Genomic DNA, 55813 nt, shown 5'->3' with positions numbered 1-55813 from the left:
CGTTGAAGAGCGAGTCGCCGGTGATCTCCTTGAGCGGCCGGATGTCGATGCCGGGGGTGTTCTTCATGTCGACGAGGAAGTACGTGAGTCCCCGGTGCTTGGGCGCGTCCGGGTCGGTGCGGGCGAGCAGGATGCCGTGGTCGGCCCACTGGGCCGCGCTCGTCCACACCTTCTGTCCGTTGATCCGCCAGCGGCCGTCCTCGGTGCGTTCCGCCCTGGTGCGAAGGGAGGCGAGGTCGGATCCGGCGCCGGGCTCGGAGAAGAGCTGGCACCAGAGCAGGTCACCGCGGAGGGTGGCGGCGAGGTGGGTCTCCTGCTGCTCGGACGTTCCGTACGCGAGGAGGGAGGGCACGACCCAGGTGGCGATCCCGAGGCCGCCGACCACGATGCCGGCCGCGTCCAGCTCCCTCTGGACGGCGATCTGCTGGAGGGGTCCGGCGCCGAGGCCGTAGGGCGGGGGCAGGTGCGGGGCCGCGTAGCCGGTGGCGGCGAGGGCGCGGCGGGCGTCCTGGGGGCCGAGCCCGGCGGCGGGTGCGATCGCCTCGCGGGCCGCGGCGCGGAACGCGTCGGCCTCGGGCGGCAGTTCGAGCCGCAGCTGGCGCCGCGTGCCTTCCGCGGCGAGCCGGACGGCCTGTGCCCGGTGCGTGTCGCCCGGGCCGAGGAGCTGGCGGGCGACGAGGGCCCGGCGGAGGGTGAGGTGGGCGTCGTGTTCCCAGGTGAAGCCGATGCCGCCGAGGATCTGGACGCAGTCCTTGGCGCAGCTGTAGGCGGCGTCGAGGGCGGTGGAGGCGGCGAGGGCGGCGGTCAGGGGGCGCGCGTCGTCCTCGGTGGACCGGGCCGCGTCCCAGGTGAGGGCGCGGGCCTGTTCGAGTCGTACGAGCATGTCGGCGCAGAGGTGCTTGACCCCCTGGAACTGGCCGATGGGCCGCCCGAACTGCTCGCGCGTCCTGGCGTACGCGGCGGCCGTCTCCAGCGCCCGGGCGGCGTTTCCGCAGGCGTCGGCGGCGAACAGCACGGCGGCGAGCTCCGGTACGAGGGCGGGGTCGATGTCCAGGACCCGGTGGGCGGGGACGTGCACCCCGTCAGCGGTGACCTGGGCGGTCGGCCGGGTGGGGTCGGCGCTCTCGTGCGGGCGGACGGCGAGGGTCTCGGCGTCGACGGCGGTCCAGACGACGCCCCGCGCGGTGGTGGCGGCCAGGATCAGCAGATCGGCCTGGGCGCCGCCGAGGACGGGCGGGGCGCTCCCGTCGAGCCGCAGCCCGCCCTCGGTCTCGACGGCGGTCAGCCCGCCGGCCCCGAGGGCGACGGCCCCGGTCCGGGCCCCGCTCGCGAGCTCCGTGACGAGGCCGGCGGCGCCGGCGCGGCGCAGGATCTCACCGGCGAGCACGGAGGGAAGGTACGGCCCCGGGAGCAGCGCCCGCGCGGCCTCCTCCAGCACGACGGCCAGGTCGACGAGCTCACCGCCCCCGCCCCCGTACTCCTCGCCCAGATGGATCCCGAGGAGCCCCTGGCCGGCGAGCGCGTCCCAGTGGGCGGGCCGTCCGACGGCGCTCTCGGCGGGCGCGTCGAGCAGCTTCCGCACGTCCTCGGACGGCACGGCCCGGGCGAACCATCCGCGCACGGACCGGGCCAACTCCCGCTGTTCCTGCGTGATTCCGATGCCCATGGGGCGCAGACTAGAACACGTTCCAATCTGACGGAAGGTCAGATACAGGGGGACTTCGCTCAGGTCCGCGGAGGCGCGCCCGCTCTGCGCGCCGGGGAGCCGAACGCCGGTCCGGGGAGCCGGCCCCCGGTCCGGGGAGCCGAACCCCCGACTGGCGCGACCACGGCTCGGTGCTGCGCCGCATCCTGCCTCAGTTCGCCAGAGCGCTGGTCAACGGCCTCGTGGAGCCCTTCCGCATAGGCGAGGTGGGACGCTCGTTCGCTCGTGGTGACTGGCGGCAGTGGCCCGCGCACCGGGCCGCGGCGGTGTGGGAGTTCCTGGAGGCCTGGTGGGCTCACGGCCTCGCCGATCCGGCTCCCCCGTCCCTGTCCATGAGCTCCTGGCCCTGTGCACCGAAGCCTCCGGCGCGCTGAGCCCGTGGCTCACGGTCTGGGAGGGGCGCGACGGCAGCGTCGCCGACCGGCACCTGGCCGAGGCCGCCGCCCACTGGGAGTACGACCTGCTGGGTGACGAACTCCCCTGGGACGCGTGGGAGGACGGGGAAGCCCTGCGCACCGAACTCGCCGCCTGGCTGGTCCGGTGCGTCCCTGCACGACTTCAGGCCCAGCACGTCCACGAGGAACTGGTGCACCGGATACGGCTCGTCGGACTGACCGGCCCCGCTCGCTGGGAAGACCCGCACTGGCCCGGTCACCGCTACTGACCCGGCTGTACCGCGCGCCTCCCCCGAGCCGGTTCGGCCGGGGGCGGCGCGGCCCTCAGGCGAACATCTCGGCCAGCAGCTCCGGGCCGACGGTGATGGGGGCCGGGCGGTACGCGGGGGGCCGGGCGCCCATCAGTTCGCGGACCATGAAGTCCCAGCAGCGCGTGCGGACGTAGGCCAGGCAGTCGATGAACGTGTGCTCGGCCCCGGGCACGATCAGCAGCTCGAAGTCCTTGCCCGCGGCGACGAGCCGGTCGGCCAGTCTCAGCGTGTGGTGCGGGTGGACCTGGTCGTCCATCTCGCCGTGGACGAGCAGCAGCCTGCCCGCCAGCCGGTCCGCGAGGTCCACGTTGGAGGCGCGGGCCCAGGCCTCGGGGTTGTCCGCACCGTCGTAGGTCTCCACGAAACCCGGGTTGAAGCAGCGGGCCTCGTGCGAGCCGGAGAGGGCGACCCCGGCCCTGTACACCTCGGGGAAGTCCAGCATCGCCCGCGCCGCGGCGAACCCGCCTCCCGAGTGGCCGAACACGCCCACCCGGTCCAGGTCCATCCACGGCCGGGTGACGGCCAGCTGACGGAGCGCCGCGACATGGTCGGCCAGACAGCCCGCGTCGGCCAGGCGGCCGTACGAGGCGTCGTGGAAGGACTTGCTGCGCCCGGGGGTGCCCCGCCCGTCCAGCGCCACCACCACGAAGCCCAGCGCCGCGAGGGGTTCCGCGTCGAGGCCCATCCCGCCGGGGTCGAAGCACGGGGCGACCCGTTCGACCTGCGGGCCGGGGTAGACGTTGTCCACCACCGGATAGCGCCGGGCGGGGTCGAAGCCCCGCGGCCGGTACAGCACCCCGTAGAGGTCCGTCACCCCGTCGGCCGCCTTGACGCGGAACCGTTCCGGCGGCGTCCAGCCGGTGGCGGTGAGCCCGCCGATGTCGGCGCGCTCCAGCTCGACCAGCACCCGCCCGGCCCAGTCGCGCACCGTCGTCACCGGCGCGGTGTCGACGGTGGACGCGGAGTCGACGAAGTACTCCTGGCCGTCCCCCAGGGAGACGACGTGGTCCAGCTCGTCGTCCGTGACCTCGGCGAAGCCGGAGCCGTCCAGCCCGACCCGGCACACCGTGCGCCGGTACGGGTCCTCGTCGACCAGCCCCGAGGCGGTGAAGTACACCACCCGCTCGGCCTCGTCGACGCGCAGGATCTGCCGTACCCCCCACGGCCCGGACGTGACCTGCCCGAGCAGGGCTCCCGTGCGCAGGTCGTACCGGTACAGGTGGCCCCGGCCGTCCCGCTGCGAGTACCAGAGCACCTCGTCGGCGAGGACCCGCACAAGCGGCGGTTCGAGCATCCACTGGTTGGGCTCCACCCGGGTCTCCCCGGTCTCGCCGAGCACTGCGGCGACCTCGCCGGTGGCCGGGTCGAGGCGGTACAGGGTGAGCGTACGCAGGTCACGCGGCCGGCCGAGGTAGTAGACCGCCGAGCTGTCCGGGGCCCACCACGCCCACTTGGCCGTGATCGGCGACATCACCGGCATGAGCAGCGGCTCGGCCTGCGCGCGGACCACCGCGCCCGTGGCGACGTCCAGCACGACCAGCTCGGCCTGCGGCATGTTCTCGTCCCCGGCGTAGGCGTACCGCTGGGTGTGCAGGCGGGGCTCCGCGCCGTCGGCGGGCCGCGCCTCCACCAGGTGGGTCTGCCGGACGCCGCGCTCGTCGGTCCGGTGGGCGAGGACCTTCGTCGAGTCGGGCGACCAGGCCACCGCGGGCGGCAGGTACGGCAGGCCGATCTTGCGCAGCAGGGTCCCGTTCCCCGTGGATTCGGGGCCGGTGCCGTACTGGTGGGCGGGCTCGCCGTCGGTGGTCAGTGCCCACTCACGGCCGTCGGACAGCGAGCGGGCCCACAGGTCGTGCCCCCGCCGGGACACCGCGAGCTTCTTGTCGGGGGACGGTACGTCGAGGGGGTTGCCCGGCGGCGTGAACTCGGCGCGCTCGCAGGCGTAGTCGTTCAGGTGGCAGCGCCAGTACGCGCCGAACGCGGCGAACTCCACGGCGCTCCCGGCCAGTTCGATCGCCGTGAACGGCAGGGCCTCGGGGTCGACCCGCTGCCCGGAGGCGGCGGCCAGCGCGGTCGCGAGCAGGGCGTGGTCGAAGGCCGGCTCGCGGGTACCCGCCGCCGGGTCCACCAGGACGAACCGCCTGCCGGCGCCCGTGCTCACCTCGTACCAGAAGCGGGCTCCCCCGTCGATCCACTGCGGCCTGACCTTGTCGCCGACGACGAGCTCGCCGGGGCGGGCGGGACGGCGGAGGAGGCGCTCCGCGGCCTGGTAGTCCTCAGTGGTGCTCATTGTTCTTCGTCCTTCCTCGTCGTGCGGTGCGGTGCGGTGCGGTACCGGGTGAGGTCAGGTCGGGCGGCGGACGGTGGGGCACCGTCCGCCGTGGGTGGGCTCCTTGACCATGCGTTCGGGTGTCGCCTCAGAGGCTGCGGGCGGTGATGTCGCCGTACGCGGTGGTCGCCTGGATCTTCAGGGCGGCGGCCGCCCCGTCGGCGTTCTGGAGCGCGTTGCGGATCCGGCCGTAGGAGGTGCCGGCGTCCAGGGAGGCGGAGACCCCGCGGGCGGCGTCGACCGAGATCTCACCGGCGTCGGTGCGCAGGACGACCTCGCCGCTCACGGCCTCGGCGATCCGGATGTCGCCCTTCTTGGTGCTGATCTCGGCGGGGCCGCCCAGGCGGCCGACGGAGACGTCACCGGCGAGGAGGGAGAGGCGGACGCCCGCGGCCTCGTCGAGCTTGACCGGGCCCTGCGCGACCTCGACGGTGACGTCGCCGAGCCGTCCGACGCCCCGGACGTCGCCGGCGGCAGCCTTGGCCTCGACGCGGGAGCCGGCGGGCAGCTGGACGGTCACCTCGACGGAACCGGAGCCGCCGAGGATCTGGTTCGTCGCCGGCGCGCCCTCGATCCGCAGGACACCGTCGCCGTACGCCACACGGGTCTGCTCCGCGGCCTTCACGTCGCGGCTGTTCGAGGCGTCCGCGGGCAGGACCTCGACGGTGGTGTCGGCACGGTCGGCGGCGATGAAGCGGATGCGCCCGGCGGGGATGTCCAGGACGGCGGCGATCGGGGCGAGGGTGTCGAACTTCTGCATGGTGACTCTCCTTCATCTGGAGCGGGCGCTCTGTGCGCTCGCTGTTTCCGATGAAGGAAAAGCTACGTTGCATTCATGACTTGGGCAACATTGTCATTGCGTCTGAATCGCATTAACGCAGGTAGCAGCCGATAAATCGTTGCAACGGTTTCGCAGCTAACGCAACACCCAGCGAGGGAGTGTTGCAATGGAGTGGACGTGAATGTCATGTCGCGCAACGGCGGCGCCGCCCTGGGATCCCGGCCGCCGCCCGTACCCTGGATCCCACCCCCGACGGAGAGGAGGCCGAGTGACCGGGACGACGGTGACGGAGGTCATGGCCGATCTGGCCGTGCTCGAAGACCCCAAGATGCGCAAGGTGAACGAGAGGCACGGTGACGATCACGGTGTGAACCTCGGCAAGCTGCGCGCGCTCGCGAAGCAGCTCAAGACGCAGCAGGACCTCTCGCGCGAGCTCTGGGCGACGGGTGACACCGCCGCGAGGCTCCTTGCGCTCCTGATCTGCCGCCCCAAGGCCTTCGAGCGCGACGAGCTGGACACCATGCTCCGCGAGGCGCGCGCTCCCAAAGTGCACGACTGGCTCGTGAACTACGTGGTGAAGAAGAGCCCGTACGCCGAGGAGCTGCGCCTCGCCTGGTTCGAGGACCCGGATCCCGTGGTCGCGAGCGCCGGTTGGGCTCTCACCACCGAGCGCGTGGCGAAGAAACCCGAGGGCCTCGATCTCCCCGGCCTTCTCGACGTCGTCGAGGCGGAGATGAAGGACGCCCCCGACCGTCTGCAGTGGGCGATGAACCACTGCCTGGCGCAGATCGGGATCCAGCACGCCGAGTACCGCGCCCGCGCGGTCGCCATCGGCGAGCGCCTGGAGGTGCTCAAGGACTACCCGACTCCCCCGAACTGCACGTCGCCGTTCGCACCCGCCTGGATCGCCGAGATGGTGCGGCGCCAGGAGGCGGGCTGACAGCGCTTGCCCGGCGGCTGTCACAGGCGGGGAGGGTGTGGTCCGTGTGCGGCGCGTAGGGCACGATGGGCGCTCGCACCTGCGTACCCGCCAGTAGGAGGACCCATGCCCGCGCCCGAGATCCTCGCCGCCTTCGAGGCAGCCAAGGGCTTCATGCCCCTCGACGAGGGGCTCGCGCTGCATGCCGCCGCCACGGAGGCCGCCAAGCTCGGGCTGCCGCTGCTCGAGGTCGGCACGTACTGCGGGCGCTCCACGATCCTCCTCGCCGACGTGGCCCGGGAGGCCGGGACCGTCGCGGTGACCGTCGACCACCACCGGGGCAGCGAGGAGCAGCAGCCCGGGTGGGAGTACCACGACCCGACGGTCGTGGACCCCGAACTCGGCCTGATGGACACCCTGCCCACCTTCCGCCGGACGCTGCGCAAGGCGGGCCTGGAGGAGCACGTGATCGCGGTCGTCGGCCGCTCGCCGCAGATCGCGAAGGTCTGGGCGGGCGAACTCGCCCTCGTCTTCGTCGACGGCGGGCACACCGACGAGCACGCCACGAACGACTACGAGGGCTGGGCGCCCAAGGTCGCCGTCGGCGGCCTCCTCGTCATCCACGACGTCTTCCCGGACCCGGCGGACGGCGGCCAGGCTCCGTACCGCATCTACCTCCGGGCCCTGGAGTCCGGCGACTTCGAGGAGGTCTCCGTGACGGACTCCCTCCGCGTCCTGCGCCGCCGCTAGAAGCCGAAGCCCGACGTCACGTAGAGACAGTTCGTGTACGAGTAGCCCGGCTCGATCTTCGCCGTGCTCGACTTGTCCGCCGCCGACAGGGAACCCGCCGAGCCCGACCGCTTCTGCAGGAAGTGGTAGTCGCCCGCGGGAAGCGTCAGCGTCGCCTTCGGGTACTTCGAGGACGGTCCGGTGCACACCTTGGGCTTCGCCGCGCCGAGCCGCAGGCTGCCCGCGTACGCCGTGCAGCTCCCGCACGCCTTCAGCGTGACCCGGCCGGTCACCGGCCCGGTGTAGAGCAGCTCGACCTCACCCGGGCCGTCGTTCGACACGACCATCACCATCCGGGAGCCGCCGGGCGCCGTGGCGGAGGGCAGCCGCTTGCCCGCGGCCGGCGTCTCGTCGGCTATCTCGGCGGCGATCGCGATGGACTTGGCGTGGGCGGTCTGCGGGCTGTCCGGATACTGCTCGGCGTACTCCGTCATCGTCTGGACGGCCTCGGTGTACTCCTTGTCCTCGAACTGCTCGACCCCGCAGGAAAAGTCGCCCTTCTGTATCTCCTTGTCCGTGTCGCGCGCGACGGAGGCGAAGGTGGCCTTCGGTTGCAGAAGGTCGACGCTGGTGTCGAAGCGCCGCAGCGCGACGACGCCGGCGCAGGCGTCACCGGCGGATATCGCGGTGGCCCGGGTCGTGAGGGCCTCGCGGACCGCGGGCTCGACCTTCCCCGCGTACGGCGACTGGGGGAACGTCGACTGGAGCGCGTTCAGGTGCTCCCCGGCCGTCGCCTCGGTACCCGCGCCGCCCAGTCCGGCGACTCCGCACTCGTACCAGGAGTGGGCCAGCGGGTCGTCGGCCTTCCCCGTCAGCCCGTCGAGCAGCGAGCGGTCCACCCTCTCCGGCAGGGCGCGCAGATGCTGGAGCCCGGGGACGGCCTCGCAGTACTTCTTCTGCCCGTACGGGGCGGAGACGGACGCGTAGTACTCCGTGAGCCGGTCGGGGACGAGCCGGCCCGCCCGCGAACCGGCGTGCTTCGTGCCGAGCTCCTGGTAGACGGCGAGCGCCTTGCGGTACGTGTGCTCGGCCCCGCCGAAGCTCTGCCCCTCCACCGACTTCACCTGCTTGTCCGCCTCTGCCAGGCGGGCCAGGAGGGACTGCTCGACGGCCTCGTCCCGCGCCGCACCGTAGGCGACCGAGCCGCCGACCGGCACCGCGAGGAGGACGAGCCCGAGGGCCAGCGGGAGCGCGAGGCGCCGGTACGCGGCACCCGCCCTCGAACCCGGCCCCGATGCCCCGGCGCCGGAGGTGCCACCGAGCGCGAGCGGGGCGCGCAGCCCGCGCCGGGCCCCGTCGGCGGCCGCGGCCAGCAGGAAGACGCCGTAGCCGACGAGGACCCCGGTGGGGATCCCGTCCACGTCGGCGGGGAGCGCGACGAGCAGCAGGACCACTGTCGCCACCCAGCAGACGGCCGCCGGGATCCACTGCTTGAGCAGGGCGTAGCCGAGCCCTAAGCAGGAGAGGTTCAGCAACCCGACGAGGACGGCTTGCGCGGGGTTCGATTCCAGCGGCGCGGGCGGCGGCGGAATCGGCATCCCGGGCGGCCCTGCGGGCGGCGGCGGGATCCCCGGCCCAAAAGCCCCTCCGGGCGCCCCGGACAGTCCCGGCACCCCAGGCCCGCCCGGTGTCCCGGACCCACCCTGCGCCCCGTAGGCCCAGGGCGTCTCGGAGACTCTCGGATCCCCCGGCTCACCCGTCGGACGTGCGTCGTTCGGCTCTTCCCCCGCCACAGTTCCCCCCATGGTCCGTGCGTGCTCTCTCCCTACCCATCACAGCCCCTTCACAGTCCCCCCGCGGCGACGGACCACCCGCCGAAACCTCCGACTAGAGTCGCAAGGTGCCGTACGACCACCGGAACGACCACCGGACGCCCCCCGCCCGCGAAGACCGCGAAGCCCGCGGAGCCCGCCGAGCCCTCGGATCCAGCGGAACCCAGCGAGCCCGCGGAACCCGCACCGGAGCCCTCGCCCGCGCCGGTGCGGTCGCCGGAGCCCTCGCCGCCTGCACCGCCCTCGCCGGCTGCGGCGGCGGTTCCCCGGCCGCCGCCCCGAAGAGCCCCGACACCAAGAGCCCCGACGCGAAGGCGACCCACTCGCCCACGGCCACTCCGACCTCCGCCGGGACCCTCCCGCTCACCGGGCGCACCGTCGTCGTCGACCCCGGCCACAATCCCGGCAATTTCCAGCATTCCCGGGAAATCAATCAAAAGGTCGATATCGGCACAACGAGGAAGGAATGCGACGCCACGGGCACCTCCACGAACACCGGCTACACCGAAGCCGCATTCACCCTCGATGTTTCACACCGCCTGCGAGATCTCCTCACGTCCCTGGGAGCGAAGGTCGTCCTCACCCACGACGCCGACCGCCCCTTCGGCCCCTGCATCGACGAGCGCGCCCGGACGGGCAACACCGCGCGCGCCGACGCCGTCGTCTCCGTCCACGCCGACGGATCCGCCACCGGCAACCGCGGGTTCCATGTGATCGTGCCCGCCCGGGTCAGCTCCGGCGCCGCCGACACCACGAGGATCGTCGGCCCCTCCCGTGACCTGGGCGAGGCCGTCGTCCGGCACTTCGCCCGCGCGACCGGCACCGCGCCGTCCAACTACATCGGCTCCGGGACGGGGTTGGACGTCCGCGACGATCTCGGCGGACTCAATCTCTCGACCGTGCCCAAGGTCTTCGTCGAATGCGGCAATATGCGTGATCCGAAGGATGCCGCACTCCTCGCGAACGCGGCATGGCGTCAGAAAGCGGCGCAGGGAATCGCGGACGGCATCGGGACCTACCTCAAGGGGTAGTGCCGACGGGCGATAGATTCCCTCCGTACGATGGGGCCGCCCCCGTGCTTTCGCGCCACCCCGACGAGACGACCCGACGAAGGACTCTTACGTGAATATCCGCTCCCTCACTCGAGGCGATGGCGTTCTGATCGGTGCAGCGGTGGTGCTGTTCATCGCCTCATTCCTCGGCATCAGCAGCTGCGAGGCCAGCGCAGCCATCTGCGACTCGATCGAAACGCCGAACTCCTGGGAGATCTCGCCCCTCGGCTGGGGAGCGTTCCTCCTCGGCATCGCGGGTGCCGCCCTGGTCGTCCTCAACCGCGCGCTGCCCCAGCCCCGCAAGGTCGCGGGCCTGGACCTGGGTCAGATCGGTGTCGCGTTCACCGTGGCCGCGGCCTGGAACGTGCTGATGTGGATGTTCGAGTCGGACAACGCCGGCGCCGGCCTCATCCTCGGCCTGATCGCCTCCCTGATCCTGGCCGCGGCCGCCGTCGCCGCCCCGCTGGTCCCCGCCCTCAAGGGCCCCCTGCTGAGCGCGCCGAAGCCGCAGGCCCCGCAGCCGTACGGCATGCAGCCGGGCCAGCCCGGCCAGCCGGGCGTTCCCGGTGGCTACGGCTACCCGGGCGCCCAGCAGTCGCCCTACGGCGCCCAGCCGCAGCCGTACCCGGGCCAGCCGCAGCCCGACCAGCAGGCCCAGGCCGCCGCTCCGTCCCCGGCCCAGCCGGCCCCCGCGCAGGGTCAGGGCCAGCCGGCCTCCGACTTCGCGCCGTTCTGGTTCGCGGTCCCGGTCGCGCGCCCGCTGTACGGCGAGGACGGCTCGCCGACCCCGATCGCCGAACTGGCCCCCGGTACCTGGTACCTGGCGGTCGAGCAGCGCGGCCAGGGCCTGATCGCCCAGACCCAGGACGGCCGCCGCGGTGTCCTCCAGGACACCACCGGCATCCAGCGCGGCTGAGTCTTCGACGCCCGGCGCCTGCTTCGCCCACGGCCCCTCGCCCGGAATCCCTTCCGGGCGGGGGGCCGTTGTCGTACAGTCCGGACGACAACTGACGGTTCGTCAGAAAGGCTCGGTGTCATGCGCCTTGGACTCGCCCTCGGCTACTGGGGGCGCGGCCCGTCCCCCGCCCACCTGGAACTCGCCCGGGAGGCGGAGCGGCTCGGCTACGACTCCGTGTGGACCGCCGAGGCCTGGGGGTCCGACGCGTTCACCACGCTGACCTGGATCGCGGCGCACACCTCCCGTATCGGACTCGGGACGGCCGTCGCGCAGATGGCCGCGCGGACGCCCACCGCCACCGCCATGCACGCGCTGACGCTCGACCACCTCTCCGGCGGGCGGATGATGCTCGGGCTCGGCCTGTCGGGGCCGCAGGTCGTCGAGGGCTGGTACGGCCGGCCCTTCCCCCGCTCCCCGCTGACGGCGACCCGGGAGTACGTGGACGTGATCCGCCAGGTCCTGCGGCGCGAGGGGCCCGTGGCGCTCGACGGACGGTTCCACTCCCACCCGTACACCGGAGACGACGGCACCGGGCTCGGCAAGCCGCTCAAGCCGATCACCCACCCCCTGCGGGCCGATCTCCCTGTGCTGCTGGGGGCGGAGGGCCCCAAGAACATCGCGCAGACCCTGCGGATCGCCGACGGCTGGCTGCCGCTCTACTGGTCCCCCTCGCGGTACGCCGAGGTCTACGCCCTCCCGGACCGGCTGCCCGACGGCTTCCGTGTCGCTCCCATGGTCCGCGCGCAGCTGTGCGACGACCCCGCCGAGGGGCTGCTGCCCGTCAAGGCGATGCTCGGCTTCTACATCGGCGGCATGGGGCACGCCGCCCGGAACTTCCACGCCGACCTGATGGCGCGCATGGGGTACGAGTCCGAGGCCCGGCACATCCAGGAGCTGTTCGCCGCCGACCGCCGCGAGGAGGCCGTGCTCGCCGTGCCCGACGCCTTCGCGGACGAGATCTCGCTCGTCGGACCGAGGGAGCGGATCGCCGAACGGCTCGACCGGTGGCGCAAGGGGCCGGTCACCGACCTGCTGGTCACGGCGCCGGACCCGGCCACGCTGCGGCTCCTCGCGGAGCTCAACTCCTGAAGCGGAGCTCAACTCCTGAGAAGGCGACGCCCGGTCTCTAGCCGCCCAGTTGCGAGGTGCTGGGCACCTTGTCGGTCACCACCGCGCCCGCGCTCTGGCCCGCTTCCTTCACATGGTTGATGACGTCCTCGAACGCCCCGACGTCCGCCTCGCTCGCCTCGCCCTTGCGGAGCTTGGTCCCGAGGTCCTTGAGCTTGTCGATGCCCGCCGTGAGCGGCGCGACCGCCTTCGACAGCAGCTCGTCGCCCTTGGCGTTGTTCACGGCGGCCTTGAGGCGGTTGTAAGCGAAGGCCCCGGCCAGACCCGCCTTGACCAGCGCGAACTTCTGGCCGTCGGCGCCCTTCTTGAACCTGCCCTCGCGGTACGGCTTGACGATCCACTGGTACGTCGCGCCGGCCGCCAGCCCCGCGTTGGCCACGAACCTGGTCTTGGCGAGCCTCTGCTGCTCGACCGTGCCGGTCGGCGACGCGCTGCCGCTCGCGCTCGGGTCGTCGTCACCACCGCAGGCGGCGGTCGTCAGCACCAGGGCGCAGGACAGGAGGAGCGCCACGACGCCGCGGCGTATCGGACCTGAGGGGACGGAGCTGAGCACGGCGGAACCTCCCTGAGGGCTGTGGCCACAGGCTCGCCCGGCCCCCGGTGCTCCGCCACCCGGGGGACTCCGAACGGGTTTCGGCCACCGGATCGCGGCAAACCGAACGTCATGACTTCACGCAGCGGCACAACGCAGACGGCGAGAGTCATCGCCGTGGTCGCCGACATCATGGCCGGCCTGATCATCCTGTGGATCCTCATGTACCTGCTGGAGGCCAACCGGGCCAACGCCCTGGTGAGCTTCGTGCAGGACGCCGCCCACTGGCTGGCGGCCTGGTCCTACGACCTGTTCACCTTCGACGAGGCGTGGGCGCGGGTCGTGACGGGCTACGGTCTCGCGGCCGTCGTCTACCTCGCCGTCGGCCACGCGGTGGCGGGCGGACTGCGCCGCCGCTGACCACCGCCGGGGCCACCCCCCTGTGAGGGGTGGCCCCGGCGTGATCGGTCAGGAGCCGCAGCAGTCCGGTTCCAGGCCCGTCGGAAGCCGCTCGCCGCCGAAGACCGCCACCGTCGCCTCGTCACCTCCGAGCGCCGCGACGGCCAGCAGGAGCGAGCCGGCCGTCCAGGTCGTGAGCTCCTCGGGCCACACGGCCTTGTCGCCCTCGAAGACGTACCCCGTCCAGTACATGCCGCCCTCGGCGCGCAGGTGCTGGATGGACTGGAGGATCTCCAGCGCCCGGTCGGACTCGCCCATCGCCCACAGGGCGAGGGCGAGTTCGCAGCTCTCGCCGCCGGTCACCCACGGGTTGGGCAGGACGCAGCGCACGCCGAGCCCGGGGACCACGAAGTCGTCCCAGCGGGCGTCGATCCGGGCCGTGGCCGCGGGGCCCCTCACGGCGCCGCCGAGGACCGGGTAGTACCAGTCCATCGAGTAACGGGACTTGTCGAGGAAGCGCTCGGGATGACTGCGGATCGCGTGGCCGAGGGCGCCGGCCGCGAGTTCCCAGTCGGGCTGTGCCTCCTCGCGCGCCTCGGCGATGGCGAGCGCGCAGCGCAGCGCCTGGTGGATGGAGGAGCTTCCGGTGAGGAGCGCGTCCTCGACCGCCGTACCGTCGGCCTCGCGCTTCCAGCCGATCTGCCCGCCGGGCCGCTGGAGGGCGAGGACGAACTCGACGGCGGCGTAGACGGTCGGCCACATCCGGTCGAGGAAGGCGTCGTCGCCCGTCGCGAGGTAGTGGTGCCAGACGCCGACGGCGACGTACGCGACGAAGTTGGACTCCCGGCCCCGGTCGGTGACGTCGTCCGGGTCGCCGTCCTGGTAGGCCGCGTACCAGGAGCCGTCGGCGTTCTGGTGCCGGGCCAGCCACTCGTACGCTCGGGCCGCCGCCGCGTGCTCGCCGGCGGCGTCCAGGGCCATGGCGGCCTCGGTGTGGTCCCACGGGTCGAGGTGGTGGCCGCGGAACCACGGGATCGCCCCGTCCTCGCGCTGGGCGGCGAGCACTCCGGCGACGGTCTCGGCGGCCTGCTCGGGGGTGAGGACCCCGGGCAGGAGCAGGTGCTCCGCGATCTGCTCGGGACTCGTCACGCGTCGGCCTTGGGCAGGTGGGGCTTGGTCGCGTACGCCACGAAGCTCTTGCCGACCACCGGGTTGAGCAGCTGCTCGGCGACCCGGGTCAGGGCGGGCTTCTTCATGATGTCCCAGACCAGGAGCTTGTGGTACGCCCGCACCGGCAGGGCCTTGTCGTTGTCCACGCCGAAGGCGCACTTCAGCCACCAGTACGGCGAGTGCAGCGCGTGCGCGTGGTGGGTGCCGTACGGCTTGAGGCCGGCCTGGCGGATCTTGGCGAGCAGCTCGTCCGCCTTGTAGATGCGGATGTGGCCGCCCTCGACCTCGTGGTACGCGTCGGAGAGCGCCCAGCAGACCTTCTCGGGGCCGTAGCGCGGGACGGTGATCGCGATCCGGCCGCCGGGCTTGAGCACGCGGACCATCTCGGCGAGGACGCCCTTGTCGTCCGGGATGTGCTCCATGACCTCGGAGATGATCACGACGTCGAAGGACTCGTCGGGGAAGGGCAGGTTGAGCGCGTCGCCCTCCATCGCGGTGGCGGTCGCGCCGGCCGGGGCCTCGCCGGCCTCCTTCATCGCCGCGAACCACGTGGCGACCTCGCGGATCTCCTCGCCGTTCTGGTCGAGGGCCACGACCTGGGCGCCGCGCCGGTAGCACTCGAAGGCGTGCCGGCCCGCACCACAGCCGAGGTCGAGCACGCGGTCGCCGGGGGCGAGCGGGAAGCGGGTGAAGTCGACGGTCAGCACGAGGTCTGCCCTTCCGGAGGGGTGGCGGTGCGGGGGTGGGGGCGGTGCGGGCGGGGCGCGGTCACCGAGGGGCTCCGGCGCGGGCGGCGCTCCCTTGCGAGGCGATCGCCTCACGGTAGAGGTCCGCGGTGCCCTGGGCGGCGCGCGCCCAGGTGAAGTTGGCCAGAACGCGTGCCCGTCCCGCGGCGCCGAGCCGGGCCCGCAGCTCCGTGTCGCCGAGCATCCGGCCGAGCGCCGTGGCGAGCGCGCCCGCGTCGCCGGGGGGTACGGCCAGGCAGGTCTCGCCGTCGGCTCCGGTGACCTCGGGGATCGCGCCGCCGGTCGTGGCGACCAGCGGGGTCCCGGTGGCCATGGCCTCGGCGGCCGGCAGCGAGAACCCCTCGTAGAGCGACGGTACGCAGGAGACCTGGGCGGAGCGGACGAGGTCCACCAGCTCCTCGTCGGAGATCCCCTTGACGAACTCGACGGCGTCCTGGAGTCCGTACCGCTCGATGGCCTGCGCGACCGGGCCGTCCTCGGCGCGCCTGCCGACGACGACGAGGTGGGCGGCGGGGTTCTCGGTGCGGAGCTTGGCGAGGGCCTCGACGAGGTGGATGAGGCCCTTGAGCGGGACGTCGGCGCTGGAGGTGGTGACGATCCGGCCGGGGATCTCGGCGACGGACGGGTCCGGCGACCAGAGGTCGGTGTCGGCGCCGATGTGGACGACGCGGATGCGGTCCTCGCGGACGCCGAGGTGCTCGACGATCTCCTGGCGGGAGGTGCCGGAGACGGTCAGGACGGAGGGCATCCGGCGGGAGACCCGCTTCTGCATCCGGGTGAAGGCGTACCAGCGGCGGACGGAGGCGCGGCGCTTCCAGTCGGCGGCGGCGTCGAGCTCCAGCTGCCGGTCGACGGTGATGGGGTGGTGGATCGTGGTGACCAGCGGGGCGCCGAGCGCCCGGGGGCCGCCGAGGAGCCCGTAGCCCAGGGTCTGGTTGTCGTGGACCACGTCGAAGTCGCCGCGGCGGGCGGCGAGCATGCGCCGGGCCCGCAGGGAGAAGGTCAGGGGCTCGGGAAAGCCGCCGGTCCACATGGTGGCGACTTCGAGCGCGTCGATCCAGTCGCGGTACTCGTCCCGCTTGGGAGTGCGGAAGGGGTCCGGCGAGCGGTAGAGGTCGAGGCTGGCGATCTCGGTGAGCGGGACGCCCTCGTCGAGGGTGGGGTACGGCTGCGAGCCGATGACCTCCACGTGGTGACCGAGGCGGGCGAGCTCGCGGGAGAGGTGCCGGACATAGACGCCCTGACCCCCGCAGAAGGGATTTCCCTTGTACGTCAGGAGAGCGATCCGCAACATGGTGGTCCCCCCTGGTCGAGCGCTGCCGAGACCTCGGGGGACGTCGACATGGTCGGTGACGCCCTGGCGGGGGCCTGCCTCTATGGCCTCAGCGGTCACTCGCGGCCCCCTTCGAGCTTGCGTTTCGCGGGAGCGTAACCGCTCGCGCTAATCTAGAACAAGTTTCAGACTTGATCGTTCTTGATCGTTCAAGGAGCACAGAATCTACCGGCAGGTAGCCCAGCTGTAAGAGCCGGATCAGGTGATTCGCGCCACGGCGGAAGCGCCGCCATACTCCGGCGATACCGTCGCTCCCCCACCGCACGGAACGGGACTTCATGACCGCGGAAGACAGACCGGCCTCGCCGCCCCTGACAGAGCGCCAGGAGGCGCGCCGCCGCCGCATCCTGCACGCCAGCGCGCAGCTCGCCGGGCGGGGCGGTTTCGACGCCGTACAGATGCGTGAGGTGGCCGAGGCGGCCGGGGTGGCGCTGGGCACGCTGTACCGCTACTTCCCCTCCAAGATCCATCTGCTGGTCGCGACGATGCAGGACCAGCTCCAGCACATGCACACGACGCTGCGGAAGCGGCCGCCGGCCGGCGAGACCTCGGCCGAGCGGGTCGCGGAGACGCTGATGCGGGCGTTCCGGGCGCTCCAGCGCGAGCCGCAGCTCGCGGACGCCATGGTGCGGGCGCTGACCTTCGCGGACCGGAGCGTGAGCCCGGAGGTGGACACGGTCTCCCGGCTGACGACGGCGATCATCCTGGACTCGATGGGTCTTGAGCACCCGACGCCGCAGCAGCTGTCCGCGGTGCGGGTGATCGAGCACACCTGGCACTCGGCGCTGATCACCTGGCTGTCGGGGCGGGCCTCGATCGCGCAGGTCAAGATCGACATCGAGACGGTCTGCCGGCTGATCGACCTGACGGCGCCCGACGGGCCGGCCACACCGCCCGCGGCCCCGGAGGGCCGCGGGACGGTCTGAGCGAGCCGTTACGACTTCTTGTTCTTCTCCAGGTCGGCCTTGAACAGGGCCTCGCACTGCGGGGTGTTGTCCGTGCCGATGAACATCACGATGGCGAAGCCGGCGGCACCGTGGTTGCTGGCCTTGAGCGACCAGGTGCCCTTGTTCAGCGTCTTGATGGTGGACCCGGCCTGATCGGTGCCCCGGCCCTCCTTCCAGCCGCCGCCGGTCAGCGCCGTCACCGTGGCGTCGTAGGACTTCTTCGGGTCCGCCGCCTTCTCCGCGTCGGCCGTCCAGGACACCATGCAGGTCTTGAGCTCGGCCGGGACCGCGTCGCCCGAGGGGTCCTCGGTGAAGCCGGCCGCCGTGGCGGCGGTGTCGATCTCCTTCTTCACCGTGGCCGCGTCCGGGCTGTCGCCGCCGCCGGCCTCCGAACCGCCGGTCGTGGAGCCCGAGGAGGAGGCGGACGAGCCTCCCTTGTCCTTGCCCGAACCGCCGCCCTCGCCGCCGCAGCCCGCGACCAGCAGCACCGCACCGGCGGCCGCGGCCACCCACATCGCCTTGCGCACAACTCTCCCAGAACCGGGTGCACGCGGGCCTGTTGCCCCCGTGATCAGGGGAGAATTTTTGCACGCGTGAACGGGTGGCCGAAGCACCTGCGGGCTCCCCTACTCCCCGGCGCTCAGCATCAACGTCCACTCCGCTTCGGTGAACTTGTTCATGCAGGCGTCCTCCGTCGCCTGGAAGGACACCATGTCCAGCCCACCCGTGACATGACGACCCAGCAGCGACCAGCCTGACTTCTTGAGCGTGATGCCGACGACGCTGCCCTCCTTCCCGACCTCGTCCTCGCTCCGGTCCGTCGTGACCCGCCAGCCGCGCTCCACCAGTGCGGCGACGGCCGCGTCGAACTTCCCCCGGGGATCGCCGCCTTCGAGCACCTCCGGACCGGCGATCATCCAGTGGGCCGAGCACGCCGCGGCCCGCGCCTTGAGCCTGTCCTTCTCCGTGGCCGTGGCCGTGTCCGTGGCCGGGGTGACGGACGGCAGCGGCTCCGGCCGCCCGGAGGCCGGCAGGCCGGCGGCGGAGGTCGCCGCGTCGATGTCGGCCTGCGCCGCCGTCCTGCCGAACCCCTGTCCTCCCTTGCCCGACACCGATGCCGAGGCGGAGGTCGCGGGCGGCCCGCCCTCCTCCCCGGCGGCACAGCCCGTCATCGACATCGCCAGAAGCGCCGCCGCCCCGCAGGCGGTCGCCCGCCACGTCCTTCGCATGTGTCCCACCCCTGTTGTCCGTGTGCCGCAGGAGTGTCACACAGGCCCGGGAATCCGGGGACATCACTCCTCGGGCGGGAAGACCGGCTCCCCGCCGTCGAGGAGGGTGATCATGATGGCCTCCACCGGGCAGCCCTCGGCCGCGGCGAGCACCCGCTCGTTCGCGTCCGACTCCGGTTCGCGCGGGTGGGACTGACGGGCCGTGTCCAGCCGGAAGCCGTCCGGGGCGTGGTTGACGCACATGCCGGAGCCGATGCACACGCTCCGGTCGACCTCCACCTGCCAGCGGTCGCCCATCAGGCACCACCCGGCCCCTCGTACCCGGCCGGCAGGTGGATCATCTTGTGCTCCAGGTACTCGCCGAACCCCTCGGGTCCGAACTCCCGCCCCAGACCGGAGTTCTTGTAGCCGCCGAAGGGGCCGAGCATGTCCAGGCTGAAGGTGTTGACGTTGAAGGTGCCCGTGCGGACCTGCCGCGCGAAGTCGATGCCGTGCTCGACGTCCCCGGTCCAGACGCTGCCGCTGAGCCCGAAGTCGGAGTCGTCGGCGATCCGGAGCGCCTCGCTCTCCTCCCCGTACGGAAGGAGGCAGATGACCGGTCCGAAGATCTCCTCGCGGGCGATCCGCATGGAGTTGTCGACGGCCCCGAAGAGGGTCGGCTCGACGTACCAGCCGCGGTCGAGTCCGGCCGGACGGCCGCCGCCCGTCAGGACCTTGGCGCCCTCGTCCTGTCCCAGCTTGATGTAGTCGAGCGAGCGCTGCCGCTGCCGTTGGGCGACCAGCGGGCCGACCTGGGTCGCCGGGTCGAGCGGGTCGCCGACGACGAGCGCGCCCGCGGCGGCCGCGAACGCCTCGGCGATCTCGTCGTACCGGCTGCGCGGGGCGAGGATACGGGTCTGGGCCACGCACGCCTGGCCGTTGTTCATCCAGGCGGCCGGGACGATCCCGGCGACGGCGGTGGCCACGTCGGCGTCGGGCAGGATGACGGCCGCGGACTTGCCGCCGAGTTCGAGGGTGACGCGGGTGAGGTTGCGGGAGGCGACCTCCATCACGCGCTTGCCGGCCGCGACCGATCCCGTGAAGGAGACCTTGTCGACCCCCGGGTGCCCGACCAGGTACTCGCTGACCTCGCGGTCGGCGGGCAGGATGGACAGGACGCCCTCGGGGAGCCCGGCCGCGGTCGCGATCTCGGCGAGGATGTACGAGTCGAGCGGGGACTCGGGCGAGGGCTTCAGGACCACGGTGCAGCCGGCGAGCAGGGCGGGTCCGAGCTTGGCGGCGGCGGTGAACTGCGGGACGTTCCACGGCACGACCGCCGCGACGACCCCGACCGGCTCGCGCCGCACGAGGATCGGCCCGAGAACCCCGGAGCGCCGCTGCTCGTACGGGAAGTCGCGGGCGACGGTGATCGCCGCGTCCCAGACCATCATGGCCCCGAGAGCCTGGGCGAGGATGCTCCAGGAGTAGGGGGAGCCGTTCTGGGAGCTGATCGAGCGGGCGATCTCCTCGTGACGTACGGCGACGGCGTCCTTGATCCGGCCGACGACCTCGATCCGCTCCTCAAGGGTCATCCGCGGCCAGGGCCCGTGATCGAAGGCCTCCCGCGCGGCGGCGACGGCCCGGTCGACGTCGGCCCGGGACGCGTGCGGCACACGGCCGATGACCTCCTCGGTGTGGGGCGAGACCACCTCGATGACGCCACCGCCGGCCGGATCGGTCAACTCCCCGCCGATGTACAGCTTTCCGTGCTCCACAAGCTCGGTCATGGCCGACTGCCTCCAGGAACCCGCAATGTTTCTGACTGTGTTTCAGAACTGATACCAGTTCTAGTTATAGTGGGCAATGGTCGAGCAAGCGCCGTGCCGTCGCGGAGAGATGAGGGCCCATGACCCAGGTGACCGAGCACGGCGGAGGCGTCTGGTCGATCCGGGTGCCCATCCCGGACAACCCGCTCGGGCACACCCTCGTCCACCTCCTCGACACCGACCGCGGACCCGTGCTGATCGACACCGGCTGGGACGATCCGGCGTCCTGGACCGAACTGGCCGACGGGTTGGCCGCGTTGGGGACCTCCGTACAGGACGTGCACGGGGTCGTCATCACCCATCACCACCCCGACCACCACGGACTCTCCGGCCAGGTCCGCGAGGCGTCCGGCGCGTGGATCGCGATGCACGCCGCCGACACCGCCGTCGTCCGCCGCACCCGCGAGTCCGAGCCCGGCACGTGGCTCGACTACCTCGCCCGCAAGCTGGCCGCCGTCGGCGCCCCCGAGGAGCACACCGCCCCCCTCCGCGCCGCCCGCACCTCCGGCCGCGCGAGCACCCTGCCCGGGCTGCGCTCCGCCCTCCCCGACCGCGAGATCGTCCCCGGCGAACTCCTCGACCTGGCCGGCCGCCGACTGCGCGCGGTCTGGACGCCGGGCCACACCCCCGGCCACGTCTGCCTCCACCTGGAGGAGGAGCACCCCGCCCGGCTCCCCGGGCACGGCCGGCTCTTCTCCGGCGACCATCTGCTGCCCGGGATCTCCCCGCACATCGGCCTCTACGAGGACCCCGACGACGCCACCGCCACCGACCCCCTGGGCGACTACCTGGACTCGCTGGAGCGGATCGGGCGGCTCGGCGTCGCCGAGGTGCTCCCCGCCCACCAGTACGCCTTCACGGACGCGGCCGGCCGGGTGCGGGCGCTCCTCGACCACCACGAGGAGCGGCTGACCGGGCTCCTGGCCATCCTCGCGAACCCGCTCACTCCCTGGCAGCTCGCCGAGCGCATGGAGTGGAACCGCCCCTGGGAGCAGATCCCCTACGGCTCCCGGACCATCGCGGTCAGCGAGGCAGAGGCACATCTGCGCCGGCTGGTGAAGCTGGGCCGCGCGGAGGCGGTGGCGGGCTCGGATCCGGTGACGTACGTGGCGGTGTGACCCCGGCGCGGGGGGCGGGACCCAGCCGCCCGGCGCCCCGGCGAGAGGGGCGGGGCACAGCCGCCCGGCGCCCCGGCGGCCCGGGTGTGAGGCGCCTCGCACCCACCGCTGGCGGAGGTGTACGGGCCGGTAGAGTGGGCGAGTCGTCATCACACCCGTACGGGGGGAAGCCGGTGCAAATCCGGCACTGACCCGCAGCCGTGACCGTCCTGCGCGGACGGAAGCCGGAATGCCCCGCCCGGGACGTGACCGCCGGCACCGTCGAGGAATACGGAGCCGAGCCTGGTGCCTCCACGTGCCGGTGCCCGGCCGCAGGAGAGGCCCACAGCTCGCATGATCACCGTCCGCCGCGGCGCCGCCGCGTTCGCAGCCGCAGCGGTGCTCTGCACCGGCGCCGTCCCCGTCGCGTCCGCCGCGCCCTCCCCGTCCGCGACCCCCGCGCCCGTGATCCCCGCCGGGCTCTACGGCACGAAGGACCCGACGTACGACGGTGTGTGGCGCCAGTCGCTCGCCTTCGTCGCCCAGACGACCAGCGGGGTGCAGCCCGCCGACGAGGCCGTGACCTGGCTGCGGAAGCAGCAGTGCGACAGCGGCGCCTTCACGTCGTACCGCCCGGACCCCGCCAAGGCCTGCGACCCGGCCACCATGCTGGACACCAACGCCACCGCCGTCGCCGTCCAGGCGCTCACCGGGGTCGGGCGCGGGTCCACCGACCCGGAGCCCCTGGCCAAGGCCGCCGCGGCCGGCGCGGGCTGGCTGAAGGGCGTGCAGAACAAGGACGGCGGCTGGGGCTACAACCCCGGCAGCCCCAGCGACGCCAACTCCACGTCGATCGTCATCAGCGCGCTCACCGCGCTCGGCGAGAAGCCCGGCGAGGTGAAGTCCGCGGAGGGCAGGACCCCGTACGACGCCCTGCTCGCTCTCGCCCTGCCCTGCTCGGCCAAGGAGGGCGCGGGCGCCTTCGCGTACCAGCCCGACAAGGACGGCAAGCTGCTCGCGAACGCCGACGCCACCGCCGCGGCGACCCTCGCCGGGCTCGGCAAGGGCGTCACCGCGCGGGGCGTGGAACCCCAGCAGAGCCCCGTCTGCACGGACCTGGCGAAGCCCACGATGGACCGGGCCGCGCTCAACGGCGCCTCCTACCTGGCCGCCGCGCTGGCGAAGACCGGCCACCTGAACACCCCGCCGATGCCCGGCGCCGCCGACCCGGCCGAGCAGCCCGACTACGGCAACACGGCCGACGCCGTCGTCGCGCTCGCCGCGACCGGTGCCACGAAGGAGGCGTCCGGCGCGCTGGCCTGGCTCCAGAAGAACGGCGCTTCCTGGGCGAAGGAGAACGGACCGGCCGCCTGGGCGCAGCTGGTCCTCGCGGCGAAGGCGATGCACGTCGACCCGCGCGCCTTCGGCGGCACCGACCTCCTCAAGGAGCTGGGCGCCACCGGCCCCGCGCCGCAGGCCTCGCCGTCCGCCGCGGCCAAGGCGGGCGACGACGACTCCGGCTCGTTCGACGTGTGGTGGATCATCGGCATCGGCATGGTCGTCGGCGTCGGGATCGGCTTCCTGGTCAGCGGGCGCAAGAAGTGAGGACCGCGCGGTTCTTCGGCGCCGCCGCGTCCCTCGCGCTGACGCTCGCCGTCGCCGCACCCGCCCAGGCCGCCGGCTACCGGTACTGGTCGTTCTGGGAGGGCGACGCCGGCGGGAAGTGGGCGTACGCGACGCAGGGTCCGGCGACCGCCAGGCCCTCCGACGGGGACGCGATCGGCTTCCGCTTCGCGGTCAGCGAGGACACGAGCGACGCCTCCCGGCCCTCCGCCGCGCCCGACTTCGCCACGATCTGTAGCGGTACGGACGAGAAGGCGGGCACCAAGCGGGTGGCGGTCGTCGTCGACTTCGGCGGGCCCGAGGACGCCCCGCCGGGTGAGAAGCCGCCGGCCCCGCGGGTCGAGACCGGCTGCGCGCAGGTCCGTACGGACGCGACGGGCGCGGAGGCGCTGGCGGCGGTGGCCAAGCCGCTGCGGTACGACAGCGCGGCGATGCTGTGCGGGATCGCCGGGTACCCGGCGAAGGGCTGCGGCGAGCAGGTGGCGGAGACGAGCGCGCCGTCCACGACGGGGACGCCCACCGGGAACCCGACCGCCTCGGGGACCCCTCGGGCGCAGGACGACGGTGGCGGCGGGCCCTCCGCCGGGATCCTCGTCGGCGGAGCCGCCGTGCTCGTACTCGGAGGCGCCGCGGTCTGGAAGGCCCGCCGACGCGCATGATCCGTGCCCCCGAGGCGAGCCGTTCCAACGCCCTGCACGCGGGCGCCTGGTGGCTCTGGGCGCTCGGCCTGGCCGTCGCCGCCTCCCGTACCACCAACGTGCTGCTCCTCGGCATGATCGTCGCGGTCGCGGGCTACGTCGTCGCGGCCCGCCGCACGGACGCCCCCTGGGCCCGCTCCTACGGGGCGTTCGTGAAGCTGGGCCTGTTCGTGGTGGCCCTGCGGGTGGTGTTCTCGGTCGTGCTCGGATCGGCGATCCCGGGGACGTACGAGCTGTTCACACTGCCCGAGGTGCCGATGCCGGAGTGGGCCCAGGGCGTGCGGATCGGCGGCCGGGTGACGGCGGAGCAGGTGGTCTTCGCGGTGTACGACGGGGCCAAGCTGGCGACCCTGCTGATCTGCGTGGGCGCGGCGAACGCGCTCGCCAATCCGGCGCGGCTGCTCAAGTCGCTGCCGGGCGCGCTGTACGAGGTGGGCGTCACCGTCGTGGTGGCGATGACCTTCGCGCCGAACATGGTGGCCGACGTGGTGCGGCTGCGGACGGCCCGGCGGCTGCGAGGCCGGCCGACGGGCGGGGTGCGGGCGGTGCTCCAGATCGCCCTGCCGGTCCTGGAGGGCGCGCTGGAGCGCTCGATCGCGGTGGCGGCGTCGATGGACGCGCGCGGTTACGGCCGTACGGCGCAGGTGCCGCCGGCCGTGCGGCGGACGACGAACGTCCTGACGCTGGGCGGGCTGCTCGGGGTGTGCGCGGGATCGTACGGACTGCTGGCGGCGGAGGGCGCGGGGTACGGGCTGCCGCTGGTCGTCGCCGGTCTCGTCGCGGCCATGGCCGGGCTCCGGCTCGGCGGCCTCCGGGCGGTGCGGACCAGGTACCGCCCGGACCGGTGGGGCGTGCGGTCCTGGCTGGTCGCCGGTTCGGGCGTGGCGGTGGCGGCGCTGATGATCTGGGCGAACGTGTACGCGTACGAGGCGCTCCACCCGGGGGTCGTCCCGCTCGTCGCGCCGGAGCTTCCGCTGTGGCCCGCGCTGTCGTTGCTGGTGGGCCTGGTGCCCGCGTTCGTGGCCCCTGTGCCCGCCTCCCAGTCCGTCGCCCCGACGCCCGCCTCCACGTCCGTGGCCCCGGCGCCCGCCTCCAAGGAGTCTTCGTGATCCGGTTCGAGAACGTCTCGGTGACGTACGGCGACAGCGCCGGTACACCCACGCTGCGGGACGTGAACCTGACGGTCCCCGAGGGCGAACTGGTCCTGCTGGTGGGCCCGTCGGGCGTGGGCAAGTCGACGCTGCTGGGCGCGGTGTCGGGGCTCGTCCCGCACTTCACGGGCGGCACTCTGAAGGGCCGGGTGACCGTGGCGGGCCGGGACACCCGGACGCACATGCCGCGGGAGCTGGCGGACGTGGTCGGCACGGTCGGCCAGGACCCGCTCGCGCACTTCGTCACGGACACGGTCGAGGACGAGCTGGCGTACGGGATGGAGTCCCTGGGTCTCGCGCCCGCGGTGATGCGGCGGCGGGTCGAGGAGACCCTGGATCTGCTGGGGCTCGCCGAGCTCCGCGACCGCCCGATCGCGACGCTCTCGGGCGGCCAGCAGCAGCGGGTGGCGATCGGTTCGGTGCTGACCCCGCATCCCGACGTCCTCGTCCTGGACGAGCCGACGTCCGCGCTGGACCCGGCGGCGGCGGAGGACGTCCTGGCGGTGTTGCAGCGCCTGGTCCACGACCTCGGCACGACGGTCCTCATGGCGGAGCACCGCCTGGAGCGGGTGGTGCAGTACGCGGACCAGGTCCTGCTGCTTCCGGAGGGGGTCATGGGCCCGCCCGCCGAGATCATGGCGGTCTCCCCGGTCCACCCGCCGGTGGTGGCCCTGGGCCGCCTCGCGGGCTGGGACCCGCTCCCCCTGACCGTGCGGGACGCGCGACGACGGGCGGGGGACGTGAAGGCGCGCCTGGAGGGCCGGGCCCCGGTCCTCGTCCCTCGTGAGCCGGGAGCCGCGGCGGAGGACTCCGGAGCCGCCGGCACCCCCGGCACCCCCGGGGCCCTCGAAGCCCCCGCGGCGGCGGCCGCCCCCGCCGATGAACCGCCCGCGGGCCCCCGGCAGGGCCGGGGTGCGGGCGGGTCCCTGTTCCGGCGCCGACCCCGCTCGGACGGGCCCCCGCCGGCGTTCGAGCACCTGGTCGACGTCCGCGGTCTCGGCGTCCGGCGCGACCGCGTCGAGGCGCTGCGGCGGGTGGACCTCCAGGTCCGGGCGGGCGAGACCGTCGCGCTCATGGGACGTAACGGGGCCGGCAAGTCCACCCTGCTCAGCGCCCTCGTCGGCATCGTCGCGCCCACCTCCGGCACCGCCCTCGTCGCCGGCCGCTCGCCGCACCGCACCGAGCCCCGCGACATGATCCGGCACGTCGGTCTCGTACCGCAGGAGCCCCGTGACCTGCTGTACGCGGACACGGTCGGCGCCGAGTGCTCCGCCGCCGACAGCGACGCGGGCGCGGCCCCCGGGACCTGCCGGGCGCTGGTGTCCGAGCTGCTGCCTGGCGTGGCGGACGGCACCCATCCGCGGGACCTGTCCGAGGGCCAGCGCCTCGCGCTCGCGCTCGCGGTCGTGCTGACCGGCCGCCCCCCGCTCCTGCTCCTCGACGAGCCGACCCGAGGTCTCGACTACGCGGCCAAGGCCCGCCTCGTGGCCCATCTGCGCGGGCTCGCCGCCGCCGGTCACGCCATCGTCCTCGCCACGCACGACGTGGAGCTGGCCGCCGAGCTGGCGCACCGGGTGGTGATCCTGGCGGGCGGCGAGGTCGTCGCGGACGGCCCGACGGCCGAGGTCGTCGTCTCCTCCCCCGCCTTCTCCCCGCAGGTCGCGAAGATCCTCGCCCCGCAGCCCTGGCTCACGGTCGAGCAGATCAGGGAGGCGTGGTGAAAAGGGGACCCGTACGGCTCGGGCCCCGCTCGATCGCGGCGCTCCTCCTCGTCTCCGTCGTCGGGCTGCTGGGCGTCGGCTGGCCGCTCTTCGCGGACAGCGCCTCGGCCGTCACCGACCATGCCGCCGACGCCCCCTGGTTCTTCGCCGCCCTGCTGCCGCTGCTGATCGCGGTCGTGGTCGCGACGATCGCCGACTGCGGGATGGACGCCAAGGCGGTCGCGATGCTGGGTGTGCTCGCCGCCGTGGGAGCGGCGCTGCGGCCGCTCGGGGCGGGGACGGCGGGCCTGGAGCCGATGTTCTTCCTGATGGTGCTGAGCGGCCGGGTCCTCGGGCCGGGGTTCGGTTTCGTACTCGGCGCGGTCACGATGTTCGCGTCCGCCCTGCTCACGGGCGGTGTCGGGCCGTGGATGCCGGTGCAGATGCTGGCGATGGGCTGGTTCACGATGGGCGCGGGGCTGCTGCCGGGGCCGGAGAGGATCCGGGGCCGGGGCGAGCTGCTGATGCTCTCGGCGTACGGCTTCGTGGCCGCGTTCGCGTACGGCACCGTCACCAATCTCTACGGCTGGGTCACGGTGGGAGGCCTCGGTACGGGGATCTCGTTCCAGCCCGGTGAGCCCGCGCAGGAGAACCTGGTCCGCTTCCTCGCGTATGTCCTCGCCACCTCCCTCGGCTGGGACCTCGGCCGGGCGGCCCTCACCGTCGTCCTCACCCTGACCGTCGGCGGCACCCTCCTGAAGGCCCTGCGGAGGGCCACGCGACGCGCGAACTTCGAGGCCCAGGTCACATTCGAGGGCCCGGAGACGCCCCTCCGGGGTGAGGCGCCCCACAGGACCTAGGTCACGTACGACGTGGAATAGGAGGAGGGGCAGACCCTCCCAAATCCCCACATAGCCCGCCTCGACCTGCGAAAACACCCCATCCCCTACCCGGGGGCCTTCGGCGCGGGTCCGACTCCGCTTCGTACCGGGGGGCGTTGCCAGGGCTCGGAGGCCCTGGTTGTCTGGTGGACGTCGCCAGGCAGCAGCGCTCCAGCGCAGCTCCTCGGACAGGCCGACTCCCACAGGATCCGGGTTCCCCGGGCTCTGGTTCCGGCTTGCCGAAATCGCCCGGCGCGCCCTTGCCCCCGACGTTAGGTCGCTTCGTGTTCCGCTCGCTCTCCACTCGTGTCTCCTCCCGCAAGAAGACCTTCGCCGCCTCCGCAGCCGTGCTGCTGGGCGCCTCGGGTGCGGTGCTCGGCACGACGTCCACGGCTTCGGCCGCGACTCCGCAGGAGATCGCCAAGCAGATCGTTCCGGCTTCGCAGTACCAGTCGTTCAGCAAGATCGTGAACCACGAGTCCGGCTGGAACCCCTCCGCCACCAACTCGTCCAGTGGCGCTTACGGTCTCGTCCAGGCCCTCCCGGCCTCGAAGATGTCCTCGGCCGGCTCGGACTGGAAGACCAACCCGGCCACCCAGATCAAGTGGGGCCTCAACTACATGAACGAGCGCTACGGCTCCCCGAACGCCGCCTGGGCGTTCTGGCAGGCCAACGGCTGGTACTGAGAGTCACCGCCGGCAACCGCGCTCCCGCAAGGCCCCGCCCTCCTCACGGAGGGGCGGGGCCTGCGCCGTTTCCGCACGACGGCGGGGGCCCTACAGCCGCTGGATGATCGTGGTCCTACAGTCGCTGGATGATCGTGCCGGTGGCCTACAGCCGCTGGATGATCGTGCCGGTGGCCAGTGCCCCGCCGGCGCACATCGTGATCAGCGCGAACTCCTTGTCCGTACGCTCCAGCTCGTGCAGGGCCGTGGTGATCAGCCGCGCCCCGGTCGCGCCCACCGGATGCCCGAGCGCGATGGCACCGCCGTTGACGTTGACCTTCACGAGCCCGTCCAGGTCCCGGTCGAACTCCTGCGCCCAGCTCAGCACCACCGACGCGAACGCCTCATTGATCTCGACGACGTCGATGTCCCTGAGCGACATGCCCGCCTTGCCGAGCACGGCGCGGGTCGCGTCGATGGGCCCGTCGAGGTGGAAGTGCGGATCGGACCCGACGAGGGCCTGGGCGACGATCCGGGCGCGGGGCTTGAGCCTGAGGGCGCGGGCCATCCGTTTGGACGCCCACATGACGGCCGAGGCCCCGTCGGAGATCTGCGAGGAGTTCCCGGCGGTGTGGACGGCGGTCGGCATGACGGGCTTGAGCCGGGCGAGCGCCTCCATGCTGGTGTCGCGCAGCCCTTCGTCACGGTCGACGAGCCGCCACATCCCCTGCCCCGCGGCCTGCTCCTCCTCGGTGGTCGGGACCTGGACGGCGAAGGTCTCGCGCTTGAAGCGCTCCTCGGACCAGGCGACCGCGGCCCGTTCCTGGGAGAGGAGGCCGAGGGAGTCGACCCGTTCACGGGTGAGGCCGCGGTGCCGGGCGATCCGCTCGGCGGCCTCGAACTGGTTGGGCAGGTCGACGTTCCACTCGTCCGGCCAGGGCTTTCCGGGGCCGTGCTTGGAACCGGAGCCGAGCGGGACGCGCGACATGGCCTCGACACCGCAGCTGATGCCGATGTCGATGACCCCCGAGGCGATCATGTTGGCGACCATGTGACTCGCCTGCTGCGAGGAGCCGCACTGACAGTCGACGGTGGTCGCGGCCGTCTCGTAGGGAAGACCCATGGCGAGCCAGGCGTTGCGCGCGGGGTTCATGGACTGCTCGCCGGCGTGGGTGACGGTGCCGCCGACGATCTGCTCGACGCAGTCGGCCTTGATGCCGGTGCGTCCGAGGAGTTCACGGTAGGTCTCGCCCAGGAGGTAGGCGGGGTGGAGATTGGCGAGCGCGCCTCCGCGCTTGCCGATGGGGGTGCGTACAGCTTCGACGATGACGGGTTCCGCGGCCATGAGCTCGTCCTCTCCTCGCCCGGGCGGGGCGTCCCGGCACTCCGCGACGCGGGCGGTACGGGGAACTAGTACGCGTTCTAGTTCTGAGTGAAGTCTTATGACTGCTACCGCCGGTACGCAAGGGTTGTGCACGCACCCGCGTGCACTGATTACCGGCAACAGTTCCCGTCGCATGCCTTGCGGGTTGTAGAACCCGTTACTACCTTGCGGACAACTTCTGATGGATCGTCAGACATGCCGTCGGACATGCCGTCAGGCACGCGTGTCTCAGACATGGAGTGTGTTGCCGATGCCCTGCCCTCACCTCCCCGAAGGGTTCGACGCCACCGACCCCGACCTGCTCCAGAGCCGTATCCCCTTCCCGGAGTTCGCCTCGCTGCGGCAGACGGCACCCGTCTGGTGGTGCCCCCAGCCGCGCGGGATCACGGGCTTCGACGACGAGGGCTACTGGGCCGTCACCCGGCACGCCGACGTCAAGTACGTCTCCACCCACCCCGAGCTGTTCTCCTCCACCGAGAACACGGCCGTCATCCGCTTCAACGAGCACATCACCAGGGACCAGATCGAGGTCCAGAAGCTGATCATGCTCAACATGGACCCGCCCGAGCACACCCGCGTCCGCCAGATCGTCCAGCGCGGCTTCACACCCCGTGCCATCCGGACCCTGGAGAACGCCCTGCGCGAGCGCGCCCGGGCGATCGTCGAGGAGGCGAAGCGGAACGCCGGCGACGAGGGCTCCTTCGACTTCGTGACCCAGGTCGCCGTCGAACTGCCGCTCCAGGCGATCGCCGAACTCATCGGCGTACCGCAGGCGGACCGCGCCCGGATCTTCGACTGGTCCAACAAGATGGTCGCGTACGACGACCCCGAGTACGCCATCACCGAGGAGATCGGCGCCGAGGCCGCCATGGAGCTCATCGGCTACTCGATGAACCTGGCCGCCGAGCGCAAGGAGTGTCCCGCCAAGGACATCGTGACCCAGCTCGTCGCCGCCGAGGGCCAGGGCAACCTCTCCTCCGACGAGTTCGGCTTCTTCGTGCTGCTGCTCGCGGTGGCCGGCAACGAGACCACCCGTAACGCCATCAGCCACGGCATGCACGCCTTCCTCACCCACCCCGACCAGTGGGAGCTGTTCAAGCGGGAGCGGCCGGCGACCGCCGCCGAGGAGATCGTGCGCTGGGCGACCCCGGTGGTCTCCTTCCAGCGGACCGCCACCCAGGACACCGAGATCGGCGGCCAGAAGATCCGTAAGGGAGACCGGGTCGGACTCTTCTACTCCTCCGCCAACAACGACCCCGAGGTCTTCGAGAACCCCGAGGCCTTCGACATCACGCGGGACCCGAACCCGCATCTCGGCTTCGGCGGCGGAGGCCCGCACTTCTGCCTCGGGAAGTCGCTCGCCATCAACGAGATCGAGCTGATCTTCAACGCGGTCGCGGACGTGCTGCCCGATCTGACGCTCGCGGGCGAACCGCGACGGCTGCGCGCGGCGTGGCTGAACGGGATCAAGGAGCTGCAGGTCCGGGTCGGCTCCTGACAGACCGGCAGGCGGGGGCCCTTCCCCCTACGCCCCGGGCCCCCGCCTCCCGCCGCCCGCTCGTCGCGCCTCCGTTGTGCCCTTGCCGGGGGCTTGGCGCGCCCTTGTGGGGGCCTTGAGGGGCGGTTGGCGGACCCTTGTCGGGCCCGGAACCGGAGCCTCGCGCGCCGCGTCTGAGCGCACATGCGGGGGACACACAGAATTCTGGCCATGATCGTCGCGCTGCTCGCGCTCCAGCTCGGCTCGCTGATCGCACCGGCGTACGCGTGCGGATGCGGCGCGATGATCCCGGACCGGAACCACCGGATCGGCGTCGATCGGGAGACCTCGGCCCTGCGCTGGGACGGCCGTACGGAACAGATCGTCATGCGTTTCACGGTGCGCGGGGACGCCGAGCGGGCAGCCTGGATCATGCCCGTTCCCGGCCGGGCGGACGTGACGCTCGGCGACGCGGAGCTCTTCGACGCACTGGACGACCTCACTCGGCCCGAGTACCGGACCCGGCACCACTTCTGGCCACGCGGCGGCAACTGGCCCTTCGACATGGGCACCTCGGACGGCGCCGCGGGCGCCGCTCCCGGAAAGGGCGCCCCGGACGTCGGCGTCGTCGGACGCGAGCGGCTCGGCCCCTTCGACGTGGCGCGGCTGACCGCCGGCGACCCCGACGCGCTGAGCGACTGGCTGAAGACGAACGGCTTCGAGCTCTCGGACCGGCTGGCGGCCGAACTGACGCCGTACGTCGAGCAGAAGTGGGAGTACGTAGCGGTCCGGCTCGCCCCCGACACCACGGACGCGGGCACGGGTACGAGCACAGCCGTCCAGGTGCTGGGCGGCGAACTCACCCCGCTCCGGATCAGTTTCGCCAGCGACCGGCTCGTCTACCCGATGCGGCTCTCCCGGCTGGCGCGGACCCCGCAGTCCCTCGGCCTGTACGTCCTCGCCGACCACCGCATGGAGCCGCGCGACGACATCGGCGGCGCGCGGCCCGAGGTGCGGTTCGCGGGCGAGATCGAGGGGACGGAGGGCGAGGCGCTCGCCTCGCTCACCGGCGGGCGGCAGGTCTATCTGACCGCCCTGGAACAGGAGTTCCCCGTGCCCTCGCGGATCGACGGGGACCACGTGCTGCGGACGGTCGCCGACACTCCGTACCGGGAGGTGATCCACACCGATCGGCTCCTCACCGTCGGCGACGGGATCCCGGTCTGGCTCCTGACGGTCTCCGGCGTGCTGCTCGCGGTGGGCGGGGCGGTCGTGGCGGTCCGCCTCCGGCGGCGCCGGCCTGCGGTACGTTCGGCCGCATGACTCAGGATCAATGGACCACCGTCGACCGCTACTTCACCGATCTCCTCGCCCCGGACGACGACGCGCTCGCCGCCGCGCTCGCCGACTCCACGGCCGCCGGGCTGCCCGAGATCGCCGTCGCGCCCAACCAGGGCAAGCTCCTGAACCTGCTCGTCACGACGGCGGGCGCGCGCTCGGTGCTGGAGATCGGCACGCTCGGCGGCTACAGCACGATCTGGATGGCCCGCGGACTGCCCGCCGACGGCCGGATGATCTCGCTCGAGTACGACCCGCGTCACGCGGACGTGGCCCGTGCCAACATCGCCCGGGCCGGCCTCGACAAGGTCGTCGAGGTCCGGACGGGCGCGGCCCTGGACACCCTGCCCGAGCTGGAGGCGGAGGGCGTCGGCCCGTTCGACTTCGTCTTCATCGACGCCGACAAGGTGAACAACCCGAACTACGTGACGTGGGCGCTGCGGCTCTCCCGTCCCGGCACGGTCATCGTCGTCGACAACGTGGTGCGCGGCGGCAGGGTCGTCGACGCGGAGACGGACGAGCCGGCGATCACCGGCACGCGCGCGATGTTCGAACTCGTCTCGCGTGAGCCCCGGTTGGACGCGACCGCGTTCCAGACCGTCGGCGTGAAGGGTTACGACGGGCTGCTGCTGGCCCGGGTCGTGGCGTAGCGGGGCGCGCTCGACTGCCATCCGGCGAAGAGCGGTACCTCGCCCGTGGCGTCGAGCACGACCACCCCGAAGGGCCGGTCGAAGGCGATCTCCTCGACGATCCGCCGGCGGGGCGGGGCGGCTCCGCGGCTCATCGTGACGGCGGTGACCGCGGCGGCCTCCACGCCCTCCTCGGCGACGGTGACCAGGGCCTCCTGGACGACCCTGGAGACGGACAGGGGGTGCGGCGAGAGCGCGGAGAAGTCGGCGCCCGGCCGAAGGGCCCTGGTGACGCCGAGGGCGGCGAGCTGCTCGTTCACGTCGATCTTCGCGCGCAGGGTGAAGCGGGGCAGGGCGAGTGCCACTCCGTCGGCCGCGAGCCGCGTCCGGCCCCGCTCCCCCGCCCAGGCGGCGGGCAGCACCTCGGCCGGCCCCTCGCCCTGCGCCCCGAGCACGAACCGCACCCGTGCGGCGCCCTCGCCCCCCGCCGTACGCGCCGTCCCGTCCACCTCGTCGCAGGGGAGTTCGACGACCGTCGTCCCGCCGACACGCCAGGCCCAGAACACCGGGATCCGCTGGTGCATGGTCGGTACGAGGGTGGTGTCGCCGTACCCGTCGGTGAAGGGGGCGTCCCGCGTCGCCGAGGTTGTGAAGGCCGTGAGCCACCGGGCTTTCAGCACCAGGGCGTTGACCAGGACCAGCTCCTCGGTGCCGTCCAGGTCGATCGGCAGCGCGTCGATCACGCCCCCGGTGGACTCCCGTACCCAGGAGTCCAGTTCGCGCTGCGCCTCGTCGCCCAGCACGCCGAACCCCACGTCGGGCAGGCCCCGCCGGAACGCGTCGAGGACCGCCACCCGGCTCCACACCGCCGTCGCGACCGCGATGCCCGCCGCCTCCGCGAGTCGCCGCCCGGCGACGGTCGCGGCCTCGGCGGCGGCCTCCCCCTCGACCCCGAGCAGCTCCCGCAGCTCCGCACCGGTCTCCGTACGGGCGCCCGAGGCGACGGCGGCGAGCGCCGTCCACAGTCCGGCCGGAGAGCAGACGAAGTCGCCGTCGCCGAGACGCGGCAGCCAGCGCGCGGCGAGCTCGCGCGCCGCTCCCGTGTGCACGGCCGGATCCGAGCCGGTCATATCCTGCCCTTCATGAGCATCGTGAAGATCAACGCACTGACCGTCCCGGCCGAGCAGCGCGAGGTCCTGGAACAGCGGTTCGCCGCCCGCGCCGGGTCCGTGGAGGGCTCCGACGGCTTCGAGTGGTTCGAGCTGCTGCGGCCCCTGGAGGGTACCGACCAGTACCTCGTGTACACCCGCTGGCGCAGCGAGGAGGACTTCCAGAACTGGATGAGCGGTTCCATGAAGGCCGCGCACGGGGGCGGCGACGCCGCCGCCGGCGAGCGCCCCAAGCCGGCGGCCACCGGCTCCACGCTCTGGTCGTTCGAGGTCGTCCAGCAGGCTTCCCCGAAGTGAGCGTCTCGACGGTGACCGGCTGGTCCTTCGCGCCCGAGGACGTCCACACCGCCGACGCGACGGCCCTGCGGCGCGACTACTACGACGACGTGGCCAGCCGTTACTGGAAGCGGCCGGCCACCGAGGCGGAGATCGACGAGGGTCTGGCCGGCGACGGCGTGGAGCTGCTGGCCCCGCCGACCGGCCGGTTCCTGGTGGGCCGGTACGAGGGGAAGCCGGCGGCCTGCGGCGGGGTCCTGCTCCTCGACGAGGAACGCGCCGAGCTGACCCGGGTGTTCCTGCGGCACGCCTTCCGGGGCACGGGCGGTGCGGGGGCTCTGATGGGGGACCTGGAGGACGCGGCCCGTGACCTGGGCGCACGGCGCATGGTCCTCAACACGCGCCTGGACCTGATCGAGGCCCGCACGCTGTACACGCGCCATGGTTACGAGGAGATCCCGGCGTACTGCGAGGGCCCGTACATGGACATCTGGTACGGCAAGGACCTCTAGGCCCTGTCGGGCTCACGCGTGGCGGTCGGCGGGGGCTCTGGGCCCTGTCGGGCGTGGGCGTGGTGGTCGGCGGGGCCTCTGGGCCCTGTCGGGCGTGGGCGTCGCGGGCCCCAGGCTCTGTCGGGCTCACGCAGCGGGACCCCCAGGCCCTGTCCGGCTCACGCGTGGTGGTCGCGGGGCGGCTCCGGTGAGTGCGGCCGCTCCGCGTCCGAGCCGTTCAGCTCGGCCGTCAACTCCTCCACCAGCTGCACGAGATCCGTGGGCCGGTCGGGCCCCCACCAGTCGCCGAGCAGCTCGGCGAGCGACTCCTCACGCGCCTTCGCCAGCAGGGTCGCGGCCGCGAGCCCTTCCTCGGTGAGGACCAGCTGCATCCCCTCCCGGCGGACCAGGCGACGCTCCTCGACCTGCCGGGACGCCTCGGTGATGATGCGTAGCGGTACGGGGGTGGTGTCGGCGAGCCGCGCCGGTTCGACGGTCCCGTGGCGGCGGATCCGCAGCAGCAGCCAGCTCGCCGCGGGCAGCAGATCGAGCCCGGCCTTCGCCGTGATCTTCTCGTAGATCGCCCTGCGCCCCTCCCGCGAACCGAGCACGGACAGGGCCCGGCAGCACTCGTCGTACGAGGAGCGCTCCACCGGGTTGGAGGCGAGGGTCTGGCTGACGTCCGGGGCGGTGACCGAGCCGCGCAGCTTGTCCTCCTTGAGGAACCAGGCGACGACGAAGGCGACGAGGACGACCGGCACGGCGTAGAGGAAGACGTCGGTGATCGAGGTCGAGTAGGCGTGCACGACCGACGGCTGGAGCTCGGCCGGGAGTTCCGCGATGGCGCGCGGGTCGGCGGCGATCTGGTCCGGCCCGGTCCCCGGCGGCAGCGCCTGCCCGGCGAGGGCGGCGTCGAGTTTGACGTTCAGCCGGTGGGTGAAGATCGTTCCGAAGACGGCGACGCCGAAGGACGCGCCGATGGACCGGAAGAAGGTCGCGCCGGAGGTGGCGACCCCGAGGTCCTGGTACGAGACGGCGTTCTGCACGACCAGGACGAGGACCTGCATGACGAGTCCGAGGCCGACGCCGAAGACGAAGAAGTAGGCGCTCGTCTCCCAGGTGGAGCTGGACTCCGTGAGCTCGTTGAGCAGCAGGAGCCCGAGGGCCGTGATGCCGGTGCCGGCGATGGGGAAGACCTTCCAGCGCCCGGTGCGGGAGACGATCTGGCCCGAGACGGTCGAGGTGATCAGCATGCCGAGGACCATGGGCAGCATGTGGACGCCGGAGATGGTCGGGGTGACGCCCTGGACGACCTGGAGGAAGGTCGGCAGATAGGTCAGCGCGCCGAACATCGCGAAGCCCACCACGAAGCTGATGACCGAGACGAGCGTGAAGGTCCGGATCTTGAAGAGCTTCAGCGGCAGCACGGGCTCGGCCGCGCGCTTCTCGACGTACACGAACCACACCAGGAGCACGGCTCCGAGGACGGCGAGCCCGATGATCTGCGGGGAGTTCCAGTCCCAGGTGTTGCCGCCGAGGGAGGCGACGAGGACCAGACAGGTGGCGACCGAGGCGATGAGCAACGTACCGAGGTAGTCGATGGTGTGGCGGGTGGAGCGGACCGGGATGTGCAGCACGGCGGCGATCACGAAGAGCGCGACGATGCCGATGGGCAGGTTGATGTAGAACACCCAGCGCCAGGAGAGGTGCTGGGTGAAGAGCCCGCCGAGCAGGGGGCCGAGGACGCTGCTGGCGCCGAAGACGGCGCCGAAGAGGCCCTGGTACCTGCCGCGTTCCCGGGGCGAGACGAGGTCGCCGACGATGGCCATCGACAGGACCATGAGCCCGCCGCCGCCGAGCCCCTGGAGGGCGCGGAAGCCGATGAGCTGCGGCATGTTCTGCGCGATGCCGCAGAGGGCTGAGCCGACGAGGAAGATGACGATGGCGGCCTGGAAGAGTTTCTTGCGGCCGTACTGGTCGCCGAGCTTCCCCCAGAGGGGTGTACCCGCCGTCGACGCGAGGATGTACGCGGTCACGACCCAGGACAGGTGCTCCATGCCGCCGAGCTCGCTGACGATGGTCGGCAGAGCGGTGGCGACGATGGTCTGGTCGAGTGCGGCGAGCAGCATGCCGAGCAGCAGCGCTCCGATCGCGACCATCACGCTGCGGTGGCTCCGCCCGTCCCCGGGCACCGGGCCACCGCTGGGGTCCGCCGCGCGTACTTCCTGGGCCATGGGCATCTCCTCGGGTCCGTTCCCCACCCCATCCTGATTGGAATGTCCGGTTATGGCCTGCCGAAGGGCACGGCTGTTCGCCTGTCGCACGAGCGTGGGCTGCATAATCGCTGCCAGTTGTGAACCTGGGGAGGGGACTCACAGTGGTCGGACACATCTGTCCTGAATGCGGTGTACACAGACCGCGCTGCACCTGCGTCGAGGCGGAGATAGCCGCGGCGGAGGACTTCGATCCGCTCCGGATCCGTCCGTACGTGACGCTGGAGGCCGGCGGGGAGCCGGGAGAGCCTCCGGCGCCCCTGCCGCCAGCGGGGGCGAAGGGGAAGTCGGAGCCGGAGTCGGGGCCGCCGGGGGCGGGGGCGGCCGAGACGACGCCTCTACACCTGGGCGGGATCGCCGCGGAGCAGGAGGCGGCGCACGACGCGCGGGAGAACGCGCGGGGGGCAGCGCGGGAGGACGCACGGGACGGGCTGCACCAGCCGCACGAGCCCTACGCGATCCACGGACCCCACGAGGCCCACGGGCCCTATGAGGCCCACGGGCCCTATGAGGCCTACGCGCCCCACGACGCCTACGGGCCCCATGGGCCCCACCAGCCCCACGAGACCTACGAGGCCCACGAGACCTACGCGCTCCAGGGGGACGAGCGCCCGGCCACGCGCCGCCGCGGCGCGCTGGTGGCGCTCGCGGCGGCGGTCGCGGTCGCGGTGGTCGCCACCGCGGCGGTGGCGGGCGGGCTGCTCGGCGGCGGGAACGAGGCGGACGACCGGGCCGCCGCGCCCACGCCCACCACGAGCGCCTCGCAGAACGTCGCCGTGTCGGAGGCCCCGTCCTCGTCGGCCTCCGCGTCCCCGTCGTCCGCCTCGGCCTCGGCCTCGCGCTCGGCGTCGCCCTCCGCCTCACCGTCCCCCTCCAGCCGGACGACGCAGGCCACCGCGACGGCCACGACCCCGGTCACCACGTCGGCCGTGCCGCCGTCGCCCTCCGCCTCGCGCACCACCTCCGCACCGACCCTGACCCCGGTGCCCACCCCGGACGCACCGGCCCCGACCCTGCGCTACGGGGACCGCGGAGCCGAGGTCGCGGAACTGCAGCGGCGGCTGGAACAGGTGTGGGTCTACGACGGCCCGATCGACGGCGAGTACTCCAGCAGGGTGCGTCGCGCGGTCGAGCGGTACCAGTCGTACCAGTACATCGACGAGGACGAGGAGGGCGTGTACGGGCCGGAGACGCGCCGCGCCCTGGAGGCGGAGACGACGGGCTGAGGCGACGGGGAGACGGGCCGCGGGTCCGGGGCCGGCACGGCGTCCGCGACCGAGGTCCACAGTCCGCGACCCGCGGCCGAGGTCCGCGATGCGGGACGGATTGGCGCGAAGGCCCGGCCTTTTGTATGGTCGAGGAACAAAGTGGCCCCGCCCGCAACCCCTGACCGGCGGGCGGGTCCGCTCTGCTCTCCTCCCACCCCTCTGGAGACCTTTGATGCCCGCGCTCACCACCCGCGCCCTGCTCCTGGACATGGACGGCACGCTCGTCAACTCGGACGCCGTCGTCGAACGCTGCTGGCGCCGCTGGGCGGTACGTCACGGACTGGACCCGGAGGAGGCGCTCAAGGTCGTCCACGGGCGCCAGGGGTACGCGACGATGGCCGCCCTCCTCCCGGACCGGCCCATGGAGCAGAACTACGCGGACAACCGGGTGATGCTGGCGGAGGAGACCGCGGACCTCGACGGCGTCGTTCCCGTCCCGGGCGCCCCCGCCTTCATGGCCGCGATCGACTCCCTTCCGCACGCCCTCGTGACCTCGGCGGACGAGGCGCTCGCCCAGGCCCGGATGGGCGCGGCGGCGCTGCGGATGCCCGAGACGCGGGTCACGGCGGAGCGCGTCGGCGCGAGCAAGCCGGACCCGGAGGGCTTCCTCAAGGGCGCGGCGGAGCTGGGTGTCGACCCGGCCGACTGCGTGGTCTTCGAGGACTCCGAGGCCGGCATCCAGGCGGGCCGTGCGGCCGGCATGCGCGTGGTGGGCGTGGGCCCGAGGGCGGCGGCGTTCGCCCCGGACGTCCATGTCCAGGACCTCACGGCCGTCACGGTGCGGCGGCAGCCCGACGGCACCCTCCTCCTGACGTTCCCGGCGTAACGCGACGGGCCTCCCGCGGAGTGCCCGAGCGGCCTCCCGCGGAGTGACGTACCCGGAGTGACGCGCGGGCCTCGCCCGGAGTGAAGCGGGGGCCTCGCCCGGAGTGACGCGAGGGGCCTCGCCCCCATGGCCCTCCCTGGGCCCCTGGGGGCCGGGGCCAGGGCCCCCTTGGGAGCCGGGCCCCAAGCCCTCCCCGTAACCCCAAGGCCGCCGCCGGCTCGCCCCACCCCCGCCCGCCCCCGCCCCTCGCCGTCCGGTCAGCCGCGCGCCGGAGTGCCGCGGGCAAGCACGCCCCGCGCCACCAGTTCCAGCACCACGGCCACCGCCACCGCCTGCACCACCATCAGCGCCACCAGCACGAACAGCTGCACCGCCCCCGCCTCCCACGGCGAGGCCCCGCCCAGCAGCATCCCGACGAACGCCCCCGGCAGCGTCACGAGCCCCACCGTCCGCGTCTGGTCGAGCCCCGGCAGCAGCGCGTCCGACGCCGCGCTCCGCGCCACCTCCAGCCGGGCCTCCCGCTCCGGCAGCCCGAGCGCGAGCCCCGCCTCGACCTCGCCCCGCCGCGTCTCCAGCTCGTCGAGCGCCCGCCGCCCTCCGAGCACCGTGGCGGTCAGCGCGCCGCCGATGAGGATGCCGGTGACCGGGATGAGCGCCACGCCCCGCACCGGCAGCAGCCCGGTCAGCAGCAGCGCCCCGACGACCGGCACGACGCCGGCCGCGATCGGCAACCCGGCCCACCAGCGCCCCCGCCCCTCCCCCGGCACGACGCGCCGGCCCGCGGTCCACGCCGCCACTCCGTACATCACCACGAGGAACGCAAGCAGCAGCGGCAGATACCGCATCACCCAGCCGATCACGAGTGACACCGCGACCAGCTGGGCCGCGGCGCGCCCGCCCGCCGTCAGCGAGTCGCGGGGCCGCCCGAGCCGGGCGAACGCGACGACGCCCGCGGCCACGGCGAGCAGAACGGCCAGAACCACCCCGAAGGTGACGTTCACTTCCAGAAGCACACACCAACCCTAGGGCCGGAAAACGGAACTGTCGTTCCGTCACAACCCTTGATGTGACGTGCGCATGTCGCCACTCTGTTACCTGGCGCACCGCCCTCAGCAACCTGGGGCCGCCACGATGACCGGGCCGCCGGGCACCCACCCCGGCCCGCACCGGGCACCCGCCCGGGGCGGCACGGCCAAGGTCCCCCCACATCAAGGGAGTTCGCATGCTCACCGCAAGCGTCTACGCGCGTCGAATAACCCGTCGCGCGACCGTTCTCGCCGCCACCGCCGCCCTCTCCGTCACCGGCCTCCTCGCCACCGCGCCGGCCGCCCAGGCGGCCATGCCCACGCCCGTCAGCGCGTCCACCGCCCGTACGTACCTCGCCTCGCTCACGGTCAAGACGGAAGGTTCCTCCTCCGGCTACAGCCGTGACCTCTTCCCCCACTGGATCACCCAGTCCGGCGCCTGCAACACCCGCGAGGTCGTCCTCAAGCGCGACGGCGTGAACGTCGTCCAGGACTCCAGCTGCGCCGCCGTCAGCGGCAGCTGGTACTCCGAGTACGACGGCGCGACCTGGACCGCCGCCGCCGACCTGGACATCGACCACGTCGTGGCACTCTCCGAGGCCTGGAAGTCCGGCGCGAATTCCTGGACCACCGCCAAGCGCCAGCAGTTCGCCAACGACCTGACCCGCCCGCAGCTCATTGCCGTGACGGACAACGTCAACCAGGCCAAGGGTGACCTCGACCCCGCCGAGTGGATGCCGTCGCGCACCGCGTACCGCTGCACGTACGCCCGCGCCTGGGTGCACGTGAAGTACTACTGGGGCCTGAGCGTGGACTCCGCCGAGAAGAGCGCCCTGCAGTCCGTCCTGAACGGCTGCTGAGAACGCTTCCGTCACGCCTCCCTCGTTCCGTACCGTACGGGCGTTCGTACCGTACGGGCGGGACGACGGAGGGGCGGGGAGATCGATGGCGGCCGGACTGAGGCTCGGACCAGTACTTCGGTACGTCGACGGGGTGACGGGGGGCTCGGCGACGATCTGGGTCGAGACCGACCGCCCGTGCACGGCGGAGGTCCGCGGCGCTTCCGGCGCCGGCGGCAGCACCCGCACGTTCCAGATCGCGGGCCACCACTACGCCCTGATACCGGTGACGGGCCTGTCCCCCGGTACGACGACGGAGTACGAGGTACGGCTGGACGGCCGGACGGTCTGGCCGCCGCCCGACTCCCGCTTCCCCCCGAGCACCATCCGCACCCCCTCCCCCGACGGCGAGGTCAGGGTCGCCTTCGGCTCCTGCCGCTGGGCGGCGAAACCGGCCGAAGGCAGGGACCCGGTCGGCCCCGACGCCCTGGACACGCTCGCGAAGCACCTGGCGACGCGCCTCGCCACCGACGGCACGAACGGCCTCGCGAACGGCCTTGTCACCGACCACGCGAGCGGCCTCGCGACCGGCGTCGCGACCGACCGCGCGAACGACCGCGTGAAAGGCCTCGCCACCGACCGGGCGACGGACCCGCCCCGGACACCACCCGGGGCCGCCGCGGAGGAGATACCCGAACGCCCTGACGTACTCGTCCTGTTGGGCGACCAGGTGTACGCGGACGAGACCTCGGCCGACACCCGCCGCTGGCTCGCCGCGCGCCGGGACCCCCGCGACCCGCCGGGATCCGAGGTCGGGGAGTACGAGGAGTACACCCGGCTCTACGACGAGTCGTGGGGCGACCCGGAGGTCCGCTGGCTGCTCTCCACGGTCCCCAGCTGCATGATCTTCGACGACCACGACGTCATCGACGACTGGAACACCAGCGCCGCCTGGCTCGCCCGGATGCGGGCCACGCCCTGGTGGCGCGAGCGGGTGCTGAGCGGACTGATGTCGTACTGGGTGTACCAGCACCTCGGCAACCTCTCCCCGGCCGAGCTGGCCACCGACCCGCTGTACGCCGAGATCCGCTCCCTGCCCGACGGGACGGACCGGCTGCGGCGGTTCGCGGCGGAGGCGGACGCCGATCCGGCCTGTGTGCGCTGGAGTTACCGCCGGGACTTCGGCCGGACCCGGCTGCTGATGATCGACACGCGCGCGGCCCGCCTCCTGAAGGAGGACGCCCGGGCGATGCTGGACCCGGACGAGGCGGCCTGGGTGCGCGAGCAGGCGCTGTCCGACCGGGGCGCGTACGACCATCTCCTCGTCGGCACGTCGCTGCCCTGGCTGCTGCCGCCGCTGATCCACGACGCGGAGGCCTGGAACGCGGCCCTCTGCCGGGGCGAGCGCGGCGGACCCGAGGGCAGGTGGGCGCGGTTCGCGGAGGATCTGCGGCAGCGCGCGGACCTGGAGCACTGGGCGGCGTTCCCCTCCTCCTTCGAGTGGCTGACCCGGCTGCTCGCCGAGGCGGGCACCGGCCAGGACGCACCGGCGACGGTGTGCGTGCTCTCCGGGGACGTCCACCACGCGTACGTGGCGGAGCCGCGGTGGCCCGACGAGCAGCCCGACGCGCGGGTGGTCCAGCTGACCTGTTCGCCGCTCCACAACGCGATCCCGCTCTCGGTACGGCTCGGCTTCCGCTTCGGCTGGAGCCGCGCGGGGAACCGCCTGGGCCGCGCCCTCGCACGGCACGCGCGCGTGGGCCGCCCTTCGATCGACTGGCGCAGGACGGGCGGCCCCTGGTTCGGCAACCAGCTCATGACCCTCACCCTGCACGCCCGTTCCGCCCGTCTGACCCTGGCTCAGGCCCGCAGGGACGGGCGCCTGAAGACCGTCGACGAACGCCGCCTCGACAGGAGTTGACCCGGCGGCCCGGCGCGCCGCCGGAGCCGCCGTACGCCGCGTGACACTCGCCACAGATCCCCACACCATCGAATGTTGAAGTTGCAAGCACTAGTGAGGCATGCCTAACCTGACGACCTCATCGGTTCCGTCCCCCCGCGTTCCGCTCCCCGGGACCGACCAGACCGAAGGAGTCATCTCCCCCCATGAATCCCCTGACCAACCGGGTGCAGCAGGCCCAGCCCTACGCGCTCGGTCTCTTCCGCATCGTCATCGGCCTGCTCTTCGCCTGCCACGGCGCCGCCTCGCTCTTCGGCGTGCTCGGCGGCGCGATGGGCGGCGGTACCGTCCCCACCGGCACCTGGCCCGGCTGGTACGCGGCCGTGATCCAGCTCGTCGCGGGCGTGCTCGTGCTCGTCGGCCTGGGTACGCGCACCGCGGCTCTCCTCGCCTCCGGCTCGATGGCGTACGCGTACTTCAAGGTCCACCAGCCCGACGGGCTCTTCCCGCTCCAGAACAGCGGTGAAGGCGCGGCGCTCTTCTGCTGGGCGTTCCTGCTGCTGGTCTTCACCGGCCCCGGCGCCCTCGCCGTCGACCGGCTCTTCGGCGCCCGCGAGGCGCGGCCGGAGCCGGTCACGGCGTAGTTCGTTCCGGGACGTCGCGGCCGACGTCGTGCCGGACGCGGTACGGGACGCGCGCCGCGGCTGAGGCAGAACGGAAGGGGCCGGGGATCGGCCGGGGGATCGCGGAGGCGGTTTTCGGCCCCTGCCGGTTTTCGCTCACCGCTCCCGCGTACGCTCTAGCGCTGTGAACGTGCTCGACAGCATGGGGTCACTGCGGTCGCTGACCGCGGGCCCGTGGATCTACGCGGCGGTGGCCACGTCGGTACTTCTCGACGTCTTCCTGCCGGTGCTGCCGAGCGGAATCCTGGTGATCACGGCCGCGACGGCGGCGGCGACGGCCACCGCGGCCTCCCCGGACGTGCCGTCCGTCCTCCCCCTGCTCCTCTGCGCGGCGACCGCCTCCGTGCTCGGCGACCTCGTCGCGTACCGGCTGGCCTGGAGCGGTGGGGCCCGGCTGGACCGGGCCATCGCCCGCTCACGCCGGCTGACCCGCGCGCAGGAACGTCTCGGCACGGCCCTCGCGCGCGGCGGCGGCCTGCTCGTGGTGATCGCGCGCTTCGCCCCGGCCGGCCGCTCCGTGGTCTCCCTGGGCGCGGGCGCGGCGCGGCGCCGCATCGCGGAGTTCCTGCCCTGGTCGGCGCTGGCCGGGGTGGCATGGGCGGGCTACAGCGTGGCGCTCGGCTGGTTCGGCGGGCTGTGGCTGGGCGCGAGCTGGTTCAGCGCGGGCGTCTCCGTCCTCGCGCTGTTCCTGGCAGGCGCTCTGGCCGCCTACGTCATACGGCGTCCGGCTGCGGCTCCCGCGCCGGCTCCGGCTTCTTGAGCCCACGCACTTCGAGGTGGTCGAGGAGCCGGGCGGTCGCGGCGGCGATCTCGTCCACGGCCTGGTCGAAGACCTCGCGGTTGTGCGCGGCGGGTCTGTGGAACCCGGAGACCTTGCGGACGTACTGCAGGGCGGCGGCGTGGATGTCGTCCTCGGTCGCCTCGTCGGGCAGGGCCGGCGGTCGGAGAGTCTTGATGCTGCGGCACATGTCTCCAGTGTCGCGCGCCCCACTGACAACGCGCCCTCACGAATCCCGGCCGCCGCTCGCAGGAACCCGGCGCGCCAAGCAGGTCGTGCCGAGCGCTGCGTCCCGAGCCCACCGCGCCGGGCGCGTCATGCCAAGCCCTGCAACCCCGAACGCGCCGCCATCAGCTCCCGATGTCGCGTCGGCTCCGCGCGTTGATCTCGGCGGCGCGGGCCCGTAGCTCGCGCATCGGGGTGGCGAGCTGCACGTCTCCGGGTTCGGCCTCCCACTCGCGGCCGCCGTGGACGGGCCGGATCAGAAACCGGCCGGCGACGCTGTCGACGTAGAACCCGACCCGCCCGGTGGCGGTATCGCGTACGAGGTCACCGACCTCGGGCAGTGGTTGCACGAATCCCCTCCGTCCCGGAATTCCAGTTCTCTAGAGATACACCCAGAGAAACCCCGCCGCTCCCCCCTGTCAACGTATCTCTAGAGATGTCCCCCGATGGATGGATCACTCGCACTGGTCGGCGCCCACACGTGCATCACCTCGTCGAAGTGCGCCGTAGGGTGTCCCGCAGACGAAGGGAGTGGTCCACCCATGACTGACCAGGACAGCGGTCGTCGGCCCAAGTACCAGCGCATCGCCGACGAGTTGAGAACCGCCATCCAGTCAGGCGCCTTCGCCCCCGGCGACCGGCTCCCCGGTGAGAACGATCTGATGACCACGTACGAGGTGGCCAGGATGACGGCCCGCCAGGCGCTCGCCGTGCTGCGCACCGAGGGCCTGGCCGAGGCCCGCAAGGGCGCCGGGGTCTTCGTCCGCACGTTCCGCCCGCTGCGCAGGCGCGGCATCCCCCGGCTCGCGCAGGACCACTGGGGCACGGGCCGCTCCGTCTGGTCGGCGGACATCGAGGACCGCGCGCTGGTGGTGGACCAGATCGAGGTCGGCGGGGCGACGGCGGACTCCCGGGTCGCCGGGGCCCTCGGCCTTCCGGCCGGCTCGCCGGTCTGCGTCCGCAGCCGTCGCTTCGTCCTGGACGACAGGCCGGTGCTGCTCTCCGTCTCGTACCTCCCGGCCGACCTCGCCGAGGGCACCCCGATCGCGGCGCCCGACACGGGCCCGGGCGGCACCTACGCCCGGCTGACCGAACTCGGCCACCAGCCCGTCCACTTCCGCGAGGAGATCCGCTGCCGCATGCCCACGGCGGACGAAGCCACCCGCCTGTCCCTGGAGTTCGGGACACCGGTGATCCTGATCGGGCGTACGGCGTTCACGGCCAAGGGAGTCGCGGTGGAGCTCAACGAGATGACGCTGGACTCGGCGTCGTACGTCCTGGAGTACGACTTCGACGCGTGACGCGGCGACCGCGGCCCGCTGCCGGACGGCGGGTAGCCGCCTCCCGATACTGCGTCAACCTCCGGTCGACGTAGCGCTGGACGGTCATGCCCCACCCACCACGTCGCCCTCGGGCGAGGTCGGGTCAGGAGTGCGGAACGACGGCGACCGGGCAGGCGGCGTGGTGGATCACGGCGTGGGTGACGGATCCGATGTGGGAGCCCTTGGCGGCCCGGCGCCGGCCGACCACGACGAGACGCGCGTCCGACGCGGCGTCGACGAGGTGCTCCGCCGCGCGTCCGGGAGCGGACACCTCGGACACCCGTACCGCCGGGTACTTCTCGCGGAAGGGCCCCACCGCGTTCGAGAGCGCCGACGCCGTGCCGCCCTCCTCGGCCGCTTCATGGTGACGGTGGAACGGTGAATGCCACGTGTTCACGATCTCCAACGGGACGTCGTGGCGCCCGGCGAAGTCGAAGGCGAAGTCGAGGAGTTCCGCCTTCACCTCGCCCACGTCGAGGCCGAGGACCACCCTCCGCCGACCGCTGTCCTCGTACCCCGGGCGCACCAGTACCACCGGGCGCTTCGCGTCGGCGACGACCTCCTGCCCGACGGATCCGACGATGAAGCCGCGGACGCTGCCGAGCCCGTGCGACCCCACGACGAGCATGTCCGCCTCCGAGGCGGCGGCGATCAGCGCCTGGGCGGGGGCGTCCTCGATCTCCTCCGCGCTCATGACGAGGCCGGGCTGCCGGGCCCGGGCACGCTGCTCGGTCGCGGCGATCACGCTCTCCGCCTCACCGGCCCGGTCCTCGTGCGACACCTTCACGGCCTGCAGCTGATGCTGCGCCCACAGCGTGGCGTACACGAGCCGCAGCCCGTCACCGCGCAGCGCCGCCTCGTCAGCGGCCCAGTCCAACGCCGCCACGCTGCCTTCGGATCCGTCCACTCCCACGGTGACAGGTCGGGACACGCCGCTCTCCTCGCCTCGGGGCCCGCCCACAGGCGAGCGCGCCGGATCAAGAAGCTACCGATCACCCCCGAAAGCGGGGCCGCACGGCATCCACGAACGCCCCCGAAGTACCCGTCCGGCGCATCGCCCCGGCCCGTAGGGTCGGGAGGTAGGCGTGCGAGGCGGATTAGCCGAAGAACAGGGGGTGCTGGGCGACCCATGCCGTAGCGGGTGGCCTCGGTGTTCGCGAGGCAGACCGTGGCCGGTCACGTGGAGGCGGGCCGGCCCAGCCCGACCGTCCCCGAATTCAGCAGCTCGCGGTAGCCGGCGCGCGAGAGCAGCTCGCCCGAGCCGACGCCGACGGCGGAACTGGCCACGTCGCAGATGTCGGTGGTCTCGACGGCGCCGGGGGTCCCCGTTGATGTCAGAAGTAGATGTCAAAGGCCCCCCGCCAAGATTGGCGAGGGGCCTTCGTGCTGGTGGGCGCGGACGGTTTCGAACCGCCGACATCTGCTTTGTAAGAGCAGCGCTCTACCCCTGAGCTACGCACCCGTGGAGTGAGGCAACAGCGTACATGGCCCATGGGTGGGTCCCGCAAACCGGTTGATCCGGGGGTTAGCCCCACCATCCGCCGGTGGGTCGCCTGATCGTCCCGGTGGGGCGTGGGTCCGTAGCGTGAGGGGTCAGTCAGCGGGTTACCTGGGGGTTTGATCGTCATGGCCGGTCGTCGTCACGTCCGTACGCTCCTCGTCTGCGGTGGGGTCCTCGTCGGAGTCCTCGGCGTTGCCGGGTGTGGGAGTGCCGACGTGGAGGGGGCTCCCGTCGAGAAGAAGAGCTTCGCCTTCTCCGGGGACTCGCTCGTCGTCGATGCCGACAACTCCGAGCTGGAGATCGTGCCCGCCGACATCGAGGACGTCCGGGTCAGCCGGCAGGTCGACGGGTGGGTGTTCATGGGAGAGGGGCCCGACGCCGTCTGGGGGCTCAAGGACGGGCGGCTCACCCTGCGGGTGGAGTGCGACGCCGTCGCCAGCCACTGCGACTCCGTCCACCGTGTCCAGGTGCCCCGTGGCGTCGCCGTCACCGTCGAGGACGACAACGGGAAGGTGACGGCCGACGGGTTCGACACCGACCTGAAGATCCGGTCCGACAACGGCGCCGTCGTCGTACGGGACTCCTCCGGCGCTCTCGATCTGGCCAGCAACAACGGAGAGGTCGTCGTCGAGGGCGACACCACGTCCGGGCGGGTCGTCGCGCGGTCCGACAACGGGGCTGTACGGATCAGCCTGAGCGCCGTGCCCGGGCGCGTCGAGGCCGCCAGTGACAACGGGGAGATCGACATCGCCGTGCCCGACGCCACCTACGACGTCGACGGTCGCAGCGACAACGGCTCCGTCCGGATCGACGTGCCCACCCGGAAGGGCAGCGCCCACGTCGTGACCGCGCACAGCGACAACGGGGAAGTCGTCGTCCGCAGCGCGAACTGACGGGCCCGTGTGTTCGTCCTTACCTGGTGGGAGAATGAACCGGACCGGGCAAGGCGGACACAGCACGGGAGAGGGACGTGGCGGCGACTCACGCGAGGGGCAGTTCCACGAGCGCCGTTACGGGGGCGGTAGACACCTGGGCCGGATCGGGATCGGGGGCGGTAGACACCCGGGCCGGATCGGGTTTGGGTTCGGGGTCAGGAGCCGGGACGGGGGAAAGCGTCGTTCGGTCCTCGCCGGGCCGGGGGCGGGCCCTGCGCCTCGGGGTTCTGCTTCCCCTGTTTGTCCTCGCTCTCCTTCCCGCCGCCTTCGCCAGTGGTGGCAATCGGCGCTGGTTCGGCGGGCGCGGTGAGAGTCAGCGGGCCGAGGCGCAGGCCGCCAAGGACGATGCCGCCGCCGCCTTCTACGAGCTGGACACCGCCCAGCGCGATCTGCGGATCTCCATCGAGACGATCACCGCCGTCGACGACTCCCCCGGCGCCCGTCACGCCGTCGACGGTTTCGCCGCCCTCGGGCAGCGGATCGACGAGGTCAGCCACGCCTACATCACCGCCGTCGACGCGCATGACCTCGACCGCGACGAGCTGGACGGCGCCACCGCCAACCGGGCCCGGACCGAGCTGACCCGGGCCAAGGACGAGCTCGTACGGGTCAAGGGGGAGCTGGACCGGTTCGCGCAGGGGCTCGGGCCGCTGCTCGACACCGCCGAGACCCGGCTCGCCCGGCTCGCCCCGGCCGTCGAGCGGGCGCGACAGGCGCTCCGGAGCGCGAGCGCCGCTCTCGACACAGCCCGCGACGCCGGGCTCCGCGCCGACGACCTCGCCGCCCGGCTCGCCGCCCTCGGGCCCGAGCTCACCCGGCTCAACGAAGGCGCCGGCCGCCACGGCGTCACCGAGACCCTCCAGCGCGCCGACCGGGTCCTGCGGGACGCCGAGGCCGTCCGGACCGAGGCCGAGCGCCTTCCCGAGCGGGCCGCCGAGACAAGCAAGCGCCTGGTCTCCCTCCGTACCCGCGCCGAGGCGCTCACCACCCGGGCCGGCGCGGTCGAGCCGGTCCTGTCCGAGCTGCGCCGCCGGTTCTCCGCCGCCTGCTGGCAGGACCTCCAGTTCGTCCCCGCGCAGGCCGCCGACAGCGTCCGCAAGGCTGAGGAGAAGCTCACGGAGGCCGCCAAGGCCCGCGACGAGCAGCGCTGGCCCGACGCCACGAGCCTCCTCGCCACCGCCCGCGCCCTGCTCAACTCCACCGACGAGGCCGTCTCCGCCGCCGGCGACCGGCTCCGTCGGCTCGACGCCGTCGCCAAGGACCCGCAGCACGAGATCGACCGGGCCCGCTTCACCGTCCGGGACGCCCAACGCCTCGCCATGACCGGGCGCAACACCCCCGACCCCCGCCACGCCCGTCCCCTCGACGACGCCGTGGCACGGCTCGACCGGGCGATCGGCACGCTGGAGGGCCGGCACCCCGACTACTGGCACTTCCTCACCGAACTCGAAGCCGTCCGCGCCACCGCCGCCCGCGTCGTCGAACAGATCCGTGAGGAGCGGGGCGCCGGCCACCACTCCGGCTAGCCTGTCCGTATGCCTCGTTACGAGTACCGCTGCCGCACCTGTGGCGACACGTTCGAACTCAGCCGCCCGATGGCCGAGTCCTCCGCCCCCGCCGCCTGCCCCGCCGGGCACGACGACACCGTCAAGCTGCTCTCGGCCGTCGCCGTGGGCGGTTCCGCCGCACCCGCACAGAGCGGTGGCGGCGGCGGTGGGGGTGGGTGCTGCGGCGGAGGCTGCTGCGGCTGATCAGCTGCCCAGATAGCGCAGGACGGCGAGGACCCTTCTGCTGTACCCCTCGCCACGTCCGGTCAGCTCCAGTTTGTCGAAGAGCGCGTTGATGTGTTTCTCCACCGCGCTCTGCGACACGTGGAGCTGTCCGGCGATCGCCGCGTTCGTGTGCCCCTGCGCCATCGCCGCCAGCACGTCGCCCTCCCGGGGCGTCAGCCTCGCCAGCGGATCGGTGTGGCTGGTGCGGACGAGCAGCCGGCGGACGACCTCCGGGTCGAACGCCGTCCGCCCGTCCCCCACCCGTTCCAGCGCGTCCAGGAACTCGTCGACCTGCGCGACCCGGTCCTTGAGCAGGTAGCCCACCGCGCCCGGCTCGCCGGTCAGCAGCTCGGTGGCGTACCGCCGCTCCACGTACTGCGACAGTACGAGGACCCCGACGTCCGGCCACTCCCGCCGGATCTCCAGGGCCGCCCGCAGCCCCTCGTCGGTGTGCGTCGGCGGCATCCGGACGTCGGCGACGACCACGTCCGGCGGGTCCGCGTTCACCGCGGCGAGCAGTTCGACCGCGTCGCCGACGGCCGCCGTGACCTCGTGGCCCTCCTCGGCCAGGAGCCGTACGAGCCCTTCCCGTAGCAGCGTCGAGTCCTCCGCCAGGATCACGCGCACGGCAGGACCGCCCGTACGACCGTCGGTCCGCCCGCCGGGCTCTCCACGGCGAACCGCCCGTCCAGCGCCGCCGCCCGGCTCGCCAGCCCGCTCAGACCGCTCCCGGACGCATCCGCGCCACCCGCGCCGTCGTCCGTCACCCGCACGCTCAACTCATCCCCTTCCAGCGTTACTTGTACGTCGATTCGGGTCGCGCCCGCGTGCTTGACCACGTTGGTGACCGCCTCCGAGACAAGGAAGTACGCCACCGTCTCCACCGCCCTCGGCAACGGCCGCCGCACGGCGTATCCGAGGCTTACGGGCAGTGTGCTGCGTTCCGCGACCGTCTCCAGGGCGGCGCGGAGGCCCCCCTCGTCGAGGACGGCCGGGTAGACCCGCCAGGCCACCTCGCGCAGTTCGGCCAGCGCGCGCCTGCTCTCCTCGTGAGCCTGGAGCAGCAGGGCGTCGGCGCCCCCCGGGTCCCTGGCGCGGATCCGGCGCGCGCGGCCGAGGAGCATGCCGAGCGCGACGAGCCGTTGCTGGACGCCGTCGTGGAGGTCGCGCTCGATCCGGCGCCGCTCCTCGTGGACGACGTCCATGACCTCGGCGCGGCTGGTCGCGAGCTCGGCGATCCTGGCTTCCAGGGCGTCGGCGTGGCTGGGCCCGAGGAAGCGCCGGGCCAGACCGTCCTCCAAGGCTACGACGCCGAGCGCTCCCTGGGCGGAGAGGAAGAGCAGGAAGAAGCCACCGAGGCTGCCGAGGGTGACGAGCCAGGGGTGGTCGATGTCGGTGATCAGCCAGCCGTAGAAGGCGAAGGTGCCGAGGCCGAGACCGTACGCGCCGCAGCCGAGGACGACCGCCCCGAGCAGGCCGAGCGGCCAGCGGGCGGCGAGGTAGCGCGGGGCGGCGGCGGTGTCGTGGAACCCGGGGAGGCGTACGCCCAGGAGGCGGTCGAGGCGGGTCCGCTCCAGGCGGGTGAGGCCGCGGGCGGCCGCGGCCAGGGGCCGCAGCACGGCGACGCGGCCGCGAGGCGAGGCGAGTACGGGCAGCAGCGCGAGGCCGCCTACGGCGCTGCCGAGAAGCTCAAGGACGGCGGTCGCGGCCCCGAGCGCGAGGCCGAAGGCCAACCGGGTCCAGCGCGCGAGGTAGCGTACGAGCGGCCGCCCGGACCCCGGAGCGGAATCCGAGGCCGCCGGCCACTCCGGCTGCCGCGGCGGCCCCGACCGCGCAGGCCCCGGACCGGAATCCGCGACCACCGGCCACTCCGGCAGCAGCGCAGGCCCCGGACCGGAATCCGAGGCCACCGGCCGCTCCGGCCGCCCAGGCCCACCGCCGGACTCCGAGGCCGCCGGCCGCAGCGGTGGGCGCCTGTCCGGGGGTGGGGCGGCTGAGTTCGTCATGATCCGTCACGCTAGCGGGCGCACGACCGCGGTCGCACTGCGGAAAACCGCACTCCCTCTGTGCGGGCGCCATCAGTCCGCGCTCCCGGGTCCGTTGCCTAGCGTGGAAGCCATGGAAGCCTGGATCAACAGCCTCATGGACACTCTCGGTGCCCCCGGCGCCGGACTCGCCGTCGCCCTCGAGAACCTCTTCCCACCCATCCCGAGCGAAGTCGTCCTGCCGCTCGCCGGCTTCGCCTCCGCGACCGGGCGGATCGATCTGCTCGCCGCGCTCCTGTGGACCACGGCCGGATCGGTGGTCGGCGCCTGGGCCCTCTACGGCGTCGGCGCGCTGCTCGGACGCGAGCGGACCCTCGCGATCGCGGCGAAACTGCCGCTGGTGAAGGTCTCCGACATCGAGCGGACGGAGGCGTGGTTCGCCCGGCACGGCACGAAGGCGGTGTTCTTCGGCCGGATGGTGCCGATCTTCCGCAGCTTGATCTCGGTGCCGGCGGGCGTCGAACGCATGCCGCTGCCCGCCTTCCTCGTCTTCACCACACTCGGCAGCGCGATCTGGAACACCGCCTTCGTGCTGGCCGGATACGCGCTCGGCGACAACTGGGAGCAGGTCACCGGTTACGTCTCCCTCTACTCGAAGGCGGTGCTCCTGGCGGCCATGGCCGCCGTGCTGTGCTTCGTCGGGGCTCGGCTGCTCAGGCCGGGTCGGGGAGCGCGGCGGGGGAACCGTTGAGCTGTGCCGGCAACACGGCCGTGTGGTGGTCGGCGACGACCGTCCGGAAACGGCGCAGGATCTCCTCGCCGGCCGCCACGCCCCGCTCCGCGAGGACGTCGAGGTGCGGGACGGTCCAGGCCGTCTCCGCCAGTTCGCCGTGGCCGGGGCGCCAGGCGCGGTCGGCGGCGAGCAGCAGGTCCGCGTCGAGCAGCGAGTCACCGGCGGCCAGGACGAGGCCCGCGCCGCAGCGGCGGGCCACCTCCCGCATCGCCGCGCTCTTCGTGAGCGGCTTCGGCACCGCGTACACCTTGCGACCCTGGAGCGAGACCGTCCAGCCGCGGTCGTCCGCCCAGTCGCCGAACCGCTTCAGCCACTCCTCGGGCAGCCGTTCGCGCTCCACGACGAGGTACGCGAACAGATCCTCGGCGACCCGGTGCTTGCGCACCCAGGACAGGTCGGTGGTGGCGGTGAAGTACGCGCGGATCTCGGCGAGCGGGGCGCACTCCTCGGCGAGCCTGCGCACGACGGCCTCGTGCCAGTCGCGGTCGGCGAGTCCGTCGACGAGGATGTGGCCGCCGTTGGCGCAGATCGCGTACTTCGGTGCGGGGCCCGGGAGTTGGATGCGCTGGTACTGCTTGCGCGTGCGGGTCGTGGTGGGCACGAAGACCGCTTCGGAGCCGAGCCGTTCGAGCAGCGTGGCCGCGTCCTCGGTCATGTACGACAGCGGCCTGGACTCGTGCACCTCCACGCTCAGCAGCCGGGGCGCCTGCGCGTCGGGCATGCCGAGCGCGAGGGCCGCGGAGGAGTAGATCAGCGTACGGTCGAGGTCGCTGGCGACCATCACGGGGCTGCTCACCGAGGTCACTGGGAGACCACCGCCTTTCCGTCGGCGCCTGTGGCGCCTCTCGTGAACTGAGGGTGGATCAGACCCACACAGGTGTACGGGAGTCCGTCGACCTCCTCGACCGGGACACCGCGCTGCTCGGCGAGGAGGCGTACGTGCGCGAGGTCGGCGCCGGCGCCGCGCTGGGCGAGGATCTTCCACGGGACGCGGCGCAGCAGGACGCGCGTGGTCTCGCCGACGCCGGGCTTGACGAGGTTGACGTCGTGGATGCCGTACTCCTCGCTGATCCGCTCGACGGCCGCCCAGCCCTCCCAGGTGGGCGTACGGTCGGCGGCGAGCAGCTCCTTGACCTCCGTCGCGACGTCGTCCGCGACCTCGTCGAAGCGGGCGGCGACGGCGTCGAGGAAGACGTTCGAGACGTCGGCGCCGGCCAGCTCGCGGTAGAACTTGCCGCCGTGGAAGTCGTCCGGGCCGACGAGGTCGGCGCGCAGGACCGTACGCGATATCAGCCCGGAGACGGTCGAGTTGAGGCAGGCGGAGGGGATGAGGAAGTCCTCGCGGGTGCCGTAGGTGCGCACGCAGGAACCGGGGTCGGCGAGGACGGCGATCTCCGGGTCGAAGCCGGTGATCCCCTCGGCGCGCTGGAACTCCTCGATCGCGTCGGCGAGTTCGCGGGTGATGGCGCCCTTGCCGGTCCAGCCGTCGACGAAGACGACGTCGGCCGGGTCGTGGTGGGCGGCGAGCCAGCGCAGCGCGTTGGCGTCGATGCCGCGGCCACGGACGATGGAGACGGCGTAGTGGGGCAGGTCGAGGCCGTGGCGGGCCTGGGCCCAGCGGCGCATGAGGACGCCGACGGGGGTACCGGCCCGGGCGAGCGAGACGAGCACGGGCGTGCCGGTCTTCTCGGCGAGGACGGTCTCGGTGACGGTGCCGACGGCGCGGGCGATCCGGGCGGCGGAGGTCTCCAGGGCGGCGTGGAAGAGCTCCTGGTACCGGTCGCTCGGCTGGTACTCGACCGGCAGCGACTCCGCGTAGTGGGCGCCGCCGCTCTGGATCGCCTCCTCGCGCTCCTCGGTCGGCGCCTCGAGTTCGACGTCCGAGAGGTCCTGGAGCAGCCAGCCGACCTCCTCGGGGGCGTACGAGGAGAAGGCGGGGCCGCGGAGGGGCTCGGGCAGCATGGAGCTCCTTTCGGGAGCTTGGACGGCTTCGGGAGCCGCCTGGGCGTGGGTGGCAGGGGAGACAGCGGCCCGCCGGGCGTCGTGCGCCCGCGTGGCGGCCTCGTGAGCGTGCGCGACTTCGGCGGCTCCGGCCCGCGCGCCGGCTTCGTGAGCGGGCGCGGCTTCGTGAGCGTGCGAGGGCGCGGCTTCGTGGGCGTAGGTGGCGGTCGTGGTCCGCGGGGTGGGGTGCGCCTCCGGGACGGGCTCGGCGCCGTACGAGGGTACGTACGACGGGACGACCGCGAGCACCACGTGCGGGATGTGCGCCGCGAGCTGGGCCAGCAGGCCGTCCGGGGCGTGCAGCTCCGGGGTGTCGGCCACGGAGTCGACGACGGCCACGACCGCGTCGAAGCCGCCGCCTGCGACGTTGTAGGCGTACCGCTCACCGGGCCCGTCCGCGGGCTCGTCGTGGGCGGGGAAGACGAGCCGGGTGCGTATGGCGTAGCCGGGGTCGTCGACCGCGAGGACGGGCGAGCGGGTGGTCGTGGAGTACGAGACGTCCCGCCCGGCGTCCTCCAGGGCCACGGCGAGCCGCAGCGGCGCGTACATCAGCTCCTCGAAGCCGAGGACGAGGACCCGCCGCGCGTCGCCGAGGGCCGCGGTCAGGCGCTCGGTCATCGCCGGGAGCGCGTCGTCCAGGGCGGCCGCGTGGGGGGCCAGGAAGCCGTGACGGCCGCCGTCGGGGATCGCGGACGGCCAGCCGAGCCCGACCCGCACGGGGGCCGTGCGGGGCGCCCTGGGCGCCGGTACGGGCGCGTCCGGCGGGGTCTGCGCGGACTCGTGGGCGGTCTCGTACGCGGTCTCGTGG

The 55813-nt window shown here is 72.9% G+C and carries 54 protein-coding genes, 1 tRNA gene and 1 riboswitch (2 of these 56 running past the window's edge); of the genes, 31 read left to right on the top strand and 24 right to left on the bottom strand.

From position 1 onward, the window contains the following. On the bottom strand, nt 1-1666 hold the 5' portion of the coding sequence (locus M5362_RS07340) for an acyl-CoA dehydrogenase (protein ID WP_260226515.1). 497 nt of this gene lie to the left of the window's left edge; 1666 of the gene's 2163 nt are visible here — the first part of the coding sequence; the start codon lies at nt 1664-1666; its stop codon lies off the left edge, out of view. 328 nt (nt 1667-1994) lie between these two features. On the opposite strand from M5362_RS07340, the gene M5362_RS07335 reads away from it, so the two are divergent. Continuing rightward, nucleotides 1995-2369, top strand: coding sequence for a hypothetical protein (locus tag M5362_RS07335; RefSeq protein ID WP_308354859.1), 375 nt, complete (start codon nt 1995-1997; stop codon nt 2367-2369). A gap of 55 nt (nt 2370-2424) precedes the next feature. Here M5362_RS07335 and M5362_RS07330 read toward each other — a convergent pair whose 3' ends face one another. Both M5362_RS07330 and M5362_RS07325 read right to left on the bottom strand, forming a co-directional pair. Next, nucleotides 2425-4701, bottom strand: a complete 2277-nt coding sequence (locus M5362_RS07330) for a S9 family peptidase (RefSeq protein WP_260226514.1) — start codon at nt 4699-4701, stop codon at nt 2425-2427. A 127-nt stretch (nt 4702-4828) separates the two neighbouring features. Then, nucleotides 4829-5500 carry a DUF4097 domain-containing protein gene (locus M5362_RS07325; RefSeq protein WP_260226513.1) on the bottom strand — a complete coding sequence of 224 codons (672 nt, stop codon included), beginning with the start codon at nt 5498-5500 and terminating at the stop codon, nt 4829-4831. A 316-nt stretch (nt 5501-5816) separates the two neighbouring features. On the opposite strand from M5362_RS07325, the gene M5362_RS07320 reads away from it, so the two are divergent. Both M5362_RS07320 and M5362_RS07315 read left to right on the top strand, forming a co-directional pair. Further along, nucleotides 5817-6461, top strand: a complete 645-nt coding sequence (locus M5362_RS07320) for a DNA alkylation repair protein (protein WP_260226649.1) — start codon at nt 5817-5819, stop codon at nt 6459-6461. 105 nt (nt 6462-6566) lie between these two features. Continuing rightward, nucleotides 6567-7190: a class I SAM-dependent methyltransferase gene (locus M5362_RS07315; RefSeq protein WP_260226512.1), complete on the top strand. Its 624-nt coding sequence runs from the start codon at nt 6567-6569 to the stop codon at nt 7188-7190. Here M5362_RS07315 and M5362_RS07310 read toward each other — a convergent pair. After that, a complete protein-coding gene (locus tag M5362_RS07310; protein WP_260226511.1) occupies nt 7187-8767 on the bottom strand; it encodes a hypothetical protein in 1581 nt (526 codons plus the stop codon). The two genes, M5362_RS07315 and M5362_RS07310, sit on opposite strands and share 4 nt — an antisense overlap. A gap of 302 nt (nt 8768-9069) precedes the next feature. Here M5362_RS07310 and M5362_RS07305 point away from each other — a divergent pair, with 302 nt between their 5' ends. The 3 genes from M5362_RS07305 to M5362_RS07295 all read left to right on the top strand — a co-directional run bounded on the left by M5362_RS07305 (nt 9070) and on the right by M5362_RS07295 (nt 12100). Continuing rightward, nucleotides 9070-10032 carry an N-acetylmuramoyl-L-alanine amidase gene (locus M5362_RS07305; protein ID WP_260226510.1) on the top strand — a complete coding sequence of 321 codons (963 nt, stop codon included), beginning with the start codon at nt 9070-9072 and terminating at the stop codon, nt 10030-10032. A gap of 91 nt (nt 10033-10123) precedes the next feature. After that, nucleotides 10124-10969 carry a DUF5336 domain-containing protein gene (locus M5362_RS07300; RefSeq protein ID WP_260226509.1) on the top strand — a complete coding sequence of 282 codons (846 nt, stop codon included), beginning with the start codon at nt 10124-10126 and terminating at the stop codon, nt 10967-10969. Nucleotides 10970-11089: 120 nt separating this feature from the next. Beyond that, entirely contained in the window at nt 11090-12100 is a 1011-nt protein-coding gene (locus tag M5362_RS07295; protein ID WP_260226508.1) for an LLM class F420-dependent oxidoreductase, read from the top strand. A 37-nt stretch (nt 12101-12137) separates the two neighbouring features. Here M5362_RS07295 and M5362_RS07290 read toward each other — a convergent pair whose 3' ends face one another. Beyond that, entirely contained in the window at nt 12138-12692 is a 555-nt protein-coding gene (locus M5362_RS07290; protein ID WP_260226507.1) for a hypothetical protein, read from the bottom strand. 111 nt (nt 12693-12803) lie between these two features. On the opposite strand from M5362_RS07290, the gene M5362_RS07285 reads away from it, so the two are divergent. After that, nucleotides 12804-13091, top strand: coding sequence for a hypothetical protein (locus M5362_RS07285; protein WP_260226506.1), 288 nt, complete (start codon nt 12804-12806; stop codon nt 13089-13091). Nucleotides 13092-13139: 48 nt separating this feature from the next. Here M5362_RS07285 and M5362_RS07280 read toward each other — a convergent pair whose 3' ends face one another. The 3 genes from M5362_RS07280 to M5362_RS07270 all read right to left on the bottom strand — a co-directional run bounded on the left by M5362_RS07280 (nt 13140) and on the right by M5362_RS07270 (nt 16379). Then, nucleotides 13140-14219: a prenyltransferase gene (locus tag M5362_RS07280; RefSeq protein ID WP_260226505.1), complete on the bottom strand. Its 1080-nt coding sequence runs from the start codon at nt 14217-14219 to the stop codon at nt 13140-13142. Then, nucleotides 14216-14947 (bottom strand): class I SAM-dependent methyltransferase, encoded by a 732-nt coding sequence (locus M5362_RS07275; protein ID WP_260226504.1) that lies wholly within the window; start codon nt 14945-14947, stop codon nt 14216-14218. Before M5362_RS07275 ends, M5362_RS07280 begins: the two co-directional genes overlap by 4 nt. Before the next feature lie 61 nt (nt 14948-15008). Continuing rightward, nucleotides 15009-16379 carry a glycosyltransferase family 4 protein gene (locus M5362_RS07270; protein ID WP_260226503.1) on the bottom strand — a complete coding sequence of 457 codons (1371 nt, stop codon included), beginning with the start codon at nt 16377-16379 and terminating at the stop codon, nt 15009-15011. A 218-nt stretch (nt 16380-16597) separates the two neighbouring features. Between M5362_RS07270 and M5362_RS07265 the strand changes: the two genes are divergently transcribed. Beyond that, complete coding sequence (locus M5362_RS07265) at nt 16598-17245, top strand: TetR family transcriptional regulator (protein ID WP_260226502.1); 648 nt, start codon at nt 16598-16600, stop codon at nt 17243-17245. An 8-nt stretch (nt 17246-17253) separates the two neighbouring features. Here M5362_RS07265 and M5362_RS07260 read toward each other — a convergent pair whose 3' ends face one another. The 4 genes from M5362_RS07260 to M5362_RS07245 form a co-directional block, all read right to left on the bottom strand. Beyond that, nucleotides 17254-17793 (bottom strand): hypothetical protein, encoded by a 540-nt coding sequence (locus M5362_RS07260; RefSeq protein ID WP_260226501.1) that lies wholly within the window; start codon nt 17791-17793, stop codon nt 17254-17256. A gap of 99 nt (nt 17794-17892) precedes the next feature. Further along, complete coding sequence (locus tag M5362_RS07255; RefSeq protein WP_260226500.1) at nt 17893-18495, bottom strand: hypothetical protein; 603 nt, start codon at nt 18493-18495, stop codon at nt 17893-17895. Between the two features lie 63 nt (nt 18496-18558). After that, complete coding sequence (locus M5362_RS07250; RefSeq protein WP_260226499.1) at nt 18559-18792, bottom strand: ferredoxin; 234 nt, start codon at nt 18790-18792, stop codon at nt 18559-18561. Then, on the bottom strand, nt 18792-20261 hold the full coding sequence (locus tag M5362_RS07245) for an aldehyde dehydrogenase (protein WP_260226498.1): 1470 nt from the start codon (nt 20259-20261) through the stop codon (nt 18792-18794). The genes M5362_RS07250 and M5362_RS07245 overlap by 1 nt, the downstream gene beginning before the upstream one ends. Before the next feature lie 119 nt (nt 20262-20380). Between M5362_RS07245 and M5362_RS07240 the strand changes: the two genes are divergently transcribed. The 7 genes from M5362_RS07240 (at nt 20381) to M5362_RS07210 (ending at nt 28136) form a co-directional block, all read left to right on the top strand. Beyond that, nucleotides 20381-21418, top strand: a complete 1038-nt coding sequence (locus M5362_RS07240) for an MBL fold metallo-hydrolase (RefSeq protein ID WP_260226497.1) — start codon at nt 20381-20383, stop codon at nt 21416-21418. A gap of 163 nt (nt 21419-21581) precedes the next feature. After that, nucleotides 21582-21653, top strand: a riboswitch (cobalamin riboswitch). Between the two features lie 98 nt (nt 21654-21751). After that, entirely contained in the window at nt 21752-23002 is a 1251-nt protein-coding gene (locus tag M5362_RS07235; protein ID WP_260226496.1) for a prenyltransferase/squalene oxidase repeat-containing protein, read from the top strand. Further along, complete coding sequence (locus tag M5362_RS07230) at nt 22999-23679, top strand: SCO2322 family protein (RefSeq protein ID WP_260226495.1); 681 nt, start codon at nt 22999-23001, stop codon at nt 23677-23679. Before M5362_RS07235 ends, M5362_RS07230 begins: the two co-directional genes overlap by 4 nt. Then, nucleotides 23676-24827, top strand: a complete 1152-nt coding sequence (locus M5362_RS07225; protein WP_260226494.1) for an energy-coupling factor transporter transmembrane component T — start codon at nt 23676-23678, stop codon at nt 24825-24827. The genes M5362_RS07230 and M5362_RS07225 overlap by 4 nt, the downstream gene beginning before the upstream one ends. Next, on the top strand, nt 24824-26590 hold the full coding sequence (locus tag M5362_RS07220; RefSeq protein ID WP_260226493.1) for an ABC transporter ATP-binding protein: 1767 nt from the start codon (nt 24824-24826) through the stop codon (nt 26588-26590). Before M5362_RS07225 ends, M5362_RS07220 begins: the two co-directional genes overlap by 4 nt. Beyond that, entirely contained in the window at nt 26587-27429 is an 843-nt protein-coding gene (locus M5362_RS07215) for an ECF transporter S component (RefSeq protein WP_260226492.1), read from the top strand. The genes M5362_RS07220 and M5362_RS07215 overlap by 4 nt, the downstream gene beginning before the upstream one ends. A gap of 305 nt (nt 27430-27734) precedes the next feature. Further along, entirely contained in the window at nt 27735-28136 is a 402-nt protein-coding gene (locus tag M5362_RS07210; protein WP_260226491.1) for a lytic transglycosylase domain-containing protein, read from the top strand. A 145-nt stretch (nt 28137-28281) separates the two neighbouring features. Here M5362_RS07210 and M5362_RS07205 read toward each other — a convergent pair whose 3' ends face one another. Further along, complete coding sequence (locus M5362_RS07205) at nt 28282-29460, bottom strand: steroid 3-ketoacyl-CoA thiolase (protein WP_260226490.1); 1179 nt, start codon at nt 29458-29460, stop codon at nt 28282-28284. A gap of 289 nt (nt 29461-29749) precedes the next feature. Here M5362_RS07205 and M5362_RS07200 point away from each other — a divergent pair, with 289 nt between their 5' ends. The 3 genes from M5362_RS07200 (at nt 29750) to M5362_RS07190 (ending at nt 32964) form a co-directional block, all read left to right on the top strand. After that, complete coding sequence (locus M5362_RS07200; protein ID WP_260226489.1) at nt 29750-30997, top strand: cytochrome P450; 1248 nt, start codon at nt 29750-29752, stop codon at nt 30995-30997. Between the two features lie 210 nt (nt 30998-31207). Beyond that, nucleotides 31208-32299 (top strand): DUF2330 domain-containing protein, encoded by a 1092-nt coding sequence (locus M5362_RS07195; RefSeq protein ID WP_260226488.1) that lies wholly within the window; start codon nt 31208-31210, stop codon nt 32297-32299. Beyond that, nucleotides 32296-32964, top strand: coding sequence for an O-methyltransferase (locus M5362_RS07190; protein ID WP_260226487.1), 669 nt, complete (start codon nt 32296-32298; stop codon nt 32962-32964). Before M5362_RS07195 ends, M5362_RS07190 begins: the two co-directional genes overlap by 4 nt. Here the strand turns inward: M5362_RS07190 and M5362_RS07185 are convergent. Continuing rightward, nucleotides 32928-34073 (bottom strand): serpin family protein, encoded by a 1146-nt coding sequence (locus M5362_RS07185; RefSeq protein ID WP_260226486.1) that lies wholly within the window; start codon nt 34071-34073, stop codon nt 32928-32930. The genes M5362_RS07190 and M5362_RS07185 overlap by 37 nt on opposite strands. Nucleotides 34074-34085: 12 nt before the next feature. Between M5362_RS07185 and M5362_RS07180 the strand changes: the two genes are divergently transcribed. Both M5362_RS07180 and M5362_RS07175 read left to right on the top strand, forming a co-directional pair. Next, entirely contained in the window at nt 34086-34409 is a 324-nt protein-coding gene (locus M5362_RS07180) for an antibiotic biosynthesis monooxygenase (protein WP_260226485.1), read from the top strand. Beyond that, complete coding sequence (locus M5362_RS07175) at nt 34406-34900, top strand: GNAT family N-acetyltransferase (RefSeq protein ID WP_260226484.1); 495 nt, start codon at nt 34406-34408, stop codon at nt 34898-34900. Before M5362_RS07180 ends, M5362_RS07175 begins: the two co-directional genes overlap by 4 nt. Before the next feature lie 158 nt (nt 34901-35058). Here M5362_RS07175 and M5362_RS07170 read toward each other — a convergent pair whose 3' ends face one another. Beyond that, nucleotides 35059-37113, bottom strand: a complete 2055-nt coding sequence (locus M5362_RS07170; RefSeq protein ID WP_260226483.1) for an MFS transporter — start codon at nt 37111-37113, stop codon at nt 35059-35061. A gap of 254 nt (nt 37114-37367) precedes the next feature. Between M5362_RS07170 and M5362_RS07165 the strand changes: the two genes are divergently transcribed. Both M5362_RS07165 and M5362_RS07160 read left to right on the top strand, forming a co-directional pair. After that, the gene (locus M5362_RS07165) at nt 37368-38378 is read left to right on the top strand and encodes a peptidoglycan-binding protein (protein WP_260226482.1); all 1011 of its coding nucleotides are present in this window, start codon (nt 37368-37370) and stop codon (nt 38376-38378) included. A 214-nt stretch (nt 38379-38592) separates the two neighbouring features. Continuing rightward, nucleotides 38593-39246: an HAD-IA family hydrolase gene (locus tag M5362_RS07160; protein ID WP_260226481.1), complete on the top strand. Its 654-nt coding sequence runs from the start codon at nt 38593-38595 to the stop codon at nt 39244-39246. A 257-nt stretch (nt 39247-39503) separates the two neighbouring features. Here M5362_RS07160 and M5362_RS07155 read toward each other — a convergent pair whose 3' ends face one another. Then, nucleotides 39504-40259, bottom strand: coding sequence for an ABC transporter permease (locus M5362_RS07155; RefSeq protein WP_260226480.1), 756 nt, complete (start codon nt 40257-40259; stop codon nt 39504-39506). 209 nt (nt 40260-40468) lie between these two features. Between M5362_RS07155 and M5362_RS07150 the strand changes: the two genes are divergently transcribed. The 4 genes from M5362_RS07150 (at nt 40469) to M5362_RS07135 (ending at nt 44453) form a co-directional block, all read left to right on the top strand. Further along, complete coding sequence (locus M5362_RS07150) at nt 40469-41131, top strand: HNH endonuclease family protein (protein ID WP_260226479.1); 663 nt, start codon at nt 40469-40471, stop codon at nt 41129-41131. Nucleotides 41132-41216: 85 nt separating this feature from the next. Continuing rightward, complete coding sequence (locus M5362_RS07145; protein ID WP_260226478.1) at nt 41217-43031, top strand: alkaline phosphatase D family protein; 1815 nt, start codon at nt 41217-41219, stop codon at nt 43029-43031. A gap of 185 nt (nt 43032-43216) precedes the next feature. After that, the gene (locus tag M5362_RS07140; RefSeq protein WP_374214419.1) at nt 43217-43654 is read left to right on the top strand and encodes a DoxX family protein; all 438 of its coding nucleotides are present in this window, start codon (nt 43217-43219) and stop codon (nt 43652-43654) included. Between the two features lie 181 nt (nt 43655-43835). Beyond that, nucleotides 43836-44453, top strand: a complete 618-nt coding sequence (locus tag M5362_RS07135) for a VTT domain-containing protein (protein ID WP_261365718.1) — start codon at nt 43836-43838, stop codon at nt 44451-44453. On the opposite strand, the gene M5362_RS07130 is transcribed toward M5362_RS07135, so the two are convergent. Both M5362_RS07130 and M5362_RS07125 read right to left on the bottom strand, forming a co-directional pair. Beyond that, on the bottom strand, nt 44407-44661 hold the full coding sequence (locus tag M5362_RS07130) for a DUF2277 domain-containing protein (protein ID WP_260226477.1): 255 nt from the start codon (nt 44659-44661) through the stop codon (nt 44407-44409). The genes M5362_RS07135 and M5362_RS07130 overlap by 47 nt on opposite strands. Before the next feature lie 160 nt (nt 44662-44821). Then, nucleotides 44822-45046: a hypothetical protein gene (locus tag M5362_RS07125; RefSeq protein WP_260226476.1), complete on the bottom strand. Its 225-nt coding sequence runs from the start codon at nt 45044-45046 to the stop codon at nt 44822-44824. A gap of 192 nt (nt 45047-45238) precedes the next feature. Between M5362_RS07125 and M5362_RS07120 the strand changes: the two genes are divergently transcribed. Further along, nucleotides 45239-45997 (top strand): GntR family transcriptional regulator, encoded by a 759-nt coding sequence (locus tag M5362_RS07120; protein WP_260226475.1) that lies wholly within the window; start codon nt 45239-45241, stop codon nt 45995-45997. 124 nt (nt 45998-46121) lie between these two features. On the opposite strand, the gene M5362_RS33125 is transcribed toward M5362_RS07120, so the two are convergent. Together M5362_RS33125 and M5362_RS07110 are read right to left on the bottom strand one after the other, a co-directional pair. Next, on the bottom strand, nt 46122-46949 hold the full coding sequence (locus tag M5362_RS33125; protein ID WP_260226474.1) for a universal stress protein: 828 nt from the start codon (nt 46947-46949) through the stop codon (nt 46122-46124). Nucleotides 46950-47405: 456 nt separating this feature from the next. After that, nucleotides 47406-47480 (bottom strand) — tRNA-Val (locus M5362_RS07110). A gap of 164 nt (nt 47481-47644) precedes the next feature. On the opposite strand from M5362_RS07110, the gene M5362_RS07105 reads away from it, so the two are divergent. The 3 genes from M5362_RS07105 (at nt 47645) to M5362_RS07095 (ending at nt 50205) form a co-directional block, all read left to right on the top strand. Continuing rightward, the gene (locus tag M5362_RS07105; RefSeq protein ID WP_260226473.1) at nt 47645-48412 is read left to right on the top strand and encodes a DUF4097 domain-containing protein; all 768 of its coding nucleotides are present in this window, start codon (nt 47645-47647) and stop codon (nt 48410-48412) included. Between the two features lie 185 nt (nt 48413-48597). Then, complete coding sequence (locus tag M5362_RS07100; RefSeq protein ID WP_374214418.1) at nt 48598-49980, top strand: hypothetical protein; 1383 nt, start codon at nt 48598-48600, stop codon at nt 49978-49980. A 9-nt stretch (nt 49981-49989) separates the two neighbouring features. Beyond that, nucleotides 49990-50205, top strand: a complete 216-nt coding sequence (locus tag M5362_RS07095) for a zinc ribbon domain-containing protein (RefSeq protein WP_260226472.1) — start codon at nt 49990-49992, stop codon at nt 50203-50205. On the opposite strand, the gene M5362_RS07090 is transcribed toward M5362_RS07095, so the two are convergent. Together M5362_RS07090 and M5362_RS07085 are read right to left on the bottom strand one after the other, a co-directional pair. Further along, entirely contained in the window at nt 50206-50853 is a 648-nt protein-coding gene (locus M5362_RS07090) for a response regulator transcription factor (protein WP_260226471.1), read from the bottom strand. Next, complete coding sequence (locus tag M5362_RS07085) at nt 50844-51959, bottom strand: sensor histidine kinase (RefSeq protein WP_260226469.1); 1116 nt, start codon at nt 51957-51959, stop codon at nt 50844-50846. Before M5362_RS07085 ends, M5362_RS07090 begins: the two co-directional genes overlap by 10 nt. Before the next feature lie 385 nt (nt 51960-52344). Between M5362_RS07085 and M5362_RS07080 the strand changes: the two genes are divergently transcribed. Then, nucleotides 52345-52962, top strand: coding sequence for a DedA family protein (locus M5362_RS07080; RefSeq protein ID WP_260226468.1), 618 nt, complete (start codon nt 52345-52347; stop codon nt 52960-52962). Here the strand turns inward: M5362_RS07080 and M5362_RS07075 are convergent. Together M5362_RS07075 and M5362_RS07070 are read right to left on the bottom strand one after the other, a co-directional pair. Next, the gene (locus M5362_RS07075; RefSeq protein WP_260226645.1) at nt 52925-53785 is read right to left on the bottom strand and encodes an HAD family hydrolase; all 861 of its coding nucleotides are present in this window, start codon (nt 53783-53785) and stop codon (nt 52925-52927) included. The two genes, M5362_RS07080 and M5362_RS07075, sit on opposite strands and share 38 nt — an antisense overlap. A 20-nt stretch (nt 53786-53805) precedes the next feature. Beyond that, on the bottom strand, nt 53806-55813 hold the 3' portion of the coding sequence (locus M5362_RS07070; RefSeq protein WP_260226467.1) for a phosphoribosyltransferase domain-containing protein. 689 nt of this gene lie beyond the right edge of the window; the window shows 2008 of its 2697 coding nt (coding positions 690-2697); its start codon lies off the right edge, out of view; it ends in the stop codon at nt 53806-53808.

The sequence above is a fragment of the Streptomyces sp. Je 1-79 genome, from assembly GCF_025195125.1.
Lineage (GTDB): Bacteria > Actinomycetota > Actinomycetes > Streptomycetales > Streptomycetaceae > Streptomyces.
The sequence above is the reverse complement of the archived record's forward strand: the minus strand, read 5'-3'. Positions and strand labels throughout refer to the sequence as shown.

Bases quoted from the DNA above. Each gene is read 5' to 3' on its own strand.
- M5362_RS07135 (WP_261365718.1), top strand. From the start codon at position 43,836: ATGGGGTCACTGCGGTCGCTGACCGCGGGCCCGTGGATCTACGCGGCG.
- M5362_RS07145 (WP_260226478.1), top strand. From the start codon at position 41,217: ATGGCGGCCGGACTGAGGCTCGGACCAGTACTTCGGTACGTCGACGGG.
- M5362_RS07265 (WP_260226502.1), top strand. From the start codon at position 16,598: ATGACCGCGGAAGACAGACCGGCCTCGCCGCCCCTGACAGAGCGCCAG.
- M5362_RS07080 (WP_260226468.1), top strand. From the start codon at position 52,345: ATGGAAGCCTGGATCAACAGCCTCATGGACACTCTCGGTGCCCCCGGC.
- M5362_RS07325 (WP_260226513.1), bottom strand. From the start codon at position 5,500: ATGCAGAAGTTCGACACCCTCGCCCCGATCGCCGCCGTCCTGGACATC.
- M5362_RS07225 (WP_260226494.1), top strand. From the start codon at position 23,676: ATGATCCGTGCCCCCGAGGCGAGCCGTTCCAACGCCCTGCACGCGGGC.
- M5362_RS07295 (WP_260226508.1), top strand. From the start codon at position 11,090: ATGCGCCTTGGACTCGCCCTCGGCTACTGGGGGCGCGGCCCGTCCCCC.
- M5362_RS07240 (WP_260226497.1), top strand. From the start codon at position 20,381: ATGACCCAGGTGACCGAGCACGGCGGAGGCGTCTGGTCGATCCGGGTG.
- M5362_RS07120 (WP_260226475.1), top strand. From the start codon at position 45,239: ATGACTGACCAGGACAGCGGTCGTCGGCCCAAGTACCAGCGCATCGCC.
- M5362_RS07190 (WP_260226487.1), top strand. From the start codon at position 32,296: ATGACTCAGGATCAATGGACCACCGTCGACCGCTACTTCACCGATCTC.
- M5362_RS07075 (WP_260226645.1), bottom strand. From the start codon at position 53,785: ATGGTCGCCAGCGACCTCGACCGTACGCTGATCTACTCCTCCGCGGCC.
- M5362_RS07320 (WP_260226649.1), top strand. From the start codon at position 5,817: ATGGCCGATCTGGCCGTGCTCGAAGACCCCAAGATGCGCAAGGTGAAC.
- M5362_RS07245 (WP_260226498.1), bottom strand. From the start codon at position 20,261: ATGACCGAGCTTGTGGAGCACGGAAAGCTGTACATCGGCGGGGAGTTG.
- M5362_RS07185 (WP_260226486.1), bottom strand. From the start codon at position 34,073: ATGACCGGCTCGGATCCGGCCGTGCACACGGGAGCGGCGCGCGAGCTC.
- M5362_RS07160 (WP_260226481.1), top strand. From the start codon at position 38,593: ATGCCCGCGCTCACCACCCGCGCCCTGCTCCTGGACATGGACGGCACG.
- M5362_RS07330 (WP_260226514.1), bottom strand. From the start codon at position 4,701: ATGAGCACCACTGAGGACTACCAGGCCGCGGAGCGCCTCCTCCGCCGT.
- M5362_RS07255 (WP_260226500.1), bottom strand. From the start codon at position 18,495: ATGCGAAGGACGTGGCGGGCGACCGCCTGCGGGGCGGCGGCGCTTCTG.
- M5362_RS07200 (WP_260226489.1), top strand. From the start codon at position 29,750: ATGCCCTGCCCTCACCTCCCCGAAGGGTTCGACGCCACCGACCCCGAC.
- M5362_RS07205 (WP_260226490.1), bottom strand. From the start codon at position 29,460: ATGGCCGCGGAACCCGTCATCGTCGAAGCTGTACGCACCCCCATCGGC.
- M5362_RS07150 (WP_260226479.1), top strand. From the start codon at position 40,469: ATGCTCACCGCAAGCGTCTACGCGCGTCGAATAACCCGTCGCGCGACC.
- M5362_RS07310 (WP_260226511.1), bottom strand. From the start codon at position 8,767: ATGCCGATTCCGCCGCCGCCCGCGCCGCTGGAATCGAACCCCGCGCAA.
- M5362_RS07170 (WP_260226483.1), bottom strand. From the start codon at position 37,113: ATGGCCCAGGAAGTACGCGCGGCGGACCCCAGCGGTGGCCCGGTGCCC.
- M5362_RS07095 (WP_260226472.1), top strand. From the start codon at position 49,990: ATGCCTCGTTACGAGTACCGCTGCCGCACCTGTGGCGACACGTTCGAA.
- M5362_RS07140 (WP_374214419.1), top strand. From the start codon at position 43,217: ATGAATCCCCTGACCAACCGGGTGCAGCAGGCCCAGCCCTACGCGCTC.
- M5362_RS07285 (WP_260226506.1), top strand. From the start codon at position 12,804: ATGACTTCACGCAGCGGCACAACGCAGACGGCGAGAGTCATCGCCGTG.
- M5362_RS07130 (WP_260226477.1), bottom strand. From the start codon at position 44,661: ATGTGCCGCAGCATCAAGACTCTCCGACCGCCGGCCCTGCCCGACGAG.
- M5362_RS07315 (WP_260226512.1), top strand. From the start codon at position 6,567: ATGCCCGCGCCCGAGATCCTCGCCGCCTTCGAGGCAGCCAAGGGCTTC.
- M5362_RS07250 (WP_260226499.1), bottom strand. From the start codon at position 18,792: ATGGGCGACCGCTGGCAGGTGGAGGTCGACCGGAGCGTGTGCATCGGC.
- M5362_RS07235 (WP_260226496.1), top strand. From the start codon at position 21,752: ATGATCACCGTCCGCCGCGGCGCCGCCGCGTTCGCAGCCGCAGCGGTG.
- M5362_RS07195 (WP_260226488.1), top strand. From the start codon at position 31,208: ATGATCGTCGCGCTGCTCGCGCTCCAGCTCGGCTCGCTGATCGCACCG.
- M5362_RS07180 (WP_260226485.1), top strand. From the start codon at position 34,086: ATGAGCATCGTGAAGATCAACGCACTGACCGTCCCGGCCGAGCAGCGC.
- M5362_RS07105 (WP_260226473.1), top strand. From the start codon at position 47,645: ATGGCCGGTCGTCGTCACGTCCGTACGCTCCTCGTCTGCGGTGGGGTC.